Source organism: Blautia wexlerae (genome assembly GCF_013300825.1).
Taxonomy (GTDB): Bacteria; Bacillota; Clostridia; order Lachnospirales; family Lachnospiraceae; genus Blautia_A; species Blautia_A wexlerae_B.
The window spans coordinates 1-57671 of record NZ_JAAIMY010000007.1 but is presented as its reverse complement, the minus strand read 5'-3'; the positions used below and the strand labels follow the sequence as shown (position 1 = coordinate 57671).

Sequence of the window (57671 nt, the reverse complement as noted above, 5' to 3'; positions counted from 1 at the left end):
CCTTCCTTAACCGGATTTACTGTTGTGATACGCGGATCAAAATTGCTGTTGATCTTGCCAGCTACTGCAATAATATACTTCATCATCTGCAGTTGTTGCAAGAGGATACAGCATTGTATCCAGATCTCCGGTATAATCTTTACGTACTTCATAAGGCTCATCTGTATAAGAATCGTGTTCTTTATTCAGGGCCGTCATCAAAACATCTGCTGCCAGTGCAGCACCTTTATTATTCCAGTGGGAGTCTCTTGCGTGATAAAGTACTTCATCCTGATCTGTAAATGCCTGATACAAATCTGCGTAAGAAACGTTCTCCTGTTCCAAAACTTTTGTCAGCCTTTCACGGTTTGTTTCATCTGTTATCTTCAGGCTGTCATAGTATGGCATGTTCTCACCGTACAGAGAGTTCTTATTCGGAGCGATTGTAAACAGAAACTTCACATCTTTTTCGTTCAGAGCTTCCTGAGTCATGGACAGCATATGTGCAATATTATACAGACTTCTGTCTGAAAGCAGATTCTGCCCCAGATAATCATCCAGAGAATCTTTATAATAAAGCCATCCGTTTTTCCCCTGGATCACACCGTCTGCAGTAGATGTTTCCAGAAGCTTTCCATGCAGCAGGGCATTTCCGGTAACAAGTTCATTTCTGAAAGCAAAATGTTCCTGAAAATAATCTCCGGCCTGAGAAAGCCATTCTACATTCCATTTTCCCTCTTCTGTTTTGAGAGTGGGAAATTCTGAAAGCTGGCGATTCTCAGAAGAAGTCTCCGGTTTGGCGATCAGCATCCCCACTGACGGGCACAGGCAGACGGCAAAAAATAAAACACTGTAGATTAATTTACCTTTTTTCATGTCTGTCCTCCCTTAAAATCTGAAATAGATAAATGGATTATAGGTTCCGCTTGCAAGACTGAGCATGCAGACAACCAGTCCAAGCAGACTGCATACATATGCAAAAGGAGCGTACCATTTCTTATTATTTACAGTTTTGATAACAGGACAGCATGCAATCAGGGCACCTGCCAGGGTAACAAGAAATACAGGGGTGATCTGCTGCACTGCAAAACTCATGGCAGCGGCATTCCATGTAAATCCTGTAAACATCTCTTTTATCCAGAATAATCCCTGAGACATGGTATCTGCCCGGAAGAACACAAAACCAATGCACACTACCAGAAGTGCGTAGATATGCTGAAATACAGCTTTTAGCTTAGAACCTTTTCTTCCAATCCACGGAACATATTCCTCAAGCATAAGGAAACATCCATGATAGATTCCCCAGAACAGGAAATTTACTGCTGCTCCATGCCAGATACCGGTACACAGGAATACGATCATCTTATTTACAACTGTGCGGAATTTTCCTTTTCTGTTTCCGCCAAGGGGAATATAAAGATATTCCAGAAACCATCCGGACAGAGAAATATGCCATCTTCTCCAGAACTCCCGGATACTTCCGCTGATATAGGGATAGTTGAAGTTTTCTTTGAAATGAAAACCAAACATCCAGCCCAGTCCGATCGCCATGTCGCTATATCCGCTGAAATCGAAATAAATCTGCAGCATATAGGAAATGGCACCCAGCCATGCTCCGGCAGCGTTGATATTTCCTGCAGAAGCACCAAAGAGCTGGTCTGCAACAAGTCCCATAGTATTGGAAATCAGGACTTTCTTACAGAGTCCGGCTGAAAATCTGCGGATTCCCAGCGAAACTCCCTCCAGAGACTGGGTACGGTTGTCAATTTCCTGTGCTATATCATGGTACTTGACAATCGGTCCTGCGATCAGCTGTGGGAAGAAGGAAATATACAGCAAAACTTTTGCGTAATTCTTCTGCGCCTTTGTTGTTCCCCGATATACATCGATCACATAAGACATAGCCTGGAATGTGAAGAATGAGATTCCGATTGGCATGCGGATCTGTGGCAGCGGCAGATGCAGTCCTGTCAGAGTGTTGACTGTTCCCAGGATAAAATCCGTATACTTAAATACAATAAGGATTCCCAGGTTACAGATAACAGCAAGTGTCAGAATTACTTTCTTGTATTTGCTGCTTTCAATCAGACAGGCACAAAAATAGTTTAATAATGTAGAAACAAATAATAAAATGATATATACAGGTTCGCCATATGCGTAAAAAAGTACACTTGCCAGCAACAGCAACGCATTCTTCAGTCGTATTCCCGGAAGAATACAGTGCAGGATAAACACCACCGGCAGAAATATACACATGAAAACCATTGAACTAAAAACCATAATAACTCTCTTCCATCATTTTTTATTGCAGTTTTAATAAGGCAGAACACCGAAAATGACCTCTACTCCTTTTGAAGTTTCACCGGTACTCAGTACAAAATTCTGATAATACAGCATATATTCTTTTCCGTTTCCGTAGCAGCCGGTAAGTTTCTCCGTTTTCTTAGGCTTTCCGAGAAGTTTTTTTAATGTTGCTGCTTTCTTTTCATATCCATATGCTTTTCTCAGTTTTGAACTCTTTACACTGTCGTATACTCCGGTTTTGGAATTGAATACATAGAATTTGTCATTGATAACATAAATCCCTTTCAGCATTCTTGCGTTTGTATCAAATCCATAATATTTTTTGCCGATTTTTTTGACTGCAGGTGTTTTAACACCAAGCTTTACAGAGCCTGAATATGCTGCTCCGTTTTTTCCAAAATAATATCTGTATGAATAAATCTTTCCTTTTTTGGTAACCTTTACAGTTTTCCATTTATTTGTTACCTTTTCAGATTGACCGTTTTTATTGATAACATAATAATAGTACTTTCCCTTTTCTTTTACCAGACCTGTCTTTGCATCGCCTGTATTGGCAGCTTCTGTGCTGACCGGAGTCAGCCAGAATACTGCTGATGCAGAAGCAAACAGAAGGCAGAAGATCATCAGGAACATTTTTATTTGTTTTTTTATCATAAATGCTTTTCTCCTGTTTCACTTAAAATTTTCATAATCCCGGAAGGTAAAAATCTGTCAGAAATTTACATTATATGTTTTCTGGGTTTTGTAAACCTTTCCTTTCATTGCATTACGTTTCTGCATAAACCATTTTCCCTTTCTCAAAGAAGAAAATCTGTTGGCATTGGTATCAAAGGTGTACCATTTGTTTCCAACTTTGATTTCTACCCATCCATGGTTCTGCCATCTTGTCTTGTTAAACGCATTACTTGTTCCCACACAGATTCTTACAGGAAGTCCGGTTGCACGTCTTGCAAGGTAGGCAAATGCAGCAGCGTCATGATAGCAGCTTCCAGCTTTTGTTTTAAGCATTTCCTGTGCAAATTTACTGTCCCAGCCAGATGCTGACGGAATTCCACCCATGTATCTCTTATATCCGAAAGCTTTTTTTGTATAGTTAAACAGTTTCTGTAATTTTTGTTTATCTGTTGTTTTTGCAGTAAATTTCTGAGTTTTGATTACCTTGTCAAGAGCCTTTGCAAAACTCTTTGTAAGAACTTTAGCAGAGCTTTTAGCAGTTGCTGCTTCGGCCTGAACAGTTTCGGTTACTGCAGGTACTGTCGCAGGAGCAGAGCTGCATGCTAAGGTAGCTGCTGTGCAAAGTACTGTCAGTTTTTTCATAAATTTGTTCTTCATCTTTTCTTTTTCTCCTTTTTTTAAACTTTTTATCCAAATTTAACAGAGCCTGAAGTCCAGTGGTAAACACCATACCCATAGGTTCCGTAAATTCCGCTTGCCCATCCGGCGTAAGTTGCTTCCGGATCGTAGCTGAGTCCGGATATCTGAACCCAGCAATGACGCGTCATTCCGTCAGATCTGCCATCACGTGAACCTGGAACATATCCATAAATTATGTACGGTTCATATCCGATTTCCTTTGCCAGTGCCGCAAATGCACAGGCAAAACCATAACAGTTTCCACCCCTGTTTTGCAGAGTATAAAGTGCCATGGAACGCTGCCAGTTTTTCTGACCCAGATTTGGGTAATGTGACCAGTATCTGATATTTCCACCTACAACATATCTCCAGCAGGCGTATAATTTTTGGCTTTTTGTCATTTTTGAATTAGTAATAGAAGACACGATCTGCATACTGCGGATTTTTAACAACGCATCTGTAGTTTCTTTCGCTGCTCCTGATGAAGTGAAATAATACTTCTTCTTCTCACGGTAACGTTTTTTGTAAATCCTTCCTTTGGAATTGGCGTAGTAAAGGTGGTTTTTTCTGATAAAATATCCAGTTGCAGCTTTTCCGTCCTTTGTTGTCAGACAATAAGAATATTTGCCTATTGTGACAATTTTGCCAGCCCGGTTCTCAAGTCTTTTGTGATCTTTACCAAACACATAAACTACATTATTTTTGAAAATCACTCCGCCGGTCACAGCATATCCATTTGAATCAAAGTAGTAATGATCTCCATCAATTACTTTCCATTTATTTTTAATCTTATTTCCTTTGAAATAATAACACAGCTTATTACCCTCTTCAACAAGACCTTTCCGGGAAACCACCGTCGGAGAGGGTGTCGGGGATACTGTCGGCGGAGCCTCTGATGCATACACACTTCCTGATGCAAAGATAAACAACATACAGGTTATGACACCAAGAAGTGTTTTTAACTTTTTCATGTCAATTCTCCTTTTCTTTTCATAAATAGTACTCACAATCTGTATTATATCAAAAAGTGGAATGTATTTCCATATTTTATAAGTATTTAATCAAAAAAACTGCTGCAAAAAATATGTACCTGACATATCTTTTTACAGCAGTATTCTGGAAAATCAGTGATTATAATTTCTTACCTGTAAGCATTTCATAACCCTGAAGATATTTTCCAATTGTCTTATCCACAATGTCCTGCGGAAGTGTCCAGTCATTGTCCGGATTTGCTTTCAGCCAGTCACGTGCAAACTGTTTGTCAAAGGATGGCTGGCCATGTCCCGGTTCATATCCTTCAGCAGGCCAGAAACGGGAGCTGTCCGGTGTGAGCATCTCATCACCGATTACCATGTTTCCGTCTTTATCCAGACCAAATTCAAATTTGGTATCTGCGATAATGATTCCCTTGCTTAATGCGTATTCCGCACATTTCTTATAAAGTGCAATTGTATTATCACGAAGTTTTGCAGCTAATTCCTCTCCTCTGCCCGGGAAATATTTCTCAAGGTGAGCGATGCTCTGCTCATAGGAGATATTTTCGTCATGATCGCCAATCTCAGCCTTTGTGGACGGAGTATAGATCGGCTCAGGAAGCTTGTCAGATTCCTTCAGTCCTTCCGGTAATTCAATGCCGCAGACTTTACCTGTCTTCTTGTAGCTTTCCCAGCCGCTTCCTGTAATATATCCACGAACAATACATTCAATAGGCAGCATCTCAAGCTTACGGCACATCATGCTGTTTCCGTCAAATTTCTCCTGCTGGAAAAATTCAGGCATATCTTTTACATCTACAGAAATCATGTGGTTCGGCAGAATGTCTTCTGTCATGTCAAACCAGAACTTGGACATCTGAGTCAGTACAGTTCCCTTCTTGGTTACCTGATTGTTCAGGATAACATCAAAGCAGCTGATGCGGTCTGTCGCAACCATGATCAGGCTGTCACCGTTGTCATAAATCTCACGTACTTTACCTTCTTTGATTGGTTTCATTTCCTGCATTTTTTCGCACCTCAATATTCGTTATGTAATTTGTAAAACTCCAAAATTATCGGCCTTTGCCGAAATCACTGTATTACCGTACCACTATCTCTGTAAGGTTGTCAATACACTGAATTTTATTTAGCTTTGCTGATAAAATGTAAGCAAAGGTTAATTTTCACTTCATATCCTAAATTGGCTTTATTCTTCCTTCGCCCATCCGTAAGAATATTTTACAGCCTTATTCCATCCTTTGATCTTCTGCTCTCTTGTTTCTCCTGTAATAGACGGGTAGAATTTCTGATCAATGGACCAGTTATGGCGTACTTCTTCTTTGTTGCTCCAGTAGCCTACTGCCAGACCTGCCAGATAAGCAGCCCCCATTGCAGTTGTCTCAACACAGCATGGACGGTTGACCGGTGCATTGATAATATCTGCCTGTGTCTGCATCAGGAAATTGTTGGCACTGGCTCCGCCATCAACTTTTAATGCCGCCAGATTAATGCCTGAATCTGCTTTCATGGCATTTAGTACGTCATTTACCTGATAGGCAATAGATTCCAGCGTTGCGCGGATAATATGATATTTGTTCACACCTCGGGTAATTCCTACGATCGTACCTCTCGCATACTGATCCCAGTGGGGAGCTCCCAGTCCTGTAAAGGCCGGCACAACATAACATCCATGTGTATCTGATACTTTATTTGCCATATACTCGGAATCTTCAGAAGAATCAATTACCTTTAATTCATCTCGCAGCCACTGGATAGCTGCACCTGCAACAAAAATTGATCCTTCCAGTGCATAGGTTACCTTTCCGTCCAGTCCCCATGCAATCGTAGTAACCAGTCCGTTTTTTGAAAAGACAGGTTTTTCTCCTGTATTCATCAGAAGAAAACATCCTGTGCCATAAGTATTTTTTGCTTCTCCGGCATTAAAGCAGGTCTGGCCAAACAAAGCAGCCTGCTGATCACCTGCTGCACCTGCAATAGGGATAGCACCGCCAAGGACTGCCGGATCTGCTTTTCCATAAATACAGCTGGATGGCATTGGTTTGGGAAGCATGGACTTTGGAATGTCAAGTTCATTCAAAATTTCCTGATCCCACTGTAAAGTATTGATATTAAAAAGCATGGTTCTGGATGCATTGGAATAATCTGTAACATGGACTCTGCCCTTTGTCAGTTTCCAGATCAGCCAGGTTTCCACAGTTCCAAACAAAAGCTGCCCTTTCTGCGCTTTCTCTCTGGCTCCTTCTACATTGTCCAGAATCCACTTTATTTTTGTTGCAGAGAAATAAGCATCGATCACAAGCCCTGTTTTCTCCCTGAATTTCTCAGTCAGTCCTCTGGCTTTCAGCGAGTCGCAGTATTCCGATGTTCTGCGACACTGCCATACGATCGCATGATAGACAGGTACGCCGGTATTTTTATCCCATACGATTGCAGTTTCTCTCTGGTTTGTGATTCCGATCGCAGCGATCTTTGAAGCATCTGCTCCGATCTTGGTCATTGCCTCTACTGCCACACCCAGCATACTGGCCCATATCTCATCTGCATCATGTTCTACCCAGCCCGGTTTCGGGAAATACTGGGTAAATTCTCTCTGTGCAACACTTAAACGTTCTCCCTTTTCATTAAACAGGATACAGCGGTTGCTGGTCGTCCCGGCATCCAGTGCCATAATATATTTTCCCATAAAAGATTTCCTCCGTTCTCTTTCATTATTATAACCATACCACAAACATCTGAAGGTTGCTATTCTTTTTTATTCATGTTATGATGCAGACAAAACGAAACGTTACTGCTATTATAGAAAGATGGAGTACAATATTTTGAAGAAAAAAGAATTTATTTTTATAGGTGGTATTCTTATTCTTGCACTGGCGATGTGGGGAGGAATGTCTCTTATAAATAAGGGCAGTCATGGTTCCATCCGCATTACTGTAGACGGAAAAGAATATGGAACTTATTCTCTGGAAAAGGATCAGACGATTAAAATCAACGATACAAATGTCTGTGAGATCAAAGACGGTCAGGCACGTATGATCTCTGCACAATGCCCCGATCATCTGTGTATGAAACAGAAGGCAATCGATGAAAAAGGAGGCACCATCGTATGCCTCCCTAATAAAGTCGTTATTGAAGGGGAAAAAAGTACTGACAGTAAAAAAACTGACGAACCGGTAATTGACGCAGTAACCTGAGCTCTCCGTTGCCTGTAACTGAATAACTGTTTCACAGTTCGGCTAAAAGCAAAATTAAAAGGAACCATATTATACGGCAGCTATATGATGATACACACCAGCCCGCCCTTACTGTCATTGACAATTTTCTGCATGGTATCCTGAAGCTTTACCTGGCTTTCTTCGCTGATAGCTGCAATCTTGCTTCGGATGCCATCCTGTACCAGCTGCTCAATGGATTTACCGAAAATATTAGTCTCCCAGATACTCTCCCCCCTCTGGCTGCCTTCGTCAATATACTGGATCAGATCCTTTGCCTGCTGTTCTGTTCCCACTATGGGAGCAATTTCAGTTTCTATATTTGCCTTTATCATATGGATAGACGGACTCTTTGACTTTATCTTTACTCCATATTTATTCCCCTGTCGGATCACTTCAGGCTGTGCGATCTCAATCTCATCCAGATTCGGGACAACCACACCATAACCGGTTCCACGCACTGCTTCCAGTGCAGTCTGCACTTTTACATATTCCTCTTTCATATGTACCAGTTCCTGCATTGTATGGATCAGTTCATATTCACTCTCCATTTCGATTCCACTCATTTGACTGAGCATCCTGTAATAATATTCTTCCTTTATGCGTATTCTTACCTTTACTGTTCCATCGGATAAGCCTACATCTTCCAGAAGGGAATCCTGTACATAAGGTCCGGATAATTTTACAGATTCCTTTGTGATATCACGTATATGCTGCATACTTTTCATTTTATCCCTGATCTGTGAAAGGATCTGCTGTTTTAACTCATGCTCCAGGGGAAGCATTTCTACCCAGCGCGGAATAAAAAACTGAATCTGACTGACAGGAAATTCATATAAAACCTTCTCCAGAATCCTGGCAATATCTTCTTTTCTCAATTGGTCACAGTTTACTGTCAGAGCAGTTACCTTATATTTCTGTTGGATTTCTTCCGCTGTTTTCAGAGCCGCATCTTTATATGGCATCTGCGAATTTACCAGCACGATAAATGGTTTCTGCTGTTTTTTCAGTTCCTGAATAGTCTTCTCTTCTGCCTCCGGAAAATTGTCTCTGGGAAGTTCACCGAAACTTCCGTCAGTTGTGACCACAATACCTATTGTGGAATGCTCCTGAATTACTTTCTGTGTTCCGATGCGTGCGGCCTCGCGAAATGGGATTGCCTGCTCAAACCAGGGAGTTTTTACCATTCGTTCTTTCCCGTCCTCCGTCTGCCCGGATGCACCCTTTACCAGAAAACCCACACTGTCGATCAGGCGGATCTTTACCTGCTGATCTTCTCCGAGAGTGATGGGAACTGCTTCTTTGGGAATAAATTTTGTTTCTACTGTGGTGATGATTTTGCCTGATCCGCTTAAAGGAAGCTGATCTCTGATCTCTGCCTGCTTTGTATCTGACATCTGCGGCAATGCAACAAGTTCCATGAATCTGCGGATAAATGTAGATTTTCCTGTGCGGACAGGTCCTACGACCCCTATGTATATATCTCCCCCTGTACGGGCCTGGATATCACGATACACCTGAAAATTTTCCATAAAAATAGCCCCCTTGCATATTTACACATAACCTTCATGTATTGTTATAAAATATGCAAGGAAGCTTTAAAATATTCTATTTATCATTTGGACATATTGTTACTGTCAGGTATCACAGATGTTCTTTAATAGGAATCATTGTGAAGCAGATGATGCTCTTTGCCTTTCAGAAGTCCGTTGTAAAGTTCCAGAACTAACGGGTTTTCATCGGATTTCTTAATGATAGTTGTATTATCTGCATTATACAGGCCCTTAGCTCTCAGAGCTTTGGTTCTGTCGCCGGATCTTGTCGGCTGTCCGCCACCCATGATACATCCACGGCGGCATGCCATGATCTCGATCAGATGATATTCTTTCTCACCATTCTTAACCTGTTCCATAACGGTTCTTGCGTTTGCAAGGCCGCTGGCAACACAGATATTAAGGTTCATTCCTTCATAAGGAACTGTAAATTCCTTGATTCCCTCATCTCCACGAACACCGCATTCTGCGATCTCATGCATGGTTTCTTTGCTGTGATCCGGAGTCAGGCGGCGGAGAACTGCTTCTGTAACACCTCCCGTAACACCGAAGATAACACCACCACCGGAGCCGAAGCCAAACGGCATATCACAGGCTTCCGGATCAAGAGTTGCAAAGTCAAGACCAAAGTTATCGATCATGCGGAGCAGCTCTGTAGTTGTAATAACGATATCTGTATCCTGTTCACCGTCTGTGAAGCTGTTCGGACGAACTGCTTCTGCTTTCTTGGCTGTACATGGCATAATAGAGATCATAACTGTTTTCTTGCCGCCGGCATGTTCCGGATCGCGGAAGTACTCTTTGATTACTGCTGAGAGCATTCCCTGTGGAGAACGGCAGGTAGAAAGATTAGGAATATACTCCTTGTACTGGTCTGTGATAAACTTCACCCATGCAGGACAGCAGGAAGTAAGAAGCGGAAGTTTCTCACCCTTCTTAATTCTGTCAAGGAACTCGGCACTCTCTTCCATAATAGTAAGGTCAGCACTGAATGAAGTATCATAAACTTCATCGAATCCCATTCTGTGGAGAGCATTGACAATCTTACCCATAACACTCTTGCCTTTGGTCAGTCCATAATGATCACCTACTGCGACACGTACTGCAGGAGCGATCTGAGCAACTACACGTATATTCGGATCAGCAAGTGCTTCCCATGCCTCGTCCATATGTGTCTTGATCGCAATAGCACCTGTTGGGCAATATACACGACACTGACCGCAGTTTACACATTCTGTCTCTGCGATTTTTTTGTTAAATGCAGGCATTACCATGGCCTCAGTTCCCCGGAATGCAAATCCTAAAGCTCCGATTCCCTGAAGTTCTTCGCAGGCACGTACGCAGTCACCACACAGAATACATTTGTTTGGATCACGAACCAGAGAAGGAGAACTTGTATCCAACTCATGATATTCCCTGGTATTTTTGAAACGGATTGTCTGTACGCCCAGCCTGTGTGCCAGTTCCTGAAGGACACACTCACCACTCTTAACACAGGTTGTACAGTCACGACAATGTGCTGCAAGCAATAATTCTACAATTAGTTTTCTGTATTTCTTGACTCTTCCGGAATTGGTATAGATCACCATTCCATCTCTTGGCTGTTCAGAACATGAGGCAAATGTTTTTCCCCTCTCGTCTTCAACTGTACATAAACGACAGGCACCAAAAGTGGATACCTCTGAGTGGTAGCACAGTGTCGGAATATTGATCCCTGCCTTGCGGATGACAGACAGGACATTTTTTTCATCGGTAAATTCTACCTTTCTACCGTCAATTATCATATGGCCCATAGTGTATCCTCCCTTCTATGCTTCCACATATACTGCATCAAAGTTACAGTTGTCCTTACATGCACCGCATTTGATACAGATGTCGTTATCAATGTGATATGGATGTTTAATCTTACCTGAGATTGCACCTGCCGGACAGTTCTTTGCACATTTACCGCAGCCGATACAGAACTCAGGGTTGATGTGGAACTGACGAAGAGCAGTACATACTTTTGCACGGCATTTCTTATCGCAGATATGTTCCTCATATTCATCGCGGAAGCGTTTGAGAGTACTGATAACAGGAAGAGGCGCACTCTTGCCAAGTCCGCACAGAGCCATGTTCTGAACCATATTTGCAAGCTCTTCCAGCTCATCCAGATCGGACATCTCACCCTTGCCATCTACGATCCTCTCCAGGATCTCCAGCATACGTTTGGTACCCTCACGGCACGGTACACATTTACCGCAGCTCTCACGCTGGGTGAAGTTCATAAAGAATCTGGCAACCTCAACCATACAGGTATTCTCGTCCATAACTACCAGACCACCAGATCCCATAATCGCATCTAATTTTTTGACAGAATCAAAATCAAGAGGTGCATCCAGCTGGTCAAGGATCAGACATCCGCCGGACGGACCGCCGATCTGGACACCTTTAAATGCAGCGCCACTCTTTAAGCCACCACCGATATCATAGATAATGTGGCGGAGTGTGGTTCCCATAGGAACCTCTATCAGACCGGTATTCTCGATAGAACCGGTCAGTGAGAAGGTTTTAGTTCCGGGGCTTCCCTCTGTACCGATGGTGCGGAACCAGTCTGCTCCCTGAAGAATAATCTTCGGTACATTAGCATAGGTTTCTACATTATTAAGAACTGTAGGCTTACCCCACAGACCTTTCTCTACTGTACGGGGCGGTTTTACACGAGGCATACCTCTGTTACCCTCGATAGATGCGGTAAGTGCCGAACCTTCTCCACATACGAAAGCTCCGGCACCTCTGTTGATATGTAAATGGAAGTTTACACCGGAATTTAAAATATTATCACCTAACAGGCCATATTTTTCTGCCTGTTCAATCGCCATCCTAAGTCTCTTTACAGAAAGAGGATACTCTGCACGAACATAAATATATCCATTCTCCGCACCGACTGCGTAGGCTGCAATAGTCATACCTTCGATCATCTTATATGGATCACCTTCCATGACGGAACCATCCATAAATGCACCGGGATCACCCTCATCACCATTACATACAACATAACGGGTTTTCTCTGCCTGACGTGCAACCTGAGACCATTTCTTGCCTGCCGGGAATCCTGCACCGCCACGACCGCGAAGCCCGGATTTAGTTACTTCATCAATAACTTCCTGCGGGGACATGCTTCCCATCACTTTTGCAAGTGCCTGATAGCCTCCCACAGCAATATACTCTTCGATAGATTCCGCATCGATTTTTCCGCAGTTTTCAAGGACGATACGTGTTTGTTGATTTAAGAAAGGAATATCATCAGGATGTGGACAGACTGTATTATTATTATCACGATAAAACAGTCTCTCTACAGGTTTCCCTTCCAATATAGTTCTCTCCACAATTTCCTTACAGTCTTCCGGCTGTACGTGAACATACTGATAATCATATGGTTCAATTCTCATCAGAGGTCCAAGTTCACATAAGCCCTGGCACCCTGTCTTGATCACGCCTACATGAGGCACATCCTTCTGCATTTCAACTGTTACTCCATCAATTCTCTCACAGAGTACTGACATCTCTTCATAAATCTTCTGCGCTCCGGATGCGATACATCCGGTACCTGAACAGACAAGAACGCGGCAGGTATAAGATTTAATCTGCTCATTTACTTCAGCCTGCTTATTTAACAGGTCTTCTTTACTCTTAATACTCATACGCACTCTCCTCTCAGTTTATTCAAAAGTTCTACAGCTTTCTCAGGAGTCATCTTCGGATGTACTTCATCATTGACAGTCAGTGTGGGGGCAAGTCCACATGCACCCAGACAGGATACTGTTTCTACGGTAAAAAGCATGTCATCTGTAGTGTGTTTCTTGTTGCTCAGTCCAAGTTCCTTCATCAAAGCTTCTTTTACAGGCATGGATTTTCTCACATGACAGGCTGTTCCGTCACACACTTTAATGACATATTTCCCTTTCGGCTCAAAAGAAAAATTCTCATAGAATGTGGCTACACTGTAGGCCTTGGCTTCTTTTACTCCGATTTCTTTCGCTACATAAGTCAGCAATTCTCCCGGCAGGTAACGATATTCCGCCTGAATATCCTGCATGATCGGAATCAGCGATGCTGCTGTACGTCCGTAGTGCTCGATGATCTCATCCGCTTTTCTGTAATAAGACTGGTCTAACATTCGGTTCCCTCCTTAAATAGTAATTTTGATACATCGGTTTTAATATAGTACCGATATATCGATTCCCACGCAGCTTTAGTTATTTTCAACATATGTGCTGTTGATATTATACATTATATAGTTGTTTTGCACAATATCATTTTTGAAATTTTCTGAAATTAATTTATAACAATTTGTTATAGATGTATAGTATTCATAAATGTATATAAATGAAAAGCAATTTCTTTAACAGGGTTGTTAATTTAATAGCAATATCAAAACAAAAAAAGATCATTGAAAAGAATATTATCTTCTTCTCAATGACCTTTCTGGAAATGGCTGCATTATTTAATTTCATGTTCCTCATGGAAATGCTTATATTTTTCTATAAACATCAACAGAAAGCTGATCATAAGGAATCCACAGGAAACCCAGATCATTCTGATTCCATAGCGTATGGACAGATTTCCACCAATGCCGGCACCCAGGGCAAACATAAGAATGATTCCAAAATAATACATCGCCTGTTTTAGCTGTTTTGATTTTTTTTCACGAAAATAAACTGACAACGCAGCTGTACCACTGCGCAAATTACCGATACACATAGTACTTGCATAGGAATATCCGTTTACCTTGCGGAAGGACTGTACCTGCATTGCACAGGCGAAAGATGCCATGGCATTTGCCAGCATATTGTATTCGGTTGGCAGGAAACCTACTGTAAATAAGATCAGGATTTCTGCCAGCAGAACACCCTGTCTCCAGTGGAGCTTCTGCGCATATTTATAATTTGCCTGTATTTTCTCCGCAACCCATACGCCCAGTGCAAAGAAAATAATAGGAAAGAAGTATCCCAGTCCTGCTGTCAGTTCTCCTGCCATAAAGTGCTGGCTCATAAGAACGACGTTTCCTGTCTGTGCATTACAGAATACTTCGTTTCTTGCATTATAGGTGTAAGCATCCTGAAAACCTCCTGACAGTGCCAGGAATGCACTGTTTAAAAAGGCTTCCGACATTTGTATTTCGTGTTGATTATGATCTTTCATGATTTTCCCCGTTCAAGTTTATTTGCAGTTATCTCCTGTACGGATAACTGCCTTTATTCTTTTACCGTTTATTTTCAAACATTCGAAATCCGCTGCTTTACTGCGTAAATCGCTGCTTTCTCATGTTTGGCGGGTCCCTTTTTGACCCTGATTATCATGTTATACGTTTATAGGTCAAATGTAAAAGATATAATTCATATTATTGTATATATGATTTTTATATATTGGATACAATATATATATAATTTTGGCTATATAAAGCAACTTCCATATACTGTATGTCTACAGCATATGGAAGTTATTTTTTTATGTATCTGCAGAATTACTTATCTCCGTGTTCTTTGAGATATTCTGCTTTTCCCATCTCGTACAGATTATTACCTTCTGAGTCAATGATGACTACAAGAGGCATATCCTCTACATACAATTTACGAAGTGCTTCTGCTCCCAGATCTTCATAGGCGATCAGTTCGGCCTTTTTGATGCATTTTGCAAGAAGCGCACCTGCACCGCCGATAGCTCCGAAGTATACACCATCATATTTCCTCATGGCGTCTACTACTTCCGGAAGGCGGGCACCTTTTCCGATCATTCCTCTTGCTCCCACAGACATCATTGTGGGTGCATAGGCATCCATACGTCCGCTGGTTGTAGGGCCTGCGGAGCCGATGACTGCGCCTGGTTTTGCAGGAGTTGGTCCTACATAGTAGATGGTTGCATCTGTAGGATCAAATGGAATTTTTTCCCCTTTTGCAAGGGCCTCACACATTCTCTTGTGTCCTGCATCACGTGATGTATAAATAGTACCTGTTAATAATACCTGATCACCTGCATGGAGAGTTCTTGCCAGCTCTCTAGTAAGTGGAAGTGTAATTTTCTTTCTTTCCATCTCAGATCACCTCCGATTTATGGCGGGTTACATGGCAGTTGATATTAACTGCACATGGCATACCTGCAATATGAGTCGGCATTGTTTCGATATTCAGGCCGATGGCTGTTGTCTTTCCGCCAAATCCCTGAGGTCCGATTCCAAGCTTGTTTACTTTTTCCAGCATTTCTTTCTCAAGATCAGCATAGAACGGATCCGGGTTCTGAGTATCCAGAGGTCTCATCAGTGCTTTCTTTGCAAGAAGTGCACATTTGTCAAAGGTTCCTCCGATACCAACTCCGACTACCATTGGCGGACATGGGTTGGGACCTGCGGTCTCTACTACTTCAAGGATGAAATCCTTGATTCCCTGTAATCCTGCAGATGGTTTGAACATACGGATCTGGCTCATGTTCTCACTTCCGAAGCCTTTAGGGCCTACTGTAATCTTTACCTGATCTCCGGGAACGATTTCTGTGTAGATTATAGCCGGTGTATTGTCGCCTGTGTTTCCGCGGCGTACCGGGTCTTTTACTACAGATTTTCTTAAATATCCTTTGTCGTATCCGCGGCGTACACCTTCATTGATCGCATCGGTGAGATCTCCGCCAACAAAATGTACATCCTGTCCTATTTCAAGGAATACACATGCCATTCCTGTATCCTGGCAGATCGGCACGTTCTCGTTATCTGCAATATCAAAATTCTCAATAATATTGTCAAGGATACCCTTGGCAATCTCTCCGTCTTCGCATGCGCGGCATGTTTTGATCGCACATTTTACGTCTTCCGGAAGATGTTCATTTGCTTCGATACAGAGTTTTTCGATGACATCTGTAAGTCTGCTTACTTCTACTTCACGCATTCTGGTAAGCTCCCTTCTTTCATTTGGGGATATTCACCGGGAGGTGACATATCCCTTTTGCATTATATCAAAGGCTCCCGGTACCGGTAATCCCTTATCGATACCGGGAGCTCTTTTTTACATTCTGAGTATCTTATTAGCGCTGTTCGTGACGAGCGTATTTTGGAAGCAGTAATGGAGATACCTTATCAGTATGTACGCCTGCTTTGTCCAGTTCATCTGCATATTTGTAGATATGATCCAGGTTCATTTCACCAAGCTCTACGTTCTTGCATTTTGCAGCTGCTTTTTTACCTGCATTTCTTCCGAATACGATAACATCCAGAAGAGAGTTACCCATCAGTCTGTTTCTTCCGTGGATTCCACCTGCGGCTTCTCCTGCAACTAACAGGTTTGGAATTTCTTTTGTGAATCCGTCTCCGTTAATCTCAAGACCACCGTTCTGGTAGTGAAGTGTCGGATAAATAACGATAGGAACTTTTCTCATATCAATGCCGTAGTTCATGTACATACGGAACATAGCCGGGATTCTCTTTTCGATGGTTCCTTCGCCACCGAGGATCTCGATCATCGGAGTGTCAAGCCATACACCTTTCAGTCCGCCTGGAACTTCTACGCCGCGGCCTTCTTCGCATTCACGGATAACACCGGAAGCATTTACGTCACGGGTTTCAAGCGGATGAATATAAGCTTCTCCGTTTGCATTTACAAGCTGTGCACCAACGGAACGAACTTTTTCTGTTACCAGAGCACCCATGATCTGTGATGGATAGATTGCTCCTGTTGGATGGTACTGGATAGAATCCTGATAAAGAAGGGAAGCACCAGCTCTATATCCAAGTACAAGTCCGTCTGCAGTTGCGCCATAATGGTTAGATGTCGGGAATCCCTGATAATGCATTCTTCCTGCACCACCTGTTGCGATTACAACAGTTTTGGCTCTTGCAACAGAATAATCTCCTGTTTCCATGTTAAGAAGAACTGCACCTGCAACCTGTCCTTTTTCATCTTTCAGAAGTTCAACAGCTGAAGTAAATTCAACTACCGGAATCTTAAGATTCAGAACTTCATCTCTGATGGTACGCATGATCTCAGATCCAGAATAATCCTTTGCAGCATGCATTCTCTTTCTGGAAGTACCGCCGCCGTGTGTGGTAACCATGGTTCCGTCTTCTGCTTTATCAAATTCAACACCAAGGTCATTGAGCCATTTGATGGCATCCGGAGCTTCCATTACCAGTCTCTTTACCAGTTCCGGTTTTGCAGCAAAATGTCCGCCGCCGAAGCAATCCAGATAATGCTGTACAGGAGAATCGTTCTCTTTGTCAGCTGCCTGGATACCACCTTCAGCCATCATTGTATTGGCATCACCGATACGAAGCTTTGTAACGATCATAACGTCAGCACCTGCATTATGTGCTTCGATTGCACAGGAAGAACCTGCACCGCCGCCGCCGATTACAAGTACATCTACATCATAATCAATTTTTGTAAGGTCAATTTTTTCGTTGATCAGACGGCTTGTTGAATGAAGCATTTCTGCCAGTTCCAGAGGAGCTTTCTGTCCTTTGTTTGGTCCGACTTTGATTTCTGCAAACGCGTCTGGATTATAATCCGGATGGAATTTCTCAAGAAGAGCGTCTTTCTCTTCAGCTGTCAGACGTCTTGGCTCTGTTGCCATACGCTGTGCTCTTGTAGCCTCTACCTTTTTGATGGATTCCATCATATTTTCTGGATATGGTGCATACATGTTTTACGCCCTCCCTATTTCTCAATTTCTCTGTTGTTGTAAAGTTCCTGCATGTCTGTGATTGGTTTCTGCATGATCTGCTCGATCAGATCATCATATTTACCTTCGTGGATTTCTTCTACACGTTTCTCCAGATGTTCGCTCTTAGGCGCGATATATTTACCTGTGAGACGTCTTGCCAGAAGACCTACCATCGGATGGGAAATACCGGCCGGACATCTTACAGAACAGCATCCGCAGCTTACGCAGTCGAAGGATTCCTCTGCACATTTTTCAAGTTCGCCTCTCTGTGCATATGCGATGTACTGCATTACATTTAAGTCCTGAGTACATGCTTTTGTACAGGCATTACATCCGATACAGCTGTAGATTTCCGGATAGAGTTCCATCATTACCTGCTGATTCGGTTTCAGGTCTTCGATGTTGTAGAGTCTCTTATCTGTAGGGAAGAACGGGATGCTTGCTACATACATTCCTTCCTGTACCTGTGTCTGACAGGCAAGACATGTTTTCAGCTCGTTTTCACCTTTGATTCTGTAGATTGTTGCGCAGGCTCCGCAGAATCCGTGTCTGCAGCCGCATCCTCTCTTTAATGTATAACCGGCATATTCCATGGCAGTCATAATTGTAAGTTCTGCAGGTACGCTGTATTTCTTACCGAAAAAATATACGTTTACCATATTCTTTTCCATTTGAGATTACCAGTCCTTTCTATATATATCATCTGTCGTCAGCAGCACATACAAGCTCGAATCCGCTACGCTACTTCTCGCTTGAGGGCGTTCGCCCTACAGAATGTTCTGTGAAAGAATGCTTATATGCAAGCATGACGCATTCCCTCACATCACTTTCTGCACTGCTCATTGCTTATCAATATTCTGCAGGTAATTCATCAATCTCGTCGCATCTGAATACCGGACCGTCTTTGCAGACGTATTTGGAACCGATATTGCAACGGCCGCATTTACCGATACCGCATTTCATACGAAGCTCCAGAGTTGTGTAAACCTGTTCTCTGGAGAAGCCCAGTTCTTCCAGTCCTGCAAGAACGAACTTGATCATGATCGGCGGTCCGCAGACAAGTGCTGTTTTGTTTGTATCGAATCCAATCTCTTTCAGATAAGAAGGAACGAATCCAACGTGTCCGTCCCAGCCTTCCTGTTCACGGTCGATTGTCAGATAAACATTAACTCCCTCTGCTTTCATCCAGACTTCCTGGATTTCTTTTAACTGTACCAGGTCATCTGCGGAACGGGAACCATAGAGGATATCTACTGTTCCGTAATCTGCACGGTTATCCAGTACATAGTTGATAACAGAACGAAGAGGTGCAAGTCCGATACCACCTGCGATAAACAGAAGGTTTTTACCTTTTAATTTATCTTCTACAGGGAAATGATTTCCGTATGGTCCACGGACTGTGATCTCATCTCCAACCTGAAGGCTGTGGAGATAATCGGTCAGTGCACCGCACTTCTTGATACTGAATTCCTGATATTCTTTATTTGTAGGTGAAGAAGTAATGGAAAACATACCTTCACTTACACCTGGTGCGCAGACCATTGCACACTGGCCAGGCATATGTTCAAAAAGTTTTCCTCCTTCAGGAGCGTTTACACGGAAGGTTTTAACATCCGGTGTCTCCTGACGGATATCTGTGATCACACCAACCTTCGGGATCAATGTGTCTAATGTGTAGTTTTTATGGCAGGTACATTCGCTCATTATTTTTCACCTCCCTGATTTTCAAAAGCTTTGATGACTTTTACGATATTTAAGGATGATGGGCATTTCTCAACGCAGCGGCCGCATCCTACACATGAGAACATTCCATTGTTGTTTACCGGATAGTAAACAAGTTTATGCATGAATCTCTGACGGAAACGCTGCATCTGGCTGTTACGGTTATTTCCGTGTGCCATCATGGTAAAGTCAGAGTACATACAGGAATCCCAGCAGCGGTAGCGCTGTACGCCGTGTCCTGTGTCATAATCTTTGATATCATAGCACTGGCAGGTAGGGCATACAAATGTACAGGTACCACATGCCAGACATGGTTTATAAAGTTCTTCCCATACAGGAGAATTGAAACGATCCATGTAATCTTCCTGTCCCCATCCTTCCAGAGAAAGATTAGAGTACGGAAGCTTCTCTACGATTGCGCGGATCGCAGCTTTCTCTTCTTCTACTTTTGCTTCGTCAGCATCGTTGAGAAGTTCTGCAACTGCTTTTGTAAGGGCTTCCCCTTTCTCTGTAAGAGGTTTCCAGTAAAGCTCTCCCTCGATCATCCATGTTGCAACATCTGCAACAGGGTCTGCGCAGTCAATACCGAATACTTTACAGAAACAGCTTTCTTCCGGCTCATGGCATGCAAGTGCTACAATCGTACCATGATCTCTTCTGGCGGCATAGAAAGTATCGATCGGATCACTTAAGAATACGTTATCCAGTACTTTTACACCCTGGATATCGCAGGCTTTCATTCCGAACACAACAAAGTTCTTTTCCTGTAATGCCTGTGGCTCAATGGAGATATTCTTCTCCTCTTTCTTACAGGTGTAGAGGTTTTCACTCTGTGGAAAAAAAGCATCTTTTGGTGATTTTACAGTTTTTAAAGTATCAAGACAAACTTCTGCATCTTCGCTCCATGCTTTGAAGTTTACCTGATCACTGACTTTGACCGGTAAATATAAATCCTGATCTGCGGCAATCTTCTGGAATAATGCCTGCAGATTCTCTGCTGCTATCTTATACATACATTATCCCCTTTCTGCCACGATACTCGGCTCAACATCTTCAAATGTAAAGTTTGTAAGAGGTCCCTTGGATGTTGAATCCTCTCCTGCCTGATATTCACCATAGAATGTATCAATATCTTTGATAAATTTACGATTGAACAGGTGAAGCGGAATTCCCTGAGGACATACTCTGCTGCATTCGCCGCAGTCTGTACATCTTCCTGCCACATGGAATGCACGGATGATATGGAACATCTTCTCTTCGAAAGAGTCCACGTTTGCTTTCTGCGCACTGTCAAACTTATTGCTGTCGAATACACATTTACGGCAGCTGCATGCAGGACAGACATTACGGCAGGCATTGCAGCGGATACATTTGCTTAACTGGCTCTGGAAGAATGCAAATTTTTCTTCCGGGCTCATTGCTTCGATCTTCTCTACTTCTGCAAAACGATCTGCATCTTTTGTGTCTTTGGACTCACCGATAAGTTCATCATAAATCTTATGTTCTTTTCCTTTACATACATGACATCTTTCAAGCATTGCATCTTTGTATGCACAGGTCTTCTCACCATAGATTGTCTGAATAGTCAGTGTTTCTGCCTCATCTGTGATCTCTGCACCGGAAATGCTTTCGATACCTTTGATTCCCTGTTTGCGGATTCTCTCGATATCCAGTTTTCCTTTACATCCAACACCAATGATATAAGCTTTCTCACGGTCTACACGATGCTCTTTGATCAGCTGATTAAAGCTGTATGTATCACATGGTTTTAAACAAACCAGTGTCTTGCCTTCCAGTTTGGAAGCTTCGATCATATATTTGCTTAAGTTTGCACCGCAGAATCCGTTATATACAAAATCTTTCAGAGATTCTTCTGTTTCAAAGTAAGCCGGTTCCGGATTGTAAGGCAGATCTCCGGCTTTCCATCCTAGAACTCTTGCAACTGTACCGTCAGCAAGCAGTTCTTTTGCACGATTTATCAGCTCCTGCATCTTAAATCCTCCAATCTTACGTTCTTACCGAGTGAATGGATCTTCTCTACAAACTCATTCATAGTCTGGGAGAATTTCACACCTTCAGCAGCGGAAACCCATTCTACTCGTGTTCTTCCGTTTTCCACACCGATGTAGTCCAGCATGGAGAAAAGAAGTGTCATACGTCTTCTTGCATAGTAGTTACCTGTGCTGTAATGACAGTCTCCAGGATGACATCCACACATGATCACACCGTCAGCACCTTTCTCAAAAGCACGGAGGATGAACATTGGATTGACACGGCAGGAACATGGAACACGGATGATCTTTACGTCAGCCGGGTAAGAAAGACGGCTGCTTCCTGCAAGGTCTGCACCTGCGTAACTACACCAGTTACAGCAGAATGCTACAATCTTAGGTCTGAATTCTTCGTTTGTTTCTATCGACATATTGCATCTACCTCCGCGATAATCTGTCTGTTGGAAAAGCCTTGCAGATCCATAGCACCAGACGGGCAGGCTACTGTACAAGCGCCGCATCCCTGGCAAAGTGCTGTATTTACAACGGCTACTCTTCTTGTTTCACGGATACCGTGGTCATTTACCTGTTTATCCTCATAGGAAATTGCTCCATATGGGCAGACATTTGCACATGTAGAACATCCGTTACATAATAGTTCATCGGATTTTGCTGTACATGGGTTAGTTGTCAGTTTATCTTTTGCAAGAAGACCGATTGCCTTAACTGCTGCAGCACCGGCCTGTGCAACTGTCTCCGGAATATCCTTCGGTCCCTGGCATACACCGGAAAGAAAGATACCTGCTGTAGGAGATTCTACAGGGCGAAGCTTTGCATGAGCTTCTGTGAGGAAGTTATTTGTGTCAATACTTGCCGTAAGCATGGTAGCGATCTTACGAACATCCGGGTTCGGTTCAATAGCTGTTGCAAGAACGACCATATCTGCTTTCTTAAGGATTTGTTTGTTGTCGATCAGGTCAGATCCCTGTACAAGAAGGCTTCCGTCCGGCTGAGGAATGACTTTTCCTACCTGGCCTTTGATGTAGTTTACACCGTACTGCTCTACAGCTCTTCTGTAGAACTCATCGAAGTTCTTACCAGGGGTACGCACATCAATATAGAAGACTGTTACATTTGTATCCGGATATTTATCACGAATCAGCATTGCATGTTTTGCTGTGTACATACAGCAGATCTTGGAGCAGTATGGCTTTCCTCTGTCATCGGAACATCTGCTTCCCACACACTGGATAAATACCAGCTCTTTCGGAGCCTTTCCGTCGGAAAGACGCTCTAAGTGTCCTTTTGTAGGACCTGCTGCGTTCATAATACGTTCCAGTTCCAGAGATGTGATCACATCCTTGCTCTGGCTGTATGCATATTCATCGTATTTGTCAAGTTTGATGATATCAAAACCTGTAGCAACTACAATGGCACCATATTTCTGTGTTACGATCTCGTCCTGCTGATCGTATTCAATGGCTCCTGCCTGACATACTTTGGAGCAGACACCACATTTTCCTGTTTTAAATTTCAGACAGTTCTCACGGTCGATAACCGGAACATTCGGGATTGCCTGTGCAAATGGAGTGTAAATAGCAGTTCTGTTATTTAATCCTCTGTTAAATTCGTTCGGAATCTTCTTGGACGGACATTTTTCCTGGCAGACACCGCAGCCTGTACATTTGTCCATATTTACACTTCTTGCTTTCTTTCTGATATCAACGGTGAAATCACCTACGAAACCGCTGACATGTTCTACTTCACTGTATGTATAGATATTGATCTTCTCATGTGCTGCTGCCTCTACCATCTTAGGTGTGAGGATACATGCAGAACAGTCAAGTGTCGGGAATGTTTTGTCAAGCTGGGACATTCTTCCGCCGATACTTGGAGTTTTCTCTACGATATCTACTTCATATCCTGCATCTGCGATATCCAGGGCTGTCTGAATTCCGGCAATACCGCCGCCGATAATCAGGGCTCTCTTTGTAACGCGGCTCTCTCCCGGCTGAAGAGGAGCATTTAAATTCACTTTTGCGATTGCTGCTCTGGCAAGGATCACAGCTTTCTTTGTAGCCTCTTCCATATCCTTGTGAATCCAGGAACAATGCTCACGGATATTTGCGATCTCCACCATGTATGGGTTCAGACCAGCTCTTTCGGCTGCTTTTCTGAATGTTGCCTCATGCATACGTGGAGAGCATGAACAGACAACGACGCCTGTCAGTTTCTTCTCTTTGATGGCTTCCTGAATCTTAGCCTGGCCTGCTTCTGAGCACATGTACTGGTAGTCTTCTGCATGAACGACACCCGGCTCTTTGGCAGCTAATTCAACAACTTTTTTTACATCTACCGTAGCGGCGATATTACTTCCGCAATGACAGACAAATACACCAATTCTCTGCACGCTGGCTTACCTCCTGTATCTTCTGAATGCACTTACCAGAAGCTGCTGTGGCAGTTCCGGATCAAGAAGCTGTGGTATCTCATCTGCTTTCAGATAATCGCCGCCTTTTTCACGGACAACTAACTGTCTTGCTGCATCGATGATCTTTCCCGGTTTTACATCTCTTGGACAACGCTCTACGCAGGCAAAGCAGGAAAGGCATTTCCAGAGAGATTTTGAATTGACAAGTGCTTCGATATCTTCGTTTACAACATAGGATACAAACTGATGTGGCTTGATATCCATTTCATTGAATGACGGGCAGGTAGCAGAACATTTTCCACATTTCATACATTTCAGCGGATTGGTTCCCGAGATCTCTTTGATTTTCTCTGCTGCTGAATGTTCGTTTCTCATTTTGCCACCTCCTCTTTTACTCCGAGGGCTTCTGCAAGGAGCTCTGTGAAATAATATACAGGCAGTTCGCTGGAAGCGTTTTTATTTAAATTATATTTACACAATGGACAGGCTGTGATCAGCATATCTGCGCCAAAGCCTTTCGCACTGTCTTCGATCTTCTGACACATGTTCTGGGACATTTCTTTTTCTTTCAGAGAAATGTATCCGCCGCAGCATTCGTTTCTGTACGGATAGACCACCGGTTCTGCACCAAGTGCACGGATGAAATCTTCCATGATGGTCGGATTCTCAGGATCATCGAATGCCATGATCTTGCCCGGACGTAATAAAAGACATCCGTAATAAGCTCCGATTTTCTTTCCTGTAAGCGGGTTTACTACTTTCTCTTTCAGCTTGTCAAAACCGACTTTGTCGCGAAGTACTTCCAGATAATGGAGTACTGTGGTTTCCCCTTCGTATGGCTCGTCAAGCTGCATGTAATTGTTTGCTCTGGTGCGGATATCTTCCACATTTTTCATATCGTCATTGACACGTTTGATCACGTGATGACAGGCAGAGCAGATTGTTACCAGATCCTGGCCCTTTTCTTTGGCCTGATTGAGAGCACGTACGGAAGAAAGCTTCGTAGCGATCTCGTCAGTTCCCAGAGGATAAACACCTCCGCAGCACTGCCAGTCTTCGATCTCTTCCAGTTCAAACCCAAGTGCTCTGGCGCTGGCTCTGGCATATTCGTCCAGATCTTTCGCCTTGTTTCTCAGGGTACAACCCGGATAATAACTGTACTTCATACTTAACATTATCCTTTCTTAGTTGTTCAGGTAAATTCGTGTTGCAGTTAGTGCCTGCTAATCTTTGTCATTTTTTTAACAATGTATAGGCAAAAATATAAATCAAGTCTAATACAATTACTTTTTATATCTTTTTTGAGACATAGAAAATAAAAGAGTTCGCACACCCTTCCTCCGCAATTAAAGGAGTGTATCAGCTCGATTTCCGACATATATTATATCATATTGATAACATTTTAACAAGAGGTTTTTGATTTTTTTTTTGCATCAACACCTCTGCTTATCTCTTCCTGATCTAAATTAACTTTTTCAAACAGATTAAGTCATCCGCTTTTCTATTTACTCATATTACTCATAATCAGACTTTCGTTTCAGAAACCTGAAAAAACAATGCCTTTTTCCATTTCTGTTTTAATTCATAACAGTCAAAACTCCTTTGCCTCCGCTGCAAGATGGAATTTTGACTCATGAATAAAAAAGGAGTAAACAGTAACTTTCTGTTATCCGGAAGAGTGAGGTGACTTTCTCACTCTCCCGGATCATTCGTCTGATTTATGATTAATCAAGGTCAATCTGAGCAATAATTTCTTTGAGTGCATCCGCACTCTTCTGAAGCTGTTCGATTTCAGCTTTGTTCATTCTCATTGGAACTTTACCCTGCACACCGTTTGGTCCTACCAGAGTTAAAGTACTTAAGCATACATCTTCAATTCCATATTCTCCATGCATCATGGTAGAAACTGTGGAAATAGATTCGGAAGAAGATACCAGCAGGCTGCAAAGTTTGCATACAGAGGAAGATACTGCATAGAAAGTTGCACCTTTCTTGGAGATGATCTCGCCGCCGGATTTCTGTACATACTGAAGCATTGCTTCTTTGTCGATCGGCTCGATATCTTTTCCGAGCTTTTTCTCCAGTTCATAGTATTCATCCACACTTACACCGGAAATATAAGCTCCGGACCATGGAATAAAGGATGTATCGCCATGTTCACCAAATACATAAGCATGGATGTTACTCTGTGCAATCTGGAAGTGCTCGGATAATCCGCAACGCAGACGTGCAGAGTCAAGGATGGTACCGGAACCAAGGATCTGGTTCTCCGGAAGTCCGGAAATCTTTGTAAATACATAAGTCATAATATCGACCGGATTGCTTACGATCAGGTAAAGAGCATTTGGTGCAGCCTTTACAATCTCCGGTGTGATGGACTTAAGGATATTTACGTTTGTCTGTGTAAGTTCAAGTCTCGTCTGTCCCGGTTTACGTGCGATACCAGATGTGATGATAACGATGTCAGAGTCTTTGGCATCTTCATAATCTCCGGCAATGATGGAAATAGGATCTCTGAAGCAGGTTCCCTGAATGATATCCAGAACTTCGCCTTCTGCTTTCTGTTTATTGATATCGATCAGAACGATTTCAGATGCAATATCCTGACTTGATAAAGTGTACGCGATGGTGGCACCGACACTGCCGGCTCCAATGATAGTAATTTTACTGCTCATAATCTTAATACTCCTTTTCTCCTAACAAAATTGACGTCTTAATGATAACACATTGTCAAAAAATTGACAAGAGCTTTTGTACAGAAATCTGAACAATTTTTTCGTTTAAATATTTGTTTGGAAGCATAAAATTGTTTGTTAGTTTGATATAATTTTCACATTTTCCTATTGGAGTAGATACTTGCACGAGCAAATACCCAACCACTGCTTATTGCTTTTTGCAATTTAAGCAGTGGTTGGGTATTTCCCTGATTTTTGATTCGGTTAAGTACAGTATCTGAAAGCTTTATCTGTCAGAATACGTGCAAAGATTAGCCCTAATGGCAACGCTGCAATAATAAGGATCGCAGACGCAAACCAGGATGCAGCTACTGATAATGACATAATACCAAGATTATAAAATCCTCTGTATAAATATAATCCCGGAACCATGATAACGATTGAGGGAACTGTTACAGATATCCTTGGATATCCGACTTTATTCTTCAGCAGGGACGCCAGAAGTCCCGCAGTAAGTGCACCAATAAATGCGGCTGCAGCAGGAGGAATATTTGCAAGGTCTACCAGTTCCAGTCTCAGAGTATTGGCAACTGCTCCTATCCCGGCTGCTGCGACTGCCAGACGAACCGGGCTGTTAAACATGATAGAGAATCCAAACACTCCGCAGAAACTTGCAAGAAGCCTGAATAAGATCCACTGCTCTGTTGACAGTAAAAGTTTTATAAAATCTACAGGTTTCAAATGCAGGATCAGTGCCATGATCCATGCTGACATAGTAGCTACCAGAATAACGATCAAAGCATAAGTCAGACGTTCTATTCCTGAACGCATATCCAGTTTTGCAAGATCAATACCACTGGTAATAAACGGAAATCCCGGTATGATAAAGAGCATTGCACAGATATATCCCGCTTCGTGCTGAACAGAAATACCAAATAATATTTCTCCAAGTTTGAGCAGACCTGCATATGCAAAACATGCCAGAGATACAGAAGACACAATACATAAGAACAATGTAAAATGGTGTTTGGTCAGTTTGCAACGGAGATAATTTCCAATTCCTGCCCCGACAAATGCACAGAACATCTCGATCGGACCGCCCCCAAGAAGGAATGTAAATCCGCAGCATGCGATCGCTGCAGCAAGTCCCAGTGCAGGCGGGGAATATAGACCATGTGTTTTTTCAATATTGTCAAGAAATGTATGCAGCTGTTCTCCTGACATATGTTTTCCTTCTTTTTCAAAGTTTCGGATAAAGTGTTCCAGACGATTTAACTTCAAAGTATTTACGCCTGTATTAGTCAGGCACAACGACTGGGTAAAACCATTTTCTCCGTCATAACATGTATATTCAATGGACATCAGACCAATATCCGCCGTACACGTAATGCCAAGTGCTTCTGCCAGTGTATTCATGGAACTTCTCACTCTCCATGCTCCGGTACCGCATGAGAGAAACATAATCCCCACACGTCCGATAACGGATGCTTTCTCTGCGATGCTGGAATCTACAACTGGTACATTTTCCCCATTTTCATCTGTATACTCATGCCAGGCAACATCCATATGGTTCTTTTTAATCACTTCCTGCGGCATTTTTCTCACTTCCTCATTCTATATTGTCAATCGGATAAAATCATCCGCTTTGCTACTTGCTTAATTTGTTAAAGCTGCAGACTGTCATTTCCTGCTTTCTCCATCATTTTCTCTCTGCATGCCAGTACGATTCCGTCAATCTCGTCTAAATGCTGCAGCATTTTTTTCTCAAATTCATGGATAGGAAGAAGAATTCCAATTTCATCATAGGGTTTATCCGGATTCTCTTTCTTCAGACCTGTTTCCTGTCCGTAGTATACCATGGCTCTTGGGGCTTCTTCCTGAATCTTCTGGAAAGCATCCCATACAACGGCATATGCCTGTGCTTCTGTCAGACCCAGTTTACAGGTGTCGGGAAGTGCATAAAGAACCAGAACACCACGTTTACGGTTATCTTTTTCTTCTGTAATGTTCAGACCTTCTGTATAGGTACGGACAAGATCATAACCATCTGCAAGATACAGCGCAGATCTGGGGGCACATTCATGATGTTCATATGTTTCCTTGAATTTTGCATATTCTCTGGCTGAAACCTTTTCTCCGGGAAGAAGTTCTCCGGCTGCATCTGTAAGGAGCACCGGGTTCTCTCCTGCTTTTCCGTGGAATTTCTTCGGGATCAGATAAGCCTCCCTTAACAGGTCAAACATACTTCTGCCGCATAATTCCAACAGCAGTGCACTGATATCACCGTTCTGGTACGCATGAAACAATACCTGCAGGAAATGATCTCTGTCATTATCTGTCAGACGATGGTCGTCATCTATATGGTCATAAAAAACTCCGCTTAATCGTCCGGATGCTTCCGGCGAAGCCAAAATTTTAGAAAAAATTGTTTCTACTGCTTCTTCTCTTGGCAAAACTGTACTCATAATTAACTTCCCCTTTCTGATAATGTTAGATTCTTTTTCTCGGTTCTCATTATAGTCTTGCTTTTTGTAATGTCAATGTGAAAAGAGGAGATTTGCTGATATCAATTTTGCATAGATGCAAGCTAAAAATTATATAAAAAAGACATTCCATACATGACACTGGGGTAGAATGTCTTTTTTCATAACTTGCATAAGTTTTTTGAAGTTACTCTCTATATACACAATGGAAGCCATTTTTCGATTACGCACTGATGTGCTTTTTCTTTTTTATCATAATTGATTCCAACCAGCAAAATATCCCCTGTATACTGCTCCAATGACTCCGGATATTTGCGTTCTTTTATCTGATCCAGGGCAGTTTCTACGTTTTTGTTCCATTTCAGCTCCACAAGTAATGCCGGATAATAATCTTTGTACAGTGGTTTGGGGATGAAAACGAAATCTGCGAAGCCTCTTCCTGTTGGGAGTTCCCGGATTGGTTTGAAATAATATTTTATTGCACTCAGGTACGCAATACTGAGTACGCTACTCAGGGAATTCTCGTTATTGTACTGAATCACTGATGTGTATTCTGCATGGATTTTCTCTATCTGTTCAGCAACTGTTTCTGCATCCATTTCCCAGGTGGCCTCCAGTAGCTTTTCGGATTCCTGCTGGAATTCGATCAGTTCGTTCCATTTATTTCGTTTGGTGGCAGCACGAAATTCCTGACGGATTTCTTCATTGGGAATGTAAGCTCTCTGGGTTCTCTGGTCGTAGGCAAGGTAACCCAGGTGGATCAGCAGAGTCAATACATCATCTTTGTCTGCGAAGCTGACCATATCATTCTGAAATTCATTGACATTTACTTCTACAGAGGAACCGGACAGCATCTCTATAATGGATGTCCGCAGACCATCAAAATCCATGTTGATCAGTGGCAGAATTGACAGATAGGTTCCTGTCTGTGACCAGTAGCTTTGAAATGTTCGCATGATTGTCAGATTTACTAACGCATTGGGATTATATACATGGTAATCTCCAAGACGGTAACCATCGTACCACCGCCTCACTTCTGCAAAATCTATCTCATATTTTTCACACAAATCGATTACTTCGTCTTCATTAAAACCGATATATGGTGTCAATGGGCCGGCATTAAGCATTGTAAACTGGGTGAAATTATTTAAGGCAGACTGAGTTTTCAATTTCTTTATCGGCAAAATTCCGGTCAGATATGCAAGTGCGATATATTTTGATGCCTCAATTCCTTTAAACATATTTCTGAGAAAATCGATATATATTTCCTGCGCTGCCTGATTATGGGCTTCATCACGGATCAGGATATCCCATTCATCAATGATTACAATAAACTGTTTTCCTAATGCAGTATTAATGCGTGCCATTGCTCCATATATAGTGCTGTTTTCCACCAGATTGACTTCAGGATAAGTCTCTCTTAATTCGGAAACAACGATATTCGTGATATATGAAATTAAATTCTCACTGGAACCTGCTGATATACAGCACCATTGTACATCAAAATGAATGACATCATATTTATTTAAATGTTCGTAAAAATCCGGACATCTGCTGATTTCCAGTCCTGAAAACATTTTTTCAGTGTCGCATCCCTTACTGTAATATGCAGTCAGCATATCTACAGTAACAGATTTCCCGAATCTGCGCGGACGACTGTTACATATAAACCTGGCATTTGTGCCCAATACTTTATTTGTATATTCCAATAATCCCGTTTTGTCTATATATACTTCTGAATTGACTGCACACTGAAATGCTGCAGCATTCGGATTTACAAACATACCCATTATCTCACCCTCCCTCTTTATTATTGATAGCTTTTCTGTCTTCTTATACAGTATCTTATAACCTCCTTGATAAATATGTTCAGGAGTTCCTGCCTTTTAGAAAACTCCTGCTAAAAATAAATAATGAAAATTAAAACATGACTTTTCTGAAAGAACAGATTCATGATCTGTATATGAATTGAGATTTGGCTGTAACTGTTGAAGCTTTAAACAGCTACAATGATTTAGATAATTAGAAAATATGCTTTGGTTTATCATAGCATACCGGAACTTATTGGGCAAGAGACAAAAAAGAATCCAATGTATAAACCTATATGTTTTATGCATCAGACTCTTTTCATTTTTGATAATTATTCTGTCAGAAGAATAAACTTATCTTCCACAGCAATTTTTATATTTCTTTCCACTTCTGCAAGGACATGGATCGTTTCTGCCTATTGCTTGATAATCTTTCGTTATCTGCACTTCAGACTTATATTTCCACTGTCAGTTTGGATCACCAGATTTCCGCCCGTTCCTTTTTGTGTGTAGGAAATATCGCAGTCGTCCTGGTCTTCCGTCTTCTTACCGGTCAGCGCATCATCAACATTGATGTCTCCCATATCAGTGTTCACCTGTATGCTCCATGTACGCATCACGTCTTCTTTACCAATAAAGCAAAGATCACCCATATCCGTTTTTACTTTCAGATTATCGAAATCGCAATTTTTAAAGAATACATCTCCTGAATCTGTCTGAACAGTTCCATTTTCGATTTCGCATTCATTCAGCAGTATGTTGCTCATATCCAATTCAATATCTGCAAGCTTCCATTTCTTACCTTCCGGCACGTAAAGAGTTACCACATTTTCATCTGTAGTAAGTGTTCCTTCACCTAAAAGACCTGACAAAAATCCGATATCAACATGATAATAAGTCTTACCATCATTGTTGTTTTCCTGAATCCTTAATTTACCATCCTTTACCTGATAATTAATTGGCTCCTTTTTCTGATCGGATGCCTGATAAGAAATATAACAGTACTGATCATCTGAACTGACTACCTGCAGATTCATATCTGTCATGGAGATGTCTACTGAGTCAAAGTCATCAAGCTTTGTTTTTTCAAGAACCATTTCATTATCGCTTTTTTTTGCAGATCCGTCCATTATGTTTAAATCTGCTGATTTCACATAGTTACTTCCACCGCTCGCAATACCGATGCCTGTCAAAACTGCACCACATACACAGCATCCGACTCCTGCCGCAAGCCATGCCTTTGCCCATCTTTTCATCGTTCTAACCTCTCTCTCTTTCTGCCTGTGATTCGGCGTACCAGCTTCGCAATCAGAATACTGCTCCATTTACATAGATATACGCACAACAGTGCACCGAGAATGCCTGCACCCATAGCCAGCAGCCCGCTTCCTGTAAGCATTGCAAAACCGCTCATGGAGAATGGAGCTGCCAGTATACCGCGGACAAGGATTTTCCCACCAATAAGCACCAGACATGCCGCAAATAAAACTACACATAACAAAATTGCAAATACACACACAACTAATGCAAGGACAACTGCCGCAAGTGCCGCCAGGAGCGGAGCTCCTACCGGTGCTGCAAATAATACCAGTAATGCAATCCATACCATGTGCTTTCCGGAACCTTTCTGTTCTGCTATGGTCTGTCCGTTTGTTTCATAATTCTGATGATCTTCTAGCTTTTTATTCAGAAGATTTGCCATCAGTTCTCTGGCAGCCTCCTTTGGCGTACCAAGTTCTTTCATCAGTTCTGCTGCACCTTCCTCATCTGTCTCCTGAAAATACTCGGTAAAATATTCCATTGCATCCTCATAATCCTGTCTCGGAAGCTTCCGCAGATATTTATGTAGCTGGTTTAAATATTCCTCTCTGCTCAACCTCTTATCCTCCCTTCAATAATTCCGTCTACCGTATCTTTGTAGACTTTCCATTCATTGCTCAGATATTCAATCTGTGCCTTGCCTTCCTCTGTAAGCGAATAGTATTTTCTCTTTCTTCCCTGATACTCCTGTGAATAAGTAGTCAGATATCCTGCATTTTGCAATTTCTTCAATATGGGGTAGAGCGTAGATTCTTTAATGTCAGCAGCCTTCTTCACTGTCTGACTAATCTCATAGCCATAAGAATCCTTGCTTTCTACCACTGACAGGATCATGTATTCAATCAATAATGCTGATACCGGAAAATACATGAAATCACCTCCTGATATATGTATAATATTTATATATATAAATTTTACATATAATATACTTCGACGCTGGCAGAATGTCAATACATATATAAAATTTTTATATATATTTTTTCGTGGAATCCAATCATTATGGTATCTCTGGCAATTTATAATAGATTGCAGATAGTATTCATTTGCCTGTCTTTTAGAGTGTGTTTGAGCAACAAAAAAAGCTCCAGACTGATCATCTGAAACTCTTTTTGACTGTTTCTATTTCTGTTCTGTCTAATTTTTTTAGGCATCTGTCGTTCTGATTATATTCTCACTTGCCAGTTTCATGGAGCTAAAATAACAGCTTGAAAGAAGTTCTTCTTCCCTGTTTTTACCACCATTCCATATAGGACCTACAGTATGGATCACATACTTACAGGGCAGATGATATGCCTTTGTAATCTTTGCTTCTCCAGTCTCACATCCGTGGAGTGTTCTGCATTCAGCAAGCAGTTCCGGGCCAGCGGCTCTGTGAATTGCACCGTCTACGCCACCACCTCCGAGAAGCGAATTGTTTGCTGCGTTTACGATTGCCTGCACATCTGTTATTTTTGTTATGTCATTTTTTATCGTCTTTATTAAATACATTTTTCTTACCTGCTTTCTAATATTGTTAAATCACCTGAAAAATCAGTATTTTTCCCTTTTATCCTCCTCTTGTTTTATCTCAGAATAGCACACTTTTCTCTATTTGCAGTCGCATAGCAGGGATATTCTCTTATGCGTCTATTAACATTAGACCATCTATCATCCCAACAGCAAGATAAAATGCTGCCATCCACCTTCTGTAATAACTGGTTTATCTGATATTTTTGTGTTAATATAAAAGCAACAGAATACATTTAAAAACAGGAAAGGTGTAAATACTATGGATATTTCAGATTTTATAAAGATAGCAAAAGATTATAATGTTCTTGGTATCAAAGTTTCAAAAGATAATGAACTTGTAGCAGAGTGGTACAGTGAACCGGAATGCAGGAGGAATATTTATTCTGCAACAAAGAGCTTCACATCCTGTGCAGTTGGATTTGCTGTTCAGGAAGGACTGATCTGTCTTAATGAAAAACTAACGGAAGCATTTGCAGGTGACTTGCCGGAACATATAGATGAGAACCTGAAAGAAGCAACTGTCCGTGATCTTCTTACCATGTGTCTTGGACAGGAGAAAGGCAGTCTGATGGGAGAACAACGACCATTATATGAAGAAGATAACTGGGTGAAAATGTCTCTGGCTATTCCCTTTAAGTATAAGCCAGGTACACATTTTGTATATAATAATGTAGGTCCCTATCTGGCAGGTATTCTTGTACAGAGACGTTCAGGCTGCGACCTGGTTTCTTACCTGACACCCAGACTTTTTTCCAACCTTGGAATAAAACGTCCTACATGGGAGACTGATCCACTTGGAAACAGTTTTGGTGCAGGCGGATTATTCCTGACCCTTTCTGAGCTTCACAAATTTGGAATGTTTTATCTTAATAAAGGTAAGTGGAATGGAAAACAGATACTGTCCGAAAAATGGATAGAAGAAAGTACAAAGGCAGCGGATGTGGGATATTATGGTTATCTTTTCTGGCGGGGTGAATATAATTCTTTCCGGGCAGATGGAAAATACTCTCAGATATCTATGATCCTGCCTCAGAAAAACGCAGTCGTTTCGTTTGTTTCAGAATGCCGCAGGGGAGAAGAACTTCTGAGGGCAGTTTATGAGCTTGTCTGCGCAAAACTGTAATATCTTTTCCTGAAATTTATAATCTGCATTCCCACAAACATTATTGTGGTAAAATCAGAATAACAAAAAGCCTTTTTATGGTAAATATTATTTCACTGGTATTTATGGAATTGCAGAAGCAGATTTTAGGAAAGGACGAAAAGACAGGATTGCCTATGAAAAAATTCTCTCTTGTTACATCATTATTTCTTTTAGTAATGATTTTACTTAGCGGAAAACCTATAGACTGCCAGGCAAAAGATATTTCCTGGACTGTTACCCAATATGGAAGTGACAATGATTCTGCGCAATCTATGTTCTATACTGTCAAGGGCAGCAACGGCAGGCTATTTGTCATAGACGGAGGCTGGGCATCAAATGAAGCACGCGTCAGAAAAGTAATCAGAAAGAATGGCGGCAAAGTTGACGGATGGATTATTACTCATCCTCATCCAGATCATGTTGGGGCTTTTAACAAAATAAAATCAAACCCACAGGGAATTAAAATCGGATATGTTCTGGCTCCAAAGATCAATGCTGAACGATATAATACATACAAATACTATTGGGATGAATATCCCGTTTTCACTGAATTCATGAGTTTAGTATCTAACTATCCCAAAATCAAATGGATTAAGCCAGGAAAGACCATGAGATTGTATGGACTTAACATGAAATTTTTCAACAGCTACAGTAATGATATTAATGATACCACAAAAGACATTTGCAATGGCTCCTCCCTGGTATTCAAAATATATGGCAAAAAGACAAGTATGCTTTTTACCGGAGATATTATTTCCCCAAATGGGAAAAGGTTAATGAAAGAATACGGATCAGAATTGAAAGCAACTTATCTGCAGGCTCCTCATCATGGAAACAATAGAGGGCGGAAATCTTTCTTTACATATATCCATCCAAAAGTTACCTTTATTGATGCGCAGGCTTCATTAAGAAACAGCAATGCAGCTATTCAGGAAAACATACATATTCTAAAAGGGCTTGGGAGCAAAATATATTCTTTTGATCACAGAAAGGGTGTGATCATACATTAAATTCCTTCCACTTATGAATCCATCAGATGTTAAGTCTACCTGTTCAGCACAGGAGAAACTACCGGTTTTCCATCTCTGTCCAACAACGGAGTCATTCCGCCCGCATATCCTGATGCATGAAATACATAGTTTACTCCCGTTTCCCTGTCCACCCAGATTTCCATTACATTCATAGTCCCCTGTGAATAAATTTTTTCGAATCTGTCATTTTTTCCCATATAAACACTCTCCAGTTATAAATATTAGTTCTTCTTCTGGTTCAATACCCAGGCAAATGCTTTTGCTGTTCTCATATCCGGCTCCCGGTAATGATTACCCGAATTCCATTCCAATGTACAATCTACGCCGCATTTCTTAAGCCAATCATACCCATTCCGGATGCAGTTTCCGACCTGTGCCATAACCGAATTTCTCGTCTTTTCCTCTTTGTCACCCAGACTCAAATAAACGGTTTTGCTCCTAACCTCATGTTCCCTCATATAATCAATAAATCCAGGAAACCATACGGACGGAGATACAGCAGCAATTCCTGTAAACACATCTGTTTGGTATGCTGCCCATAGGGAAAACAGTCCTGCCAAAGAATAACCGCCAATATAATATTTCTTCTTATCTGAACAAAGCATCAATATTTTCTCCAGCGTTTTAACTGCTCCTCCACCAAAACCGCCATCCGTAAATACAGCCGGTGCCTTCCACGGCGAAAGATCATCGTTCCAGTCATCAATTTCCACTGCGATATATTTGAAATCCGCGGAAGTTAACCTATGTATTTCCATTACCTCGTTTTCTATCCATGAAAGTTCGTGTTTTCCGACAGGCTGGATCAGAACAGTGTCCGATTTTCCAAATTCATGCGTTTTCATCTGTGCCTCCATTATACTTTAATTGATATCTGTAGTATAGCACTTTACAATACTACAATCAATGTATGAAACCTCAAGACATCATACACAAAAATGAAATAACCATCAAATCAGCGGATAAAAAAGTTATACAATTCCAGGTATTCCTTTTCCGTTTCTTCAAAAGCCTGTACCGCATAATCTATTGTAATATGAATCTCCGGTGCTTCCTTTTCCTGAGGCTCATTTAACAGGTATGTAAGGTCAAACCAGAGCATATCATCATCGATTTCTTTTAATAATTGTTCCTCTTTTGCGCTTAATGGGCTCCCAAGATATTTCTGGCAGATCAGATTCAGAAGATTTTCCTCCTTCTCCTTATATCCTGCGAGGGTTTTCTTAAATGGTCTTGGCACATCAGATAAATAACATTCGCTGGCATCGTGCAGAAGGCAGGCAAATGCCACACGCCTGGAATATCCTCGCGCAAGGGCTTCTCTGGCACAGTTGATGCAATGCTGACCTACTGAGAAAAAAGTCTTTACCTGTCCGTTTCCGCGACAGATCAAAGATAAGGCATGTGCAATATCTTCGATACAGATCATATCCGGATCCGGATGTAATGGATCTATGTGTCTGCCTGTGTATGTTGTAATACAATTATTATTCATTCTCTTCCTCCTGTTCTTTTTATTTATATCAATCCCTTTGCGCTTTCCCGGCAGTACAGCAGTAAAAACTCTCCAACGACAAAAACCGGATACAATTACTGCTAACTGCACCCGGTTTTTATTAACTGTTGATATTCTGAAGCAGAGAGTTCATCTCCTGATACAGAAGTTCTTTTGTATCAGCCCCCATCACAATCGACACAAATGTTTTTCCATATGCATTCTGGGTAAGAATTGCAAGACAGTTTCCGGCTGTTGCAGTTGTTCCGGTCTTACCGCCAAGAATTGTAACATCCTTTGGAGCTGTTGCTTCACCGGTAAGATAGTGATCTGTTGCGGTAAGTGTGGTGCTTTTCTCAGTTCCGTCTGATCCCGTATAAGTTACTGTATAGGACGGCAGCTCTGTGATCTCTGTAAATTCAGGATACGTGAACGCTTCATTCAGCATCAGATAAATATCATATGGTGTTGTATAATGGTTCTCATCCTGCAGACCATGTGGATTGGAAAAATGTGTTCCTGTACATCCAAGCTTCGCAGCATAAGCATTCATCATCTGCACAAAATTCTCTGTAGTGCCACCAACATATTCCGCAATGGCAGAAGCCGCATCATTTCCGGAATAAACCAGCAGACAGTGGAGAAGCTGATCAAGTGTAACCTGATCTCCTGCCGCAAAGCCACAGACCTGTGATCCCTCTTCCAGCGTAACATTATCCTGAGTAATGGTAACTGTATCATCCAGCTTTCCACTCTGTAATGCGAGCATTGCTGTCATGATCTTAGTGATACTTGCAGGATATACTTTATCATAAATGCCCTTTGCGTACAGTACTTTATGATTGCTCAGACCAAACAGCAGTCCCTTTTGTCCATCTCCCAGGTCTGCATTATTAATGCAGTCAACATCTCCCTTTGCAGAAACACATAACTTCCGTGCAAAAGGCTCTGTCCTCATATTTTCCTTAGAAGCGAGGGCATTTGTAAAAACCTCTGAAGAATCGAAAGCCCTTTCCGGAGTTCCGAAATAATTTCCACTTAACGTATTCCATCCATAAAAAATCCCTCCGGCTACTGCCAGAATTACAAATACACTAATCAGAACTCCAAATACATGTTTTAACCGCCGGCGTTTCCTCTGATATTTTGCACGTTGCAGAGCTTTGTGCTCTTCTGTCTGTCTGGACGGCATCTGTGATTTTGGCAATTTCACTGTCCGAAGGGGAGTGGAAGGCTTGTGCTTATACGGAATTGCAGATTTGTATGGAACAGCAGATTTCTTTTCCGGTATTTTACTGGAAGATTCCTTTTTTACTCTCATAAGTAATCCTCTCTTCTGTCAATTTCTTTTTGAATAATTTCTTTATTATATGTGCTGCTCTGAAGTCCTACATTGAGTACAAGGCCCATACCAATATACAGACTTACCAGCGAAGTCAGCCCGTAACTTACAAAAGGAAGGGGAGTTCCCGTATTAGGCGCAAGACCTGTTGCAACACAGATATTGATAAAACTTTGCAGTGCGATCAGTCCTCCAATTCCACAGCAAAGAATCTTTCCTGACATATCCTTTGCCCGAAGGCTCATCCGGATACATTCAAAGGAAATCGCCAGAAGCAGCAATACGATTATCACGCATCCAATAAACCCATATTCTTCACCGGCAACAGCAAAAATAAAATCTGTCTGATTCTCTGCCACGAAGTTTCCCTTATTTACAGAAGTTGTACTGTCATCGCCGCTTAATTTCTTACCTACCAGTTCTCCCGAAGCGATAGCAGTCTTAGAGTTATTCTGCTGTTCAATATCATCCGAATATTCCTCATTTTCAGGATATAAAAAAGACATGATACGGCTTCGCTGATAGTCCTTGAGCAGCTTCTGATCCGGCTGAACTACAATTGATAAAAAGATAATCAGCAATGGAACTGCGATAAGCAACGCTCCGCCGATAATCTTATAGCTTAAACCGGCAATATAGATCATAATACAGAAAATAACCACAACTGTAATTGTGTTTTTCAGATCCGGCTGTTCCAGGATCAGAAACAGAGGTACTGCAAGCAATACGCCGGATAATACCAGAGTTTTAGGCGTATTTAATGTTTCTTCATGATCCATGAAAAATTTTGCAAAGAAAACGATCAGAATGATCTTTGATAATTCCGTCGGCTGAAATCGAAAAGAACCGATACCGATCCATCTGGCGGCACCATTGGCACTGTCACCTGCAATTCGCACAACAACCAGCATGATAATATTGAATCCATACATGATCCACTGAAAGTTCATGATCCATGAATAGTCCAGTAAAGAAAGGATCAGCATGATAATAAGTCCAAGTACTACTCCGGCAAACTGCTTTGACTTCAGGTCCGATGCTGCTGTTCCCACCAGTGTAACTCCTATCAGGCTGATCGCCAGCAGAAAAATAATTAGTCTGAAATTGTAAAATCTTAATTTATATTGCTTTAACATAATTTATCTGTCCTTTTTAGTAACTGTGAAGAAACCAAACGGTTATCCTTTTTGTTCAAAACAGGAATATACGCGTGGAGCACTGCCGGCTCCTGCGTTATCTGGATTTTTATCTGTTCTTCATCAATGGTAAGGTATTTTTTTACGGTATGTATCATATCATTCCGTAACATTTTCATCATCTGTGGAGAGCAGTCGATACGCTCCGAGATCAGAAGGAGTTTCATGCGGTCTCTTGCGTATCCGGCTGAACGCTTCTTTTCTTTAAAAAAAGCTTTCACACAGATTCCCCCTTATAAAGCTGACTACTTTTTGAAAAAGTTACCTATCTTTCTTAACAGACCCTGCTTTCTGTTGATATCTGCAAAGGGGATTTCTTCACCCAGAATACGTTTGCAGATATTCATATATTCCTCTTCTGCCTGGGAAGATTTTCCCGAAAGAGGTTCCCCCTGATTTGTTGCAATCACAATCTGTTCATCATCCAGAATAGTTCCGATCAGATCAACAGCAAGGATTTCCGTTACATCATCCACGGACATCATATCACCTCTTGCAATCATGTCCGGCCGCAGGCGGTTGATGATCAGTCGAATATCCCTGATCTCATTGGCTTCCAGAAGTCCGATAATCCTGTCTGCATCCCGGATTGCGGAAACCTCTGGTGTTGTAACTACCAGTGCCTTATCAGCACCTGCAATTGCATTTTTAAATCCCTGTTCAATTCCTGCCGGACAGTCCAGAAGAATATAATCAAACTGTTCTCTCAGATCATCAGTCAGTTTGATCATCTGTTCCGGGGACACAGCAGATTTGTCTTTTGTCTGTGCAGATGGCAGAAGACACAAGTCCGGATGCCTTTTATCCTTAATCAGAGCCTGACGTAGACGACAGCTTCCGTTGATTACATCCACCAGATTATAGACGATCCTGTTCTCCAGTCCCAGAACAACGTCCAGGTTCCGCAGGCCTATATCTGTGTCTACCACAACAACCTTTTTGCCCAGCATAGCCAGACCTGTCCCGATATTGGCAACCGTCGTGGTCTTTCCCACTCCGCCTTTACCGGAAGTAATCACGATGACTTCACTCATAGTTACAATTTCCTCCTGAAAAAAATTTCCATTCTTCTGGTATTCTCCTGTATGGTAATCTTAGTCATTCGAAGTATCACTGGTATCACTTGCCGCAACACCTGTAAGAATAGACTTTTCATCAGTTAATTCAAAGATATATTTAAAAATATCATCAGCTGCAAGACACGCATTACCGGAAGTATATCCATTTTCAATACGCACAGCAATCGCATACTCAGGCTCTGAAGCCGGAGCATATCCGATAAACATACCATGGTTTGGATGGTAAACATTTACCTCGGCTGTACCGGTCTTACCTGCCACATCCACTCCAAGGCCATCAAACTGTCTGTGAGTCTGAACTACACGGTACATTCCGTCATGAATATCATCCCATACATTCTGTGACATATCCACTGTATTGATAATATCCGGTTCGTATTTTTTCAGAGTATTACCCTTGGAATCTGTCTGTCTGTCAAGTAAAGTCAGATTATAAACATTTCCGCTGGTAGCGATTGCCGTTGCATAACGTGCCAGTTGACTGGTGGTATAAGCATTAGTACCCTGTCCGATATAAGACGGAACTGCATAGGAATCTGATACATGAGGTGCTGACTCTGTGATTTCGATACCTGTTTTCTTATCCAGCCCAATTTCGGAAGCATATTTTTGCAGTACACTCAGGCTTCGGTTTTCTGAAAAGTTTCCGTCTGCATCCTGACCAAGTTTAAAACCAACCATATTAAAATAATAGTTACAGGACTGCTCAATTGCCTCCCTGATCTCGATTTCTCCATGCCCCTGTTTGTTCCAGCAGTTGATTGGAGGTGTTACAAGGTCAAAGGATCCGGTACAGTTAATGTATGTTCCGTCATCAATCACTCCTTCAGACATTCCGGCAATGGTAGATAAAATCTTAAATGTAGAACCAGGTGCTGCTGTCTGCTGGGTTGCTTTATTGAAAAACGGACTGGACTTATCTGTAGATAATTTCGCATAATAATCTGTATCCATATTATTTACCAGACGGTTATTGTCATATCCCGGATAGGATACGCATGCCAGAACATCTCCTGTTTTGACATCTGTGATCACCGCAGAAGCGGAACATGGCTCCAGTGCAAGCTGTGCCGGTTCAATCTCAAGAGTATAAATCTTATTAATCATAAAATCATAGGCTGTCATGGAACCGGAAGCCAGAGCCGCGTATGCGTCATCATCTTTTGATAAGATTCCCTGTTCATACAGAACCAGACAGATTTCGCTTCCGGAGATGGTATCCTCCTGCAGCATGTATTTATACAGAAGTTTGGAGAAGCTATTGTCTGTTTTCAGATAATCGATCAGATAATCTGTAAGTGCCTGGTATACCTCATCAGAATCCAGATAATCTCCCTCTGTGGAAAATTTGGAGATATCGATCCAGTTCTGGCTTGCCGCATATGTCAAATAATCTTTCAGACTGATGTCCTTATCGGTTGTCCATTTCTGATAAGTACTGTCAGATGTATCAATGGCATTCTTTGAGATAATCCCAAGAGTATCTCTGAGAAGATCATCACAGATATAAGTAAGATATTCCTGTATCTGTTCATCCTCATCTTTTACAGCCGGCGGATTTTCATCTGTCAGCCTGTTAGTTATTGTATCAAAAACCTGTTGCTGTTTCTGTTGAAATTTGGCATATAATTTTTTTTCTGTATCAGAAGCGTTTTCATCACTGAATTTGCGGATATCTATGACGCTGTTTGCAATCAGCGCATTATATACGTCATAAATCGGTATCTTAATCTGCGCAGCATCATTCACACTGAAATCATAGGTTTTTGATGCCTCTATCTTAGATAAAAGAATTCCGGCCACTCTCTGTTTCAGGATCTGGTAAATTGCAGACTGCCAGCTGCTGTCTATGGTAAGATAAGTATCATTACCTGCAACAGGTTCCACTCTTGTACTGTCATCAATCTTAAGTACTTTGCCAAGGTTGTCGACTGTGACAGTTTCTTCGCCATCGGTTCCCTGAAGTGAGGTTTCCATATACTTTTCAATTCCTGTTTTACCGATAATCGCATCATTTGAATAATCCGGATTCTTTTGTCTCAGTTCTTCAAGTTCTTCTGAAGAAGCCTGTCCTGTATATCCAAGAATCGGTCCCATACTTGCATCATCAATATATTTGCGGACAGAATCTTCTACAATATCTATTCCCTGAAGATCCGGCTGATTTTCCCTGATTGCAGCCACAGATTTCTCACTTACATTTGAAGCGATGGTAACAGCCATGTACTTCTTGAAACTGTTGGTACTCAATGCATAACGGATCTTGGAAAGTTCAAGAATATCCTGCTTTGACAGATTCTCCGGCAATCCGTGAGACGTCAGTTCTTCTTTGGTATAAGCATTATCTCCATAAAGAACAATAGAAAATCCATTACTTCCGCTCATAAACTCAATCATCTGATCTGCCGTGGCACTTTTCTGTTTTTTGGTCAGATTATCGATCAGAGGTTCTCCGTAAATATCCGCACGAAAACGGTTCAGTGTAAATCCCTCATCAACATCAAAGGCATAATTGCCGCTTTCGTCCACAATGATATGAAAACTGGTGCTGATGGAATCTCCGTTGGATTCAAGAATCTTCAGAACCTTATAAGCAATCCCATTCAGTGTAAGATTCTTTTCTCTTGTAGAATCATAAGTTCCATTATCCTCAAATGTCACAGAATAAGCCAGCACATTTGTTGCCAGTTCCTCGCCGTTTCTGTCATAAATATTGCCACGTGTGCTTTTGATCACACGTTTTTTGGTTGTTCTTGATTCAAACTTACTGATATAATCTTCTCCCTGGATGATCTGCAGTTCGAAAAGCTGACGCACCAGCGTAGCTGACATAAATACAAAAACAAGTACCAGTACCGTAGTACGTTTTACCCGTATCTTTTTAAAAAATCTTTTTATTTTAGTACCCAAATAGACTCACTTTCCTTCATTGATGGATTGTTCATGAAATGATAATTAATATAATGAAATACCCGGTAAACAACCAGTGTAAGGATCACGGTATAAAAAATCTCGGGTAAAATAATCCGGTATAAATAAGTTCCAAGCCCCAGACGTCCCCGAAGCAGAAACTGCAGCGCATAGACGGAAAGTCCATACAGCAGATTCCCCACACCGGCAAGCATAACCGGAACTTTAATGTCATCATCATAACATATCCGATGAGCATATCCGCTCAAAAAACCAATATACATATAAATCAGAGCATAAAAACCAAACACTGAGCCATAGAACATATCTATCAGAAATCCGCAGAAAAAACCTGTCCACAGTCCACTTTTTCTCCCACGCATCAGTCCCATGGATATACAGAGGATCAGTATCAGATTCGGCGTAATAGAGCCGATGGATATCACATGAAGAACAGTACATTGAAGAAGAAAACTGATAAGGATCATAAAAAATAATGTTATCTTACTCTTCATCCGCAGTCGCCTCCTGAGCTGCCTGAGCATTGTCATCAACAGAATCCTGTTTATTTACCGTAATGACAAGTACATCTTTCAGATGCTGGAAATCTACAGGTGTAACAATAGTACCTGTTTTTGTCAGATTATTGCTGTTCTGTTCCACTTCACTGACGTAGCCGATAAACAGACCTTCTACATATTTCTCACTGATATTGGAGGTGACGATACGTTCCCCCACTGTTACTTTATTATTCTGGTCATATAACTGACTGAAACTTAATTTTCCCTCATCGATAAGTTCCAGATCACCCTCCACCACACAATTATCTTGTGTGCTGACAGTCATGGCACTGACATTGCTGCTGTCATCGATAATGGAACGCACAGTTGCCCAGTGAGTTCCTACCTCTGTTACAATCCCGACCAGACCTTTATCCGCAAGTACATTATTATCCACACGAATACCATCTGCTGATCCCCGGTTGATCATAAAGGTATCATACCAGTTTCCAGGATCTTTGGAAATGATCTCTGCTGCAATCTTCGGATATTCTGTGTACTGCTGATCAAGATCATACATCTGCTGTAATCTTACATATTCTGTCTGATCCTGGATCAGCTTGTTATTCTGTTCTGTGAGATTGTCAATCTGAGCTTTTAAGTTTTCGTTTTCACTGAGGATCTCTTCTTTGTCACGCATACGGTCCTGCATTCCTTTCAGAACAGAACTGATCCGGTTGATACTGTTTTCAAATGGAACGATCAGTATTCCTGCAGCATCCTGCAGCGGTGCAGTGGTAATGCCGGATGCAAAAGTAGCAGCAATACAACTGACGCAGAAGATCGACATGATGACCAGAAGATGTTTACTTTTTAATTTAATCCTAAAATGTACTTTCTTTTTCAGGTTTTTCATTGATGCACCCCTAAAAATTATAGTTTTCTCTGCGTAACCGGTACTGCCCATTTACGCAGTTCTTTATTTCTGATTATTTTCTCAAGACCTGTAACTGCTGAAGTTTCATAAAGATCCGACAGATTAAAGGTAAATCCCGTATAACTGGCAAGATATTTATCAATATAAGGTAATCTGGTACTGCCTCCGGTTATGTAAATTCCCTGTTTTGCGATATGATAGGAAATCTGGGGCGGGATTCGTTCCAGAAATGTTTTCATCTCTGCCGCAATCTCATTCAGACAGTTCATAATACCGTCATTAACCACATAAGAGGAGATGATTTCTTCTCTTGGCAGTCCGGAAATACAGTCAATCCCTACAACCTTACGTACTTCCTTTTTCGGATCACTGAGACGTCCCATTACCATCTTAAGCCTCTTACCGGTTCTTGTGCCAATCTGCAGATTATATCTCTTACGTATTTCACCGCAGACAGATTCATTTATCTGTCTGCCGCCCAGCGGTATTTTCTTGCTGATAATGATCTTTCCTCCGGTAATGATCGATACTTCTGTACTCTGGGCACCGATATTTACAATCATATTTCCTGTAGGATCTTCTAAATCTACACCCATGGCAATAGCATCTGCGACAGGTGCCTCTACCATAAATACCCGGTTTTTCTTTAACCAGTGGCCATTTGCCACATGAAAATATGCCCGTTTCTCAACTGCGGTCATATCCAATGGAACAGTAAAATACATTACTGCACCAAATCCCAGGATATGGTCGATTTTACGGATCATGCTGTAAAGGACAATCTCCTGAAGTTCCAGACTGGCGATCATGCCAAATGTCATTGGCGATGTAACCGTAATATCCGCAGGAGATTTTTCAAACATATCGTATGCTTCATTTCCCATTGCAATGATCGTGCGTCCCCTGGACGCGATCATATTTTTCTCAATATAAGTCTTGTTTCTGAAAAAAGAATAGACCTTTACGGAACTGCTTCCCAAATCTATTCCATATGTTTTCTCAAATAGCATATTCTGCCCCTTTGTTGTTGCCTTATTCTGTACATGTATTCCATAATCCCTCTTCTCTGAAACTGCAGTATCTGTGATCACCGATCACAATATGATCCAGAAGATGTATCCCAAGCAGTTCCCCTGCCTGATAGATTCTGGCTGTAATCTGCTGATCATCCGGACTTGGTGTGGGGTCACCACTTGGATGATTATGAACCAGTATCAGACTGACTGCATGACGGCGCAGAGCTTCCATATAGATCTCCCTCGGTGTTACCAGTGAACCGGTTGCAGTTCCTCGGGTCAGTATTTTATCTCCCAGGAAATGTCCCTTTACATCCAACATCATACAGATTACTATCTCCTGTTCTTCATGACGGAGTTCTTCCATATAATAAGCTGCTATGGAAGATGGGTTATTCATAACCATCTGCGGTCTGGCAGCAGCTTTGGCAATCCTTTTGGAAAGTTCTCCAATGCATTTTAACTGTACTGCCTTTACCCGCCCGACTCCATGAATCCTCATAAGATCCTGTACAGATACATGCATCAGCCCCATAAGACCGGGGTAGGAGGAGGACTCCATAAATTTCAGGATTTCCTGTGCAAGTGCCAGTGAATTCTTCCCCTGCATGCCACTGCGCAAAATTACCGCCAATAGTTCACTGTCACTTAATGAACTCTCACCCTGTGTGAAGCATTTCTCATAAGGGCGCTGTTCCTCGGGAAGCTGTTTCATAATATTATTTGCATTATTCATAAGTCTGCCTGTGCTCTCTGAAGCCTTCGGCAAATTGCAAATTATATTCTAGCATAAAAGAGGAGAGATGTACACTCTCCTCTCTGATTTTTATGTGAACTTTATAACGTTACTATAATAATCCTCGTAAATAGTGCATTTAAGACAGTTCAGCAGAATGCGAAAGACAAGAAGGTCACCTACAGTATAAGTGCATATTTCCTGCATACAGTCTCAGCAACTTTTATACCATCCATGGCAGCACTGGTGATCCCGCCTGCATAACCAGCACCTTCACCACACGGATAAATTCCTGCCATATTTGCCGTAAGCTCCTGATCACGCACAATCCTTACAGGGGAAGATGTACGGCTTTCAATGCCGCTGAGAAGAGCATCTTCTCTGTCAAAGCCCGAAATTCTTTTTCCAAAAGATCTGACACCTTCTTCAATGGAATCGCCTACTGCTTTCGGCAGAACAGAGCGGACATTTGCCAGCACATATTCTCCTCTCATGCAGGGAGTAATCTCTCCCCATGCTTCACTTGCCTGATTTTTACAGAAATCACCAAAAAGCTGGACCGGAATCCTGCCTTCTCCAAGTTCCCAGGCTTTCCTCTCAAGATCACGTTGAAATTCTACGCCGCCCAGAACACCCTTATCCGGAAAATCCTCCGGTGTCACTGTTACGATCATGGCGCTGTTTGCATTTCTGGAATCTCGTGCCTGATAGCTCATCCCATTAACTGCAAGACGACCAGGTTCAGAAGATGCATTTACAACATATCCGCCCGGACACATGCAAAAGGAATAAACCCCTCTGCCATTTGCACACTTATGTGTTACTTTATAGCTGGCCGCACCAAGTAATTCATTCTCAGATTCCCCGTAAAGATCCATATTGATCATTTCCTGCGGATGTTCGATACGCAGCCCCACTGCAAATGATTTCGGTTCCATATAGACTCCACGCTTCTGTAACATCTCAAAAGTATCCCTTGCACTGTGTCCGGGTGCCAGTACACAGACCTGTGCAGGGATTCTTCTATCATTGTTGATCTCAATTTCTTTTAATGCATTGTTCTCAAAAATCAGATCTGTCACTTTGGAACGGAAGCAGAATTTTCCTCCCATTTCTTCGATTTCATGACGCATTTTTTCAACGATACCAACCAGCACATCTGTTCCCAGATGTGGTTTCTGCTGATAAATAATTTCTTCAGGCGCTCCGGCAGCTACAAAACGCTTCAGCACCTCATGATTACGTCCGTAAGGATCTTTTACCAGCGTGTTCAGTTTTCCGTCAGAAAAGGTACCGGCGCCTCCTTCTCCGAACTGTACATTGGACTCAGGGTCAAGAATACCATTTTTCCAGAAATTCTCTACTGTTTTCTGACGTTTATCAGCCTCTTCTCCACGTTCAAGTATTATCGGACAATATCCGGCCTTCGCAAGATACCATCCGCAGAAAAGTCCTGCAGGACCACTTCCTACAATAACAGGAGAATGTAAAAGAGGTGTCTCACCCGGAGAAGGAAACTCATATGGTTTTTCTTCAGTTAACATAACGTTATTACTGTTAACTTTTTTGAGTAGTTTTTGCTCATCTTTGATTTTTACATCTACAGTATATACAAAGATTTTGTCATTTTTGTGTCTGCAGTCCAGAGATTGCTTTTTTATTTTATAAGTAAAACTGTTTCCGGGATTTTTTAATGTTTTTGCAATCTTTTTTTCGAGTTGTGCCTTTGTATGTGTGATCGGAAGTTTCAGCTGTGAAATTCGAATCATTTTTTCTCCTCCTTTGCTGCATTTCTGCCAGCCACTGCGCCGCTGCTCCATGCCCATTGCAGATTATATCCACCGCATGTACCGTCAATATCCAGAACTTCCCCTGCAAAATACAGATCCTTACAGAGCTTTGACTCCATGGTTTGAGAATTTACCTGCGTGGTATCTACTCCCCCGGAGCAGACCTGTGCCTGTGAAAATGACATACCATCCTGCACTTCAAGAGGAAATTCCCTTATGGAAGAAACCAGTTGTTTTTGTGATATAAGGATTTTGATAAGCTTTTCCGGGAAAAGTCCCACCAGGAGTTCTTTTTCTTTTTTATAGGGACATGCCTTCTTTCGTGCATACAGAAGTTTCTTTAATTCTTCCTCTGACAGCTCCGGCATGAAATTAATGTGAAGCTCTGTTTTATGTCCTTCTCTGACTGCACGTACTGCATAAGTGCTGAGCTGAAACACAGGGATTCCGGAAATTCCGTATTCTGTAAGCTGCAGCTCGCCACGTTCAGATTTACAGAATTTCCCATCTGTAAAAAGGGAAATTTCTCCTTCTGTACGCACACCAGCCCATGCCTTAAAAGAAGAGCCCTTACATTTCAGGGCAGTAAGTGCCGGATAAACCGGGACAATGCGGTGATGAAAGCTCTCTGCCAGCACATATCCGCTGCCGTCTGAACCTGAAACAGAAGATGCCCGGGATCCATTGGCAAGTATCAGTGCATCTGCATCATAGTGCCATCCTTTTGTCAGAATCCGGAAATTCTTTCCATTTATCCCGTTTTTAATTTCTGTAACCTGCTCATTTGTCTTTATTTTCACACCCAGGCTGGCTGCCTCCATACACAATACATCAACAACACTCTGTGCCTGATTGCTTCTCGGATAGAGATAACCGTTTCTGTTTAACGGATAGATTCCTATTTCTCTGAAAAAATCAATAGTGTCTTCAACAGAAAACTGTACAAGTGCACCTTCTGCAAACTCAGGATGTTCACCTCTGTATGCATCATCCGGTTTTGCAAGATTGGAAAAATTGCATCTGCCGTTCCCTGTAGCGCAGATCTTCTTTCCAGGTTTCTCATTCTGTTCCAGAACAGTAACTGCTGCCCCTTTTCGGGCTGCCATGATTGCTGCCATCAACCCACTGGCTCCTGCTCCTGTGATCACTACCTGCCTTTTTTTCATAGAGATACAAGCCCCTTATCAACCATTTTCTGAAGAGACATCAAAACGCCAAGCTTTGCATGTTCCCAGGTAAGTCCGCCCTGGAAATATACTGCATATGGCGGTTTCATCGGACCATCTGCGGAAAGCTCGATGGAAGAGCCCTGTACAAAAGCACCTGCTGCCATGATAACCTGACTGTCATATCCAGGCATATCCCATGGCTCCGGATCCACATAACTGTCAACCGGTGCTGCTGCCTGAATACCCTTACAGAACGCGATCAGACCTTCCGGTGTGCCAAGGCTTACTGCCTGAATGATGTCCTGACGTGGCTCTGTGGAATTTGGGACTACCGGAAATCCAAGTTTCTCATAAATATTTGCTGCAAACACAGCTCCCTTTAACGCACCCTTGGTAACCATTGGTGCAAGGAAAAATCCCTGGAAGAAAGAACGGTTGACTCCCAGAGTTGCGCCTACCTCACTGCCAAGTCCGGGACAGGTCATTCTGTAAGAAGCATTTTCCACGCACTCCTTAGTACCTGCAATATAACCGCCAATAGGTGCAAGTCCGCCGCCCGGATTCTTGATCAGAGAACCAACGATCATATCAGCTCCCACATCACTCGGCTCAATGGTATCTACAAATTCACCGTAGCAGTTATCCACCATACAGATCACATCCGGTTTAATACTCTTTACAAAAGAGATCAGCTCTCCGATCTGCTTTACAGAGAAAGACGGACGTGTCTGGTATCCTTTGGAACGCTGGATCTCCACAAGACGTGTTTTTTCATTGATTGCTTTACGGATGCTGTCATAATCAAAAGTTCCGTCTTCTAACAGTTCCACCTGACGGTAACTTACTCCATATTCTGCGAGAGAACCTTTTGACGGGCGGATGCCGATCACCTCTTCCAGAGTATCGTAAGGCTTTCCGGCAGGTGCCAGAAGTTCATCACCCGGACGGAGATTACCGAACAAGGCAATTGCCAGTGCGTGAGTTCCGCATGTGATCTGCGGGCGTACCAGACAGGCTTCTGTATGAAAGGTATCTGCATAAACCTTTTCCAGAGTCTCACGGCCGATATCGTCATATCCATAACCGGAAGAACTTCCGAAGCATTCGGCACTTACCTTATTTTTCTGCATGGCAAGAAGTACTTTCATCTGGTTATATTCTGCTGTTTTATCAAATTTTTCAAATCTTTCTTTCAGGGATTCCTCAATCTTATGACCAAAGTCATAAACCTCTGAAGAAATCCCAAGCTGTGCATACATTTCTTTCATAATTTATTTCGTCCTCATTTCTGTTTACATTATTATCTTTATTTTATCTCTGAATTTCACTTATTCTGTATCAGTGATTTTTAAGAAGAATTCGATTATAGAATTCCTCTGTCCCTGCATATCTTCAGCATTTCATCAAGGATTCTGTCTTCCCTATAGTCAAACTCATCCTTATTCATCCAGATGGTATCCTTCTCCCTGCGAAACCAGGTCAGCTGGCGTTTTGCAAAATGTCTGGTATCTCTTTTCAGGATCCTGACCGCCTCTTCTAATGGATACTCGCCATCCAGATATGCAAGGATTTCTTTATATCCAAGTCCCTGCATGGAAACCATCCCTCTGTGGTATCCCATATCTTTTAACTTCTGCACTTCCTCAAGAAGTCCATCCTTTAGCATCTCATCAATACGGTCATCAATCCGTTTGTAAAGAAGTTCCCTTGGTACATTCAGCACAAAATATGCCAGATTATAAGGTGTTTCATGTTCCTTCTGCTCCTGATTATGTGCGGAGATCGGCGACTGGTTCTGATGATAAAATTCCAGTGCCCTGATCACACGTTTCACATTATTAGCGTGGATTTCCCCGGCACTGACAGGGTCAACCTCCAAAAGCATCTGATGCAGGTATTCATTTCCCTTTTCTGCAGCAAGCTGTTCCAGCTCCTGACGGTATCCGTCTTCCTGTTCTGCCTGAGTAAAATCAATATCCTTTGTAATGGCCTGTATATAAAATCCGGTTCCTCCTACCAGAACAGGAATTTTCCCCTTGGCATAAATTTCTTCCATGGCAGCTTTTGCCATCTGCTGGAATTTCACGATATGAAATTCTTCCTGAGGCAGCAGTTCATCTACCAGATAATGCTTTACTCCCTGCATCTCCTCCGGCCGGATCTTAGCTGATCCAATATCCATATATTTGTAGACCTGCATGGAATCAGCAGAAATGATCTCCCCGTTTATTGCTTTCGCAAGTGCTATGGAAAGGTGGGTTTTTCCTGCTGCCGTTGGTCCTGTAAGAACGATCAGTGGCTTTTTCATAATAGCTCCTTATATATAAACTACACAATACGTTTAAATTTCTTTTCCAGTTCTGTTTTTGTCATGGAAATAATCGTTGGTCTTCCATGAGGACAGTGATAGGGGTTCTCCAGTGTGAGCAGTTCATCGATCAACGCATTTGCTTCCCGGTCGGACATCTGGTGATTTCCCTTTACCGCAGCTTTACATGCCATGGTGGCCAGTCTGGAAGCAAAGATTCCAAGTGGATCCTTATCCTTCTCAGTAGCAAGATTGTCAAGCATTTCCAGAAAAAGTTCTTCCTCCGTAAGACCGTACAGATTGGCCGGGACTGCATTGATACAGTATTCCTTACCGCCAAATGGTTCAATCTCAAATCCAAAATCTTCAAAGTACTTACGGTTGGCTTTAAGAAGCGCTTCTTCCTGAAGACTCAGAGATACGATCAGCGGCGGACTGAGGTACTGGGATTCTGCTGTCTGCTCACGAAACCTTTTTACGAAACGTTCATAATAAACCTTTTCATGTGCCGCATGCTGGTCGATAATAAAAAATTTATCCTCAAACTGAACAAGCCAGTAGGTATCAAAAATCTGTCCGATCAGTTGATGACGGCTTCGGGATTCAGAAGCAAGAAGTTTCTCCTCAAATAATTCCAGCTGCTGTGGCCTGATCTCTTCTGATATTACATTTTTGTTTTGTTCTATCTGTTTTCTGTTTTCTTCTGAATCCACAGCAGTCTTCAGATATTCTGCAGTTTTCTGTTCTGCAATTTCCTGCTTTGTCTCTGAAAATATCGGTTGTTCTTCATTCTTTTTATCACTCAGTGTTCCCTCAAAAAGCTGTTCCTCTGCCTTGGTAAGAGGATCCCTGATCTGATAGATCTGCTGTTCACGCACTGCCTGTTCTGCCATTGTAACAGTTCCACGTGGAAGTGCGGTATGCTCAGAAACCCTGGAAGCTGTATTTACAGTCTGTGTACGATATTCCGGAATTTCCGCGCGACGTCTGGTTTCAAATGGCTCCGGTACATCCCCCGGTTTTACCACGGACTGCTGTTTCTTTACCGGTTCTTCTTTTCCAAAAGGCACTGTCTGGATCATTTCTCTTGTTGTAAGAGCCTTGTGAACTGTCTCGTAAACTGCATCATAAACTTCCGTTCCTCTTGCAAACCGCACCTCCATCTTGCTTGGATGCACATTTACATCCAGATCATTTCCCTCCATCTGAATATGAAGAGAAACAAAGGGAAACTTATGCTGCATGAGAAACCCCTTATAGGCGTCCTCTATCCCTTTTGCAATGATCCGGTTCTTTACAAAACGTCCGTTAATATAATAATTCTCAAAGGTACGGTTACCTCTGGAAATCTCCGGTTTTCCCACAAAACCCTCAATCTTCATGAAATCATTCTCGTAGGATACCTCAAGAAGTGCTTTGGTAATATCTCTTCCATATATATTATAGATCACATCTTTCACATTGTAATTTCCGGAAGTATGAAGCTTCACCTGTTTATTCTGGATATATTTAAAAGAAATCTCAGGATGGGACAATGCCAGCTGCTCCATCAAAGTGCTGACATAATTTCCCTCCGTAGTATCTGATTTCAGGAACTTGCTTCTAGCAGGTGTATTGTAAAAAAGATTTCTCACCAGGAAAGTAGTTCCTTCCGGTGCTCCCATATCCTCTAAAGACTCCTGTACACCACCATTGATCACATAACGGACTCCGCTTAATGCAGATGGGGTTTTTGTGATCAGTTCCACCTGCGCAACAGCAGCAATACTGGACAAAGCCTCACCGCGAAATCCAAGAGACGCAATGTGTTCCAGATCCTCAATCTTCTCAATCTTACTGGTGGCATGACGCAAAAATGCCAGGGGTACCTGATCTCTTTCCATACCCCCGCCATTATCTGTGATACGTATCATCTTTTTGCCACCGTCTGTGATCTCCACTGTTACAGCAGTTGCTCCTGCATCAATTGCATTTTCCACAAGCTCCTTCACAATGGAGGACGGACGTTCCACTACCTCACCGGCAGCGATCTTATCTATGGTCTGCTGGTCTAATACTGCAATTTTTCTCAACTTTTATCACCATCTGTTCTTAATTTTGTTCTGCAGGTTATAAAGTGTATTCATTGCCTCGATAGGAGTCATATTCCCCATATCAAGACCTTTTATCTCATCAATGATATCGTTATCCTTAACTGTATCGAACAGAGACATCTGTGCCATATCCATCTGATCGTATACAGGCTTTTTCTTTTTCGCAGATGTCAGGTCTTTTACTGCTGCCGTAATATCTGCATCACTCAGTTCCTCCACCAATTCCTTTGCTCTCTGGATAACAGAATCCGGAACACCGGCAAGCTTGGCAACCTGGATACCATAACTTTTGTCTGCGCCGCCCTGAACGATCTTACGCAGAAATACAATATCGTCCCCTTTTTCCTTGACAGCAATACAGTAGTTATTAACTCCCGGAATTTTACCCTCCAGTTCAGTAAGCTCATGATAATGGGTGGCAAATAATGTCTTTGCACCACAAAGCTTCGTATTGCTGATATGCTCGATCACAGCCCAGGCAATGGCAAGTCCGTCAAAGGTACTGGTGCCACGTCCGATCTCATCCAGGATCAGAAGGCTCCTTGCAGTCGCGTTTCTCAGAATATTGGCAACCTCTGTCATCTCTACCATAAAGGTACTCTGACCACTTGCCAGATCATCAGAGGCACCCACACGGGTGAAAATCCTGTCAACAATTCCAATGTTTGCTTTTTCAGCAGGGACAAAGCTTCCGATCTGTGCCATCAGTACGATCAGGGCAGTCTGTCTCATGTAGGTAGACTTACCTGCCATGTTCGGACCTGTGATAATGGATACCCTTTTCTTATGGTTATCCAGATATGTATCATTTGCAATAAACATATCGTTCTCTATCATCTGTTCCACAACAGGATGGCGGCCGTTTTTAATATCTATCACACCTGTTGTATTTGTCTTCGGACGTACAAAATGATTTCTTTCCGCAACCAGTGCAAGAGAAGCAAACACATCCAGTGCAGCCACTGCCTTGGCAGTCTTCTGGATCCGCATAACTTCTTTCCCGACTGTATCCCTCACATCACAGAACAGTTCATATTCCAGAGCATACAGCTTATCCTCTGCCCCAAGGATCAGGTCTTCCAGTTCCTTTAACTCCTGGGTAATGTATCGCTCTGCATTGGTAAGCGTCTGTTTGCGGATATAATTGTCCGGCACCAGATCCTTAAAGGTGTTGGTAATCTCCAGAGAATAGCCAAATACGCGATTATATTTGATCTTCATTGTTTTGATGCCTGTACGCTCCCGCTCTTTGGCCTCCAGTTCTGAAAGCCATTTCTTGCCATCTGTCCTGGAACGTCGGAATTTATCTACATCCTCATTATAGCCCTCTTTAATGATTCCTCCATCCTTCTGTGCAAGAGGCGGGTCTTCCACGATGGCACGCTTGATCAGATCTGTCACATCCTCCAGCGAATCCATATCCTCATAGATTTTCTGAAGCAGAGGTGTTTTAAATTCTTTTAAAACCTGTTTTATATAAGGAAGCATTTCCAGCGAAGAAGCAAATGCGATCAGATCTCTTGGATTCGCAGATTTATAGCTGATACGACTGATCAGTCGTTCCAGGTCATAAACAGGTCCCAGATATTCCCTGATCTCATCCCGGAGCATTCCGTTTTTATTTAACTCTTCCAGTGCTTCCAGACGTTGTTCAATCTCATCTCTGTCGATCAGTGGCTGCTCCACATAACTGCGGAGAGTTCTTGCCCCCATTGCTGTTTTTGTCTTATCCAGTACCCAGAGAAGGGAACCTCTTTTCTGTTTCTCTCTCAGGGTTTCCACAAGTTCCAGATTCCTGCGGCTGGAACTGTCAATAAGCATATATTTCTCTGCTGCATAGGGACGGATAGTTGTCATATGGGACAAGGCTGTCTTCTGGGTTTCTTTCAGATATAAGAAAAGAGCTCCTGCAGCAATGATCCCGCAGTCATAATCACCAACGCCCAATCCCTCCAGAGAACCTACATGAAAATGATCTTTTAGTGTGCGGCGGCACAACTCGTCATCGAAATACCAGGAATCCAATGAAAAAACACAAATCCCCAGACGGTTCTGCAAATCATCTGTATCTATATTAGACATATAAAAAGAATCATTACAGATAATCTCTGCAGGAACAAATTTATTGATCTCATCAAGAAGTTTCTGAGGTTTGTCCACCTCTGTAAGGAAACAGTCACCTGTTGTAATGTCTGCAATAGCGCATCCGAAATGTTCTTCCATAGACACAATAGACATCAGGTAATTATTCTTTGTCTCATCAAGAGCAGCAGCATCCAGTGTGGTTCCTGGGGTTACGATCCTTACAACCTCACGCTTTACCAGTCCTTTGGCTTTTTTAGGATCCTCTACCTGCTCACAGATTGCTACCTTATGTCCTCTCTCGATCAGACGATTAATATAAGTCTCCGCAGCATGATAAGGGACACCACACATGGGTGCCCTCTCCTCTAATCCGCAGTCTTTTCCTGTAAGGGTAATCTCCAGTTCCCTGGTGACAAGCAATGCATCATCAAAAAACATTTCATAAAAATCTCCCAGACGGTAGAATAAAATGCAGTCTTTATATTGTTCCTTTGTCTTGCAGTATTCCTGCATCATCGGACTCATTGCCATTTAATTGTTATCTCCTATCTTCATAACAGCTCACTGCTGTTTTTTATCTCGTATATATTGTATTTTTGACATCTTAAGATTTTAACATGAATAAATAGAAGATGCAAGATAGAGTATAAACATTTATTCTATCCCTAAAATGAAACTCATAAAAAATCGCAAAAACACTTGTTCTGATACAATAAATATATTATAATAGAAAAAAGAACAATATGCTCTTGAAAATTGGACGGTCGAAATAAGCAATAAGTGAGTGTACATAATGAGTTTAGATAATCATTCTCATTCA

General features: G+C 42.0%; 53 protein-coding genes and 1 pseudogene (1 of these 54 running past the window's edge). 3 read left to right on the top strand and 51 right to left on the bottom strand.

Features of this window, described 5'->3' with window-relative positions:
* The 8 genes from G4417_RS05620 to glpK form a co-directional block, all read right to left on the bottom strand.
* Nucleotides 1-86, bottom strand: partial view of a hypothetical protein gene (locus G4417_RS05620; RefSeq protein WP_173682917.1) — the 5' end (the start) only. The gene continues 541 nt to the left of window position 1, outside the view; the window shows 86 of its 627 coding nt (coding positions 1-86); it begins with the start codon at nucleotides 84-86; its stop codon lies beyond the left edge, outside the window.
* Complete coding sequence (locus tag G4417_RS05615) at nucleotides 37-855, bottom strand: alginate O-acetyltransferase AlgX-related protein (protein WP_173682916.1); 819 nt, start codon at nucleotides 853-855, stop codon at nucleotides 37-39. Before G4417_RS05615 ends, G4417_RS05620 begins: the two co-directional genes overlap by 50 nt.
* A 12-nt stretch (nucleotides 856-867) precedes the next feature.
* Nucleotides 868-2235: an MBOAT family O-acyltransferase gene (locus G4417_RS05610; protein WP_330598699.1), complete on the bottom strand. Its 1368-nt coding sequence runs from the start codon at nucleotides 2233-2235 to the stop codon at nucleotides 868-870.
* 57 nt (nucleotides 2236-2292) lie between these two features.
* A complete protein-coding gene (locus tag G4417_RS05605) occupies nucleotides 2293-2937 on the bottom strand; it encodes a hypothetical protein (RefSeq protein ID WP_173682914.1) in 645 nt (214 codons plus the stop codon).
* Between the two features lie 57 nt (nucleotides 2938-2994).
* Entirely contained in the window at nucleotides 2995-3615 is a 621-nt protein-coding gene (locus G4417_RS05600) for a transglutaminase-like domain-containing protein (protein WP_173682913.1), read from the bottom strand.
* 29 nt (nucleotides 3616-3644) lie between these two features.
* The gene (locus G4417_RS05595; RefSeq protein WP_173682912.1) at nucleotides 3645-4607 is read right to left on the bottom strand and encodes a transglutaminase domain-containing protein; all 963 of its coding nucleotides are present in this window, start codon (nucleotides 4605-4607) and stop codon (nucleotides 3645-3647) included.
* A 160-nt stretch (nucleotides 4608-4767) separates the two neighbouring features.
* Nucleotides 4768-5637, bottom strand: a complete 870-nt coding sequence (locus G4417_RS05590) for a phosphoribosylaminoimidazolesuccinocarboxamide synthase (RefSeq protein ID WP_020993888.1) — start codon at nucleotides 5635-5637, stop codon at nucleotides 4768-4770.
* Nucleotides 5638-5817: 180 nt separating this feature from the next.
* Complete coding sequence (glpK, locus tag G4417_RS05585; protein WP_173682911.1) at nucleotides 5818-7314, bottom strand: glycerol kinase GlpK; 1497 nt, start codon at nucleotides 7312-7314, stop codon at nucleotides 5818-5820.
* A 121-nt stretch (nucleotides 7315-7435) separates the two neighbouring features.
* Between glpK and G4417_RS05580 the strand changes: the two genes are divergently transcribed.
* Nucleotides 7436-7822, top strand: coding sequence for a NusG domain II-containing protein (locus G4417_RS05580; RefSeq protein WP_044952115.1), 387 nt, complete (start codon nucleotides 7436-7438; stop codon nucleotides 7820-7822).
* 80 nt (nucleotides 7823-7902) lie between these two features.
* Here G4417_RS05580 and spoIVA read toward each other — a convergent pair whose 3' ends face one another.
* From spoIVA to G4417_RS05455, 25 genes and pseudogenes are all read right to left on the bottom strand, one after another.
* A complete protein-coding gene (gene spoIVA / locus G4417_RS05575; protein WP_173682910.1) occupies nucleotides 7903-9372 on the bottom strand; it encodes a stage IV sporulation protein A in 1470 nt (489 codons plus the stop codon).
* Between the two features lie 125 nt (nucleotides 9373-9497).
* Complete coding sequence (locus tag G4417_RS05570) at nucleotides 9498-11186, bottom strand: [FeFe] hydrogenase, group A (RefSeq protein ID WP_055149631.1); 1689 nt, start codon at nucleotides 11184-11186, stop codon at nucleotides 9498-9500.
* Between the two features lie 15 nt (nucleotides 11187-11201).
* On the bottom strand, nucleotides 11202-13076 hold the full coding sequence (locus G4417_RS05565) for an NADH-quinone oxidoreductase subunit NuoF (RefSeq protein ID WP_173682909.1): 1875 nt from the start codon (nucleotides 13074-13076) through the stop codon (nucleotides 11202-11204).
* A complete protein-coding gene (locus tag G4417_RS05560) occupies nucleotides 13073-13552 on the bottom strand; it encodes a complex I 24 kDa subunit family protein (protein ID WP_008703034.1) in 480 nt (159 codons plus the stop codon). Before G4417_RS05560 ends, G4417_RS05565 begins: the two co-directional genes overlap by 4 nt.
* Before the next feature lie 323 nt (nucleotides 13553-13875).
* Nucleotides 13876-14577, bottom strand: a complete 702-nt coding sequence (locus tag G4417_RS05555; RefSeq protein ID WP_025576998.1) for a YoaK family protein — start codon at nucleotides 14575-14577, stop codon at nucleotides 13876-13878.
* 322 nt (nucleotides 14578-14899) lie between these two features.
* The gene (locus G4417_RS05550) at nucleotides 14900-15466 is read right to left on the bottom strand and encodes a Fe-S-containing hydro-lyase (RefSeq protein WP_173682908.1); all 567 of its coding nucleotides are present in this window, start codon (nucleotides 15464-15466) and stop codon (nucleotides 14900-14902) included.
* Nucleotide 15467: 1 nt separating this feature from the next.
* Nucleotides 15468-16310 (bottom strand): fumarate hydratase, encoded by an 843-nt coding sequence (locus G4417_RS05545; protein ID WP_173682907.1) that lies wholly within the window; start codon nucleotides 16308-16310, stop codon nucleotides 15468-15470.
* 136 nt (nucleotides 16311-16446) lie between these two features.
* A complete protein-coding gene (locus G4417_RS05540) occupies nucleotides 16447-18060 on the bottom strand; it encodes an FAD-dependent oxidoreductase (protein WP_008703030.1) in 1614 nt (537 codons plus the stop codon).
* A 14-nt stretch (nucleotides 18061-18074) separates the two neighbouring features.
* A complete protein-coding gene (locus tag G4417_RS05535; protein ID WP_008703029.1) occupies nucleotides 18075-18752 on the bottom strand; it encodes a 2Fe-2S iron-sulfur cluster-binding protein in 678 nt (225 codons plus the stop codon).
* Nucleotides 18753-18930: 178 nt separating this feature from the next.
* Nucleotides 18931-19785 carry an FAD/NAD(P)-binding protein gene (locus G4417_RS05530; protein WP_022380684.1) on the bottom strand — a complete coding sequence of 285 codons (855 nt, stop codon included), beginning with the start codon at nucleotides 19783-19785 and terminating at the stop codon, nucleotides 18931-18933.
* Entirely contained in the window at nucleotides 19785-20816 is a 1032-nt protein-coding gene (locus tag G4417_RS05525; RefSeq protein WP_008703028.1) for a 4Fe-4S dicluster domain-containing protein, read from the bottom strand. The genes G4417_RS05530 and G4417_RS05525 overlap by 1 nt, the downstream gene beginning before the upstream one ends.
* A 3-nt stretch (nucleotides 20817-20819) precedes the next feature.
* On the bottom strand, nucleotides 20820-21794 hold the full coding sequence (locus tag G4417_RS05520) for a 4Fe-4S dicluster domain-containing protein (protein ID WP_022380682.1): 975 nt from the start codon (nucleotides 21792-21794) through the stop codon (nucleotides 20820-20822).
* The gene (locus G4417_RS05515) at nucleotides 21782-22225 is read right to left on the bottom strand and encodes a hydrogenase iron-sulfur subunit (protein WP_008703025.1); all 444 of its coding nucleotides are present in this window, start codon (nucleotides 22223-22225) and stop codon (nucleotides 21782-21784) included. Before G4417_RS05515 ends, G4417_RS05520 begins: the two co-directional genes overlap by 13 nt.
* On the bottom strand, nucleotides 22216-24204 hold the full coding sequence (locus tag G4417_RS05510) for a 4Fe-4S binding protein (RefSeq protein WP_173682906.1): 1989 nt from the start codon (nucleotides 24202-24204) through the stop codon (nucleotides 22216-22218). The genes G4417_RS05515 and G4417_RS05510 overlap by 10 nt, the downstream gene beginning before the upstream one ends.
* Before the next feature lie 6 nt (nucleotides 24205-24210).
* A complete protein-coding gene (locus tag G4417_RS05505) occupies nucleotides 24211-24600 on the bottom strand; it encodes a 4Fe-4S dicluster domain-containing protein (RefSeq protein ID WP_173682905.1) in 390 nt (129 codons plus the stop codon).
* On the bottom strand, nucleotides 24597-25391 hold the full coding sequence (locus G4417_RS05500) for a CoB--CoM heterodisulfide reductase iron-sulfur subunit B family protein (protein ID WP_119233631.1): 795 nt from the start codon (nucleotides 25389-25391) through the stop codon (nucleotides 24597-24599). Before G4417_RS05500 ends, G4417_RS05505 begins: the two co-directional genes overlap by 4 nt.
* 558 nt (nucleotides 25392-25949) lie before the next feature.
* On the bottom strand, nucleotides 25950-26900 hold the full coding sequence (locus G4417_RS05495) for an L-lactate dehydrogenase (protein WP_055149641.1): 951 nt from the start codon (nucleotides 26898-26900) through the stop codon (nucleotides 25950-25952).
* Between the two features lie 264 nt (nucleotides 26901-27164).
* Entirely contained in the window at nucleotides 27165-28496 is a 1332-nt protein-coding gene (locus G4417_RS05490; RefSeq protein ID WP_173682904.1) for a threonine/serine ThrE exporter family protein, read from the bottom strand.
* Nucleotides 28497-28564: 68 nt separating this feature from the next.
* Nucleotides 28565-29365, bottom strand: a complete 801-nt coding sequence (locus G4417_RS05485) for a DUF4866 domain-containing protein (RefSeq protein ID WP_118566081.1) — start codon at nucleotides 29363-29365, stop codon at nucleotides 28565-28567.
* A gap of 212 nt (nucleotides 29366-29577) precedes the next feature.
* A complete protein-coding gene (locus G4417_RS05480; protein ID WP_173682903.1) occupies nucleotides 29578-31173 on the bottom strand; it encodes an AAA family ATPase in 1596 nt (531 codons plus the stop codon).
* A 372-nt stretch (nucleotides 31174-31545) separates the two neighbouring features.
* Nucleotides 31546-31638, bottom strand: a complete 93-nt coding sequence (locus G4417_RS17485; RefSeq protein WP_173682902.1) for an SEC-C metal-binding domain-containing protein — start codon at nucleotides 31636-31638, stop codon at nucleotides 31546-31548.
* On the bottom strand, nucleotides 31629-32447 hold the full coding sequence (locus G4417_RS05470) for a DUF4097 family beta strand repeat-containing protein (RefSeq protein ID WP_173682901.1): 819 nt from the start codon (nucleotides 32445-32447) through the stop codon (nucleotides 31629-31631). Before G4417_RS05470 ends, G4417_RS17485 begins: the two co-directional genes overlap by 10 nt.
* The gene (locus G4417_RS05465; RefSeq protein WP_173682900.1) at nucleotides 32444-33067 is read right to left on the bottom strand and encodes a DUF1700 domain-containing protein; all 624 of its coding nucleotides are present in this window, start codon (nucleotides 33065-33067) and stop codon (nucleotides 32444-32446) included. Before G4417_RS05465 ends, G4417_RS05470 begins: the two co-directional genes overlap by 4 nt.
* Entirely contained in the window at nucleotides 33064-33381 is a 318-nt protein-coding gene (locus G4417_RS05460; protein ID WP_173682899.1) for a PadR family transcriptional regulator, read from the bottom strand. The genes G4417_RS05465 and G4417_RS05460 overlap by 4 nt, the downstream gene beginning before the upstream one ends.
* Before the next feature lie 285 nt (nucleotides 33382-33666).
* Nucleotides 33667-33999, bottom strand: a pseudogene (locus G4417_RS05455) (macro domain-containing protein); the annotation flags it as partial.
* A gap of 280 nt (nucleotides 34000-34279) precedes the next feature.
* Here G4417_RS05455 and G4417_RS05450 point away from each other — a divergent pair.
* Complete coding sequence (locus G4417_RS05450) at nucleotides 34280-35143, top strand: serine hydrolase domain-containing protein (protein ID WP_173682898.1); 864 nt, start codon at nucleotides 34280-34282, stop codon at nucleotides 35141-35143.
* Between the two features lie 77 nt (nucleotides 35144-35220).
* Nucleotides 35221-36174 carry a ComEC/Rec2 family competence protein gene (locus tag G4417_RS05445; protein ID WP_173682897.1) on the top strand — a complete coding sequence of 318 codons (954 nt, stop codon included), beginning with the start codon at nucleotides 35221-35223 and terminating at the stop codon, nucleotides 36172-36174.
* Nucleotides 36175-36209: 35 nt separating this feature from the next.
* On the opposite strand, the gene G4417_RS05440 is transcribed toward G4417_RS05445, so the two are convergent.
* The 18 genes from G4417_RS05440 to mutS form a co-directional block, all read right to left on the bottom strand.
* Nucleotides 36210-36392 (bottom strand): DUF6440 family protein, encoded by a 183-nt coding sequence (locus G4417_RS05440; protein WP_173682896.1) that lies wholly within the window; start codon nucleotides 36390-36392, stop codon nucleotides 36210-36212.
* A 24-nt stretch (nucleotides 36393-36416) separates the two neighbouring features.
* Complete coding sequence (locus G4417_RS05435) at nucleotides 36417-37040, bottom strand: esterase (protein ID WP_173682895.1); 624 nt, start codon at nucleotides 37038-37040, stop codon at nucleotides 36417-36419.
* 110 nt (nucleotides 37041-37150) lie between these two features.
* On the bottom strand, nucleotides 37151-37690 hold the full coding sequence (locus G4417_RS05430) for a hypothetical protein (protein WP_173682894.1): 540 nt from the start codon (nucleotides 37688-37690) through the stop codon (nucleotides 37151-37153).
* Between the two features lie 121 nt (nucleotides 37691-37811).
* The gene (locus G4417_RS05425) at nucleotides 37812-39011 is read right to left on the bottom strand and encodes a D-alanyl-D-alanine carboxypeptidase family protein (RefSeq protein WP_330598168.1); all 1200 of its coding nucleotides are present in this window, start codon (nucleotides 39009-39011) and stop codon (nucleotides 37812-37814) included.
* Complete coding sequence (locus tag G4417_RS05420) at nucleotides 39008-40168, bottom strand: FtsW/RodA/SpoVE family cell cycle protein (RefSeq protein ID WP_173682893.1); 1161 nt, start codon at nucleotides 40166-40168, stop codon at nucleotides 39008-39010. The genes G4417_RS05425 and G4417_RS05420 overlap by 4 nt, the downstream gene beginning before the upstream one ends.
* Entirely contained in the window at nucleotides 40162-40449 is a 288-nt protein-coding gene (gene minE / locus G4417_RS05415) for a cell division topological specificity factor MinE (RefSeq protein ID WP_173682892.1), read from the bottom strand. Before minE ends, G4417_RS05420 begins: the two co-directional genes overlap by 7 nt.
* Nucleotides 40450-40473: 24 nt before the next feature.
* Nucleotides 40474-41262, bottom strand: coding sequence for a septum site-determining protein MinD (gene minD, locus G4417_RS05410; protein WP_173682891.1), 789 nt, complete (start codon nucleotides 41260-41262; stop codon nucleotides 40474-40476).
* Nucleotides 41263-41322: 60 nt separating this feature from the next.
* Nucleotides 41323-44217: a penicillin-binding transpeptidase domain-containing protein gene (locus G4417_RS05405; RefSeq protein WP_173682890.1), complete on the bottom strand. Its 2895-nt coding sequence runs from the start codon at nucleotides 44215-44217 to the stop codon at nucleotides 41323-41325.
* Nucleotides 44202-44732, bottom strand: a complete 531-nt coding sequence (gene mreD / locus G4417_RS05400) for a rod shape-determining protein MreD (RefSeq protein ID WP_173682889.1) — start codon at nucleotides 44730-44732, stop codon at nucleotides 44202-44204. The genes G4417_RS05405 and mreD overlap by 16 nt, the downstream gene beginning before the upstream one ends.
* Nucleotides 44722-45633, bottom strand: a complete 912-nt coding sequence (mreC, locus tag G4417_RS05395) for a rod shape-determining protein MreC (RefSeq protein ID WP_173682888.1) — start codon at nucleotides 45631-45633, stop codon at nucleotides 44722-44724. The genes mreD and mreC overlap by 11 nt, the downstream gene beginning before the upstream one ends.
* 17 nt (nucleotides 45634-45650) lie before the next feature.
* The gene (locus G4417_RS05390) at nucleotides 45651-46664 is read right to left on the bottom strand and encodes a rod shape-determining protein (protein ID WP_173682887.1); all 1014 of its coding nucleotides are present in this window, start codon (nucleotides 46662-46664) and stop codon (nucleotides 45651-45653) included.
* A 22-nt stretch (nucleotides 46665-46686) separates the two neighbouring features.
* Nucleotides 46687-47406 carry a RadC family protein gene (radC, locus tag G4417_RS05385; RefSeq protein ID WP_173682886.1) on the bottom strand — a complete coding sequence of 240 codons (720 nt, stop codon included), beginning with the start codon at nucleotides 47404-47406 and terminating at the stop codon, nucleotides 46687-46689.
* Between the two features lie 179 nt (nucleotides 47407-47585).
* Nucleotides 47586-49175 (bottom strand): NAD(P)/FAD-dependent oxidoreductase, encoded by a 1590-nt coding sequence (locus G4417_RS05380; RefSeq protein WP_173682885.1) that lies wholly within the window; start codon nucleotides 49173-49175, stop codon nucleotides 47586-47588.
* On the bottom strand, nucleotides 49172-50362 hold the full coding sequence (locus G4417_RS05375) for an NAD(P)/FAD-dependent oxidoreductase (RefSeq protein WP_173682884.1): 1191 nt from the start codon (nucleotides 50360-50362) through the stop codon (nucleotides 49172-49174). Before G4417_RS05375 ends, G4417_RS05380 begins: the two co-directional genes overlap by 4 nt.
* On the bottom strand, nucleotides 50359-51633 hold the full coding sequence (locus G4417_RS05370) for an aminotransferase class I/II-fold pyridoxal phosphate-dependent enzyme (protein WP_173682883.1): 1275 nt from the start codon (nucleotides 51631-51633) through the stop codon (nucleotides 50359-50361). Before G4417_RS05370 ends, G4417_RS05375 begins: the two co-directional genes overlap by 4 nt.
* A 95-nt stretch (nucleotides 51634-51728) precedes the next feature.
* Nucleotides 51729-52673: a tRNA (adenosine(37)-N6)-dimethylallyltransferase MiaA gene (miaA, locus tag G4417_RS05365; protein ID WP_173682882.1), complete on the bottom strand. Its 945-nt coding sequence runs from the start codon at nucleotides 52671-52673 to the stop codon at nucleotides 51729-51731.
* Nucleotides 52674-52693: 20 nt separating this feature from the next.
* Nucleotides 52694-54745 (bottom strand): DNA mismatch repair endonuclease MutL, encoded by a 2052-nt coding sequence (mutL, locus tag G4417_RS05360; RefSeq protein WP_173682881.1) that lies wholly within the window; start codon nucleotides 54743-54745, stop codon nucleotides 52694-52696.
* Nucleotides 54746-54751: 6 nt separating this feature from the next.
* Nucleotides 54752-57382 (bottom strand): DNA mismatch repair protein MutS, encoded by a 2631-nt coding sequence (gene mutS / locus G4417_RS05355; protein ID WP_227218774.1) that lies wholly within the window; start codon nucleotides 57380-57382, stop codon nucleotides 54752-54754.
* Nucleotides 57383-57671: the final 289 nt, after the last annotated feature.

Excerpts from the sequence above, each read along its gene's own strand:
- G4417_RS05535 (WP_008703029.1), bottom strand. The coding sequence starts at position 18,752 with ATGGAAAAGAATATGGTAAACGTATATTTTTTCGGTAAGAAATACAGC.
- G4417_RS05380 (WP_173682885.1), bottom strand. The coding sequence starts at position 49,175 with ATGATTCGAATTTCACAGCTGAAACTTCCGATCACACATACAAAGGCA.
- G4417_RS05570 (WP_055149631.1), bottom strand. The coding sequence starts at position 11,186 with ATGGGCCATATGATAATTGACGGTAGAAAGGTAGAATTTACCGATGAA.
- G4417_RS05370 (WP_173682883.1), bottom strand. The coding sequence starts at position 51,633 with ATGAAAGAAATGTATGCACAGCTTGGGATTTCTTCAGAGGTTTATGAC.
- G4417_RS05470 (WP_173682901.1), bottom strand. The coding sequence starts at position 32,447 with ATGAAAAGATGGGCAAAGGCATGGCTTGCGGCAGGAGTCGGATGCTGT.
- glpK (WP_173682911.1), bottom strand. The coding sequence starts at position 7,314 with ATGGGAAAATATATTATGGCACTGGATGCCGGGACGACCAGCAACCGC.
- G4417_RS05450 (WP_173682898.1), top strand. The coding sequence starts at position 34,280 with ATGGATATTTCAGATTTTATAAAGATAGCAAAAGATTATAATGTTCTT.
- mreC (WP_173682888.1), bottom strand. The coding sequence starts at position 45,633 with ATGAAAAACCTGAAAAAGAAAGTACATTTTAGGATTAAATTAAAAAGT.
- G4417_RS05540 (WP_008703030.1), bottom strand. The coding sequence starts at position 18,060 with ATGTATGCACCATATCCAGAAAATATGATGGAATCCATCAAAAAGGTA.
- G4417_RS05430 (WP_173682894.1), bottom strand. The coding sequence starts at position 37,690 with ATGAATAATAATTGTATTACAACATACACAGGCAGACACATAGATCCA.
- G4417_RS05580 (WP_044952115.1), top strand. The coding sequence starts at position 7,436 with ATGGAGTACAATATTTTGAAGAAAAAAGAATTTATTTTTATAGGTGGT.
- G4417_RS05555 (WP_025576998.1), bottom strand. The coding sequence starts at position 14,577 with ATGAAAGATCATAATCAACACGAAATACAAATGTCGGAAGCCTTTTTA.
- G4417_RS05375 (WP_173682884.1), bottom strand. The coding sequence starts at position 50,362 with ATGAAAAAAAGGCAGGTAGTGATCACAGGAGCAGGAGCCAGTGGGTTG.
- G4417_RS05435 (WP_173682895.1), bottom strand. The coding sequence starts at position 37,040 with ATGAAAACGCATGAATTTGGAAAATCGGACACTGTTCTGATCCAGCCT.
- G4417_RS05550 (WP_173682908.1), bottom strand. The coding sequence starts at position 15,466 with ATGGAAAGAAAGAAAATTACACTTCCACTTACTAGAGAGCTGGCAAGA.
- G4417_RS05445 (WP_173682897.1), top strand. The coding sequence starts at position 35,221 with ATGGTAAATATTATTTCACTGGTATTTATGGAATTGCAGAAGCAGATT.
- G4417_RS05560 (WP_008703034.1), bottom strand. The coding sequence starts at position 13,552 with ATGTTAGACCAGTCTTATTACAGAAAAGCGGATGAGATCATCGAGCAC.
- spoIVA (WP_173682910.1), bottom strand. The coding sequence starts at position 9,372 with ATGGAAAATTTTCAGGTGTATCGTGATATCCAGGCCCGTACAGGGGGA.
- G4417_RS05605 (WP_173682914.1), bottom strand. The coding sequence starts at position 2,937 with ATGATAAAAAAACAAATAAAAATGTTCCTGATGATCTTCTGCCTTCTG.
- G4417_RS05390 (WP_173682887.1), bottom strand. The coding sequence starts at position 46,664 with ATGCTATTTGAGAAAACATATGGAATAGATTTGGGAAGCAGTTCCGTA.
- G4417_RS05590 (WP_020993888.1), bottom strand. The coding sequence starts at position 5,637 with ATGCAGGAAATGAAACCAATCAAAGAAGGTAAAGTACGTGAGATTTAT.
- radC (WP_173682886.1), bottom strand. The coding sequence starts at position 47,406 with ATGAATAATGCAAATAATATTATGAAACAGCTTCCCGAGGAACAGCGC.
- G4417_RS05480 (WP_173682903.1), bottom strand. The coding sequence starts at position 31,173 with ATGGGTATGTTTGTAAATCCGAATGCTGCAGCATTTCAGTGTGCAGTC.
- G4417_RS05565 (WP_173682909.1), bottom strand. The coding sequence starts at position 13,076 with ATGAGTATTAAGAGTAAAGAAGACCTGTTAAATAAGCAGGCTGAAGTA.
- minD (WP_173682891.1), bottom strand. The coding sequence starts at position 41,262 with ATGAGTGAAGTCATCGTGATTACTTCCGGTAAAGGCGGAGTGGGAAAG.
- G4417_RS05500 (WP_119233631.1), bottom strand. The coding sequence starts at position 25,391 with ATGAAGTACAGTTATTATCCGGGTTGTACCCTGAGAAACAAGGCGAAA.
- G4417_RS05610 (WP_330598699.1), bottom strand. The coding sequence starts at position 2,235 with ATGTGTATATTTCTGCCGGTGGTGTTTATCCTGCACTGTATTCTTCCG.
- G4417_RS05600 (WP_173682913.1), bottom strand. The coding sequence starts at position 3,615 with ATGAAGAACAAATTTATGAAAAAACTGACAGTACTTTGCACAGCAGCT.
- miaA (WP_173682882.1), bottom strand. The coding sequence starts at position 52,673 with ATGAAAAAGCCACTGATCGTTCTTACAGGACCAACGGCAGCAGGAAAA.
- G4417_RS05515 (WP_008703025.1), bottom strand. The coding sequence starts at position 22,225 with ATGTCGATAGAAACAAACGAAGAATTCAGACCTAAGATTGTAGCATTC.
- G4417_RS05525 (WP_008703028.1), bottom strand. The coding sequence starts at position 20,816 with ATGTATAAGATAGCAGCAGAGAATCTGCAGGCATTATTCCAGAAGATT.
- mreD (WP_173682889.1), bottom strand. The coding sequence starts at position 44,732 with ATGAAGAGTAAGATAACATTATTTTTTATGATCCTTATCAGTTTTCTT.
- G4417_RS05495 (WP_055149641.1), bottom strand. The coding sequence starts at position 26,900 with ATGAGCAGTAAAATTACTATCATTGGAGCCGGCAGTGTCGGTGCCACC.
- G4417_RS05460 (WP_173682899.1), bottom strand. The coding sequence starts at position 33,381 with ATGTATTTTCCGGTATCAGCATTATTGATTGAATACATGATCCTGTCA.
- mutS (WP_227218774.1), bottom strand. The coding sequence starts at position 57,382 with ATGGCAATGAGTCCGATGATGCAGGAATACTGCAAGACAAAGGAACAA.
- G4417_RS05420 (WP_173682893.1), bottom strand. The coding sequence starts at position 40,168 with ATGTTAAAGCAATATAAATTAAGATTTTACAATTTCAGACTAATTATT.
- G4417_RS05520 (WP_022380682.1), bottom strand. The coding sequence starts at position 21,794 with ATGCAGGAGCTGATAAATCGTGCAAAAGAACTGCTTGCTGACGGTACA.
- G4417_RS05530 (WP_022380684.1), bottom strand. The coding sequence starts at position 19,785 with ATGAGCGAATGTACCTGCCATAAAAACTACACATTAGACACATTGATC.
- G4417_RS05440 (WP_173682896.1), bottom strand. The coding sequence starts at position 36,392 with ATGGGAAAAAATGACAGATTCGAAAAAATTTATTCACAGGGGACTATG.
- G4417_RS05615 (WP_173682916.1), bottom strand. The coding sequence starts at position 855 with ATGAAAAAAGGTAAATTAATCTACAGTGTTTTATTTTTTGCCGTCTGC.
- G4417_RS05505 (WP_173682905.1), bottom strand. The coding sequence starts at position 24,600 with ATGAGAAACGAACATTCAGCAGCAGAGAAAATCAAAGAGATCTCGGGA.
- G4417_RS05595 (WP_173682912.1), bottom strand. The coding sequence starts at position 4,607 with ATGAAAAAGTTAAAAACACTTCTTGGTGTCATAACCTGTATGTTGTTT.
- G4417_RS05425 (WP_330598168.1), bottom strand. The coding sequence starts at position 39,011 with ATGAGAGTAAAAAAGGAATCTTCCAGTAAAATACCGGAAAAGAAATCT.
- G4417_RS05490 (WP_173682904.1), bottom strand. The coding sequence starts at position 28,496 with ATGCCGCAGGAAGTGATTAAAAAGAACCATATGGATGTTGCCTGGCAT.
- G4417_RS05545 (WP_173682907.1), bottom strand. The coding sequence starts at position 16,310 with ATGCGTGAAGTAGAAGTAAGCAGACTTACAGATGTCATCGAAAAACTC.
- G4417_RS05485 (WP_118566081.1), bottom strand. The coding sequence starts at position 29,365 with ATGAGTACAGTTTTGCCAAGAGAAGAAGCAGTAGAAACAATTTTTTCT.